The organism is Streptomyces sp. NK08204, assembly GCF_020400585.1.
In the GTDB taxonomy this organism is placed as follows: domain Bacteria; phylum Actinomycetota; class Actinomycetes; order Streptomycetales; family Streptomycetaceae; genus Streptomyces.
Window position 1 is genome coordinate 169805 of sequence record NZ_JAINVF010000005.1, and the last position, 57671, is coordinate 227475.

General features: G+C 70.0%; 49 protein-coding genes, 3 tRNA genes and 1 pseudogene (2 of these 53 running past the window's edge). 24 read left to right on the forward strand and 29 right to left on the reverse strand.

From position 1 onward, the window contains the following. A protein-coding gene (locus K7G59_RS10430) for a 2Fe-2S iron-sulfur cluster-binding protein (RefSeq protein WP_225832591.1) crosses the window boundary here: on the forward strand, positions 1-364 show its 3' portion. It extends 701 nt beyond the left edge of the window; 364 of the gene's 1065 nt are visible here — the last part of the coding sequence; its start codon lies beyond the left edge, outside the window; it ends in the stop codon at positions 362-364. Positions 365-1072: 708 nt separating this feature from the next. Here the strand turns inward: K7G59_RS10430 and K7G59_RS10435 are convergent. After that, a complete protein-coding gene (locus tag K7G59_RS10435) occupies positions 1073-1552 on the reverse strand; it encodes a MarR family winged helix-turn-helix transcriptional regulator (protein ID WP_225832594.1) in 480 nt (159 codons plus the stop codon). Between the two features lie 101 nt (positions 1553-1653). Between K7G59_RS10435 and K7G59_RS10440 the strand changes: the two genes are divergently transcribed. Then, the gene (locus K7G59_RS10440) at positions 1654-2535 is read left to right on the forward strand and encodes an NmrA/HSCARG family protein (protein WP_225832596.1); all 882 of its coding nucleotides are present in this window, start codon (positions 1654-1656) and stop codon (positions 2533-2535) included. Between the two features lie 981 nt (positions 2536-3516). Here the strand turns inward: K7G59_RS10440 and K7G59_RS10450 are convergent. The 4 genes from K7G59_RS10450 to K7G59_RS10465 all read right to left on the reverse strand — a co-directional run bounded on the left by K7G59_RS10450 (position 3517) and on the right by K7G59_RS10465 (position 7983). Next, entirely contained in the window at positions 3517-3864 is a 348-nt protein-coding gene (locus tag K7G59_RS10450) for a rhodanese-like domain-containing protein (protein ID WP_225832598.1), read from the reverse strand. Between the two features lie 31 nt (positions 3865-3895). Further along, on the reverse strand, positions 3896-4708 hold the full coding sequence (locus K7G59_RS10455; protein ID WP_225832600.1) for a hypothetical protein: 813 nt from the start codon (positions 4706-4708) through the stop codon (positions 3896-3898). Between the two features lie 146 nt (positions 4709-4854). Beyond that, positions 4855-6369 (reverse strand): DUF2252 domain-containing protein, encoded by a 1515-nt coding sequence (locus K7G59_RS10460; protein WP_374114208.1) that lies wholly within the window; start codon positions 6367-6369, stop codon positions 4855-4857. Positions 6370-6522: 153 nt separating this feature from the next. Continuing rightward, positions 6523-7983 carry a cellulose binding domain-containing protein gene (locus K7G59_RS10465; RefSeq protein WP_308295017.1) on the reverse strand — a complete coding sequence of 487 codons (1461 nt, stop codon included), beginning with the start codon at positions 7981-7983 and terminating at the stop codon, positions 6523-6525. A gap of 382 nt (positions 7984-8365) precedes the next feature. On the opposite strand from K7G59_RS10465, the gene K7G59_RS10470 reads away from it, so the two are divergent. Then, positions 8366-9550 carry a glycosyltransferase family 2 protein gene (locus K7G59_RS10470; protein WP_225832606.1) on the forward strand — a complete coding sequence of 395 codons (1185 nt, stop codon included), beginning with the start codon at positions 8366-8368 and terminating at the stop codon, positions 9548-9550. Positions 9551-9563: 13 nt separating this feature from the next. After that, entirely contained in the window at positions 9564-9758 is a 195-nt protein-coding gene (locus K7G59_RS10475) for a hypothetical protein (protein WP_225832608.1), read from the forward strand. A gap of 184 nt (positions 9759-9942) precedes the next feature. Here K7G59_RS10475 and K7G59_RS10480 read toward each other — a convergent pair. Beyond that, a tRNA-Leu gene (locus tag K7G59_RS10480) sits at positions 9943-10026 on the reverse strand. Positions 10027-10486: 460 nt separating this feature from the next. On the opposite strand from K7G59_RS10480, the gene K7G59_RS10485 reads away from it, so the two are divergent. The 7 genes from K7G59_RS10485 to K7G59_RS10515 all read left to right on the forward strand — a co-directional run bounded on the left by K7G59_RS10485 (position 10487) and on the right by K7G59_RS10515 (position 19971). Then, positions 10487-11344 carry a DUF3662 and FHA domain-containing protein gene (locus K7G59_RS10485; protein WP_225832611.1) on the forward strand — a complete coding sequence of 286 codons (858 nt, stop codon included), beginning with the start codon at positions 10487-10489 and terminating at the stop codon, positions 11342-11344. A 10-nt stretch (positions 11345-11354) separates the two neighbouring features. Continuing rightward, positions 11355-11885 carry an FHA domain-containing protein gene (locus K7G59_RS10490; RefSeq protein ID WP_225832613.1) on the forward strand — a complete coding sequence of 177 codons (531 nt, stop codon included), beginning with the start codon at positions 11355-11357 and terminating at the stop codon, positions 11883-11885. Positions 11886-12017: 132 nt separating this feature from the next. Next, positions 12018-13577 carry a Stp1/IreP family PP2C-type Ser/Thr phosphatase gene (locus K7G59_RS10495; RefSeq protein ID WP_225832615.1) on the forward strand — a complete coding sequence of 520 codons (1560 nt, stop codon included), beginning with the start codon at positions 12018-12020 and terminating at the stop codon, positions 13575-13577. Positions 13578-13604: 27 nt separating this feature from the next. Beyond that, entirely contained in the window at positions 13605-15041 is a 1437-nt protein-coding gene (locus K7G59_RS10500) for an FtsW/RodA/SpoVE family cell cycle protein (protein WP_225832617.1), read from the forward strand. Then, positions 15038-16525, forward strand: coding sequence for a penicillin-binding protein 2 (locus tag K7G59_RS10505; protein WP_225832619.1), 1488 nt, complete (start codon positions 15038-15040; stop codon positions 16523-16525). The genes K7G59_RS10500 and K7G59_RS10505 overlap by 4 nt, the downstream gene beginning before the upstream one ends. Before the next feature lie 214 nt (positions 16526-16739). Further along, positions 16740-18728, forward strand: coding sequence for a Stk1 family PASTA domain-containing Ser/Thr kinase (gene pknB / locus K7G59_RS10510; RefSeq protein WP_225832621.1), 1989 nt, complete (start codon positions 16740-16742; stop codon positions 18726-18728). Positions 18729-18930: 202 nt separating this feature from the next. Further along, positions 18931-19971 carry a restriction endonuclease gene (locus K7G59_RS10515; protein WP_225832623.1) on the forward strand — a complete coding sequence of 347 codons (1041 nt, stop codon included), beginning with the start codon at positions 18931-18933 and terminating at the stop codon, positions 19969-19971. Positions 19972-20060: 89 nt separating this feature from the next. Here the strand turns inward: K7G59_RS10515 and K7G59_RS10520 are convergent, their stop codons facing one another. The 6 genes and pseudogenes from K7G59_RS10520 to K7G59_RS10545 form a co-directional block, all read right to left on the reverse strand. Next, positions 20061-20816 (reverse strand): class E sortase, encoded by a 756-nt coding sequence (locus K7G59_RS10520; protein WP_225832625.1) that lies wholly within the window; start codon positions 20814-20816, stop codon positions 20061-20063. A 22-nt stretch (positions 20817-20838) separates the two neighbouring features. Next, positions 20839-22017, reverse strand: coding sequence for a class E sortase (locus K7G59_RS10525; protein WP_225832627.1), 1179 nt, complete (start codon positions 22015-22017; stop codon positions 20839-20841). Continuing rightward, positions 22014-22652, reverse strand: coding sequence for an aminodeoxychorismate/anthranilate synthase component II (locus tag K7G59_RS10530; protein ID WP_023548428.1), 639 nt, complete (start codon positions 22650-22652; stop codon positions 22014-22016). The genes K7G59_RS10525 and K7G59_RS10530 overlap by 4 nt, the downstream gene beginning before the upstream one ends. After that, positions 22649-22810 (reverse strand): hypothetical protein, encoded by a 162-nt coding sequence (locus tag K7G59_RS10535; RefSeq protein WP_225832629.1) that lies wholly within the window; start codon positions 22808-22810, stop codon positions 22649-22651. The genes K7G59_RS10530 and K7G59_RS10535 overlap by 4 nt, the downstream gene beginning before the upstream one ends. A 52-nt stretch (positions 22811-22862) precedes the next feature. Next, a pseudogene (locus K7G59_RS10540) lies at positions 22863-23126 on the reverse strand (sortase domain-bontaining protein); the annotation flags it as partial. A gap of 40 nt (positions 23127-23166) precedes the next feature. Further along, a complete protein-coding gene (locus K7G59_RS10545; RefSeq protein ID WP_225832631.1) occupies positions 23167-23955 on the reverse strand; it encodes a DUF881 domain-containing protein in 789 nt (262 codons plus the stop codon). A gap of 152 nt (positions 23956-24107) precedes the next feature. Here K7G59_RS10545 and crgA point away from each other — a divergent pair, with 152 nt between their 5' ends. Then, positions 24108-24362, forward strand: coding sequence for a cell division protein CrgA (gene crgA / locus K7G59_RS10550; RefSeq protein WP_225832633.1), 255 nt, complete (start codon positions 24108-24110; stop codon positions 24360-24362). Between the two features lie 261 nt (positions 24363-24623). Here the strand turns inward: crgA and K7G59_RS10555 are convergent, their stop codons facing one another. Next, entirely contained in the window at positions 24624-25514 is an 891-nt protein-coding gene (locus K7G59_RS10555; protein ID WP_225832635.1) for a rhomboid family intramembrane serine protease, read from the reverse strand. A 112-nt stretch (positions 25515-25626) separates the two neighbouring features. After that, positions 25627-26157 carry a peptidylprolyl isomerase gene (locus tag K7G59_RS10560; protein ID WP_225832637.1) on the reverse strand — a complete coding sequence of 177 codons (531 nt, stop codon included), beginning with the start codon at positions 26155-26157 and terminating at the stop codon, positions 25627-25629. Between the two features lie 272 nt (positions 26158-26429). Here K7G59_RS10560 and K7G59_RS10565 point away from each other — a divergent pair, with 272 nt between their 5' ends. Next, positions 26430-27128: a DUF5324 family protein gene (locus tag K7G59_RS10565; RefSeq protein WP_225832639.1), complete on the forward strand. Its 699-nt coding sequence runs from the start codon at positions 26430-26432 to the stop codon at positions 27126-27128. Positions 27129-27358: 230 nt separating this feature from the next. Here K7G59_RS10565 and K7G59_RS10570 read toward each other — a convergent pair whose 3' ends face one another. Together K7G59_RS10570 and K7G59_RS10575 are read right to left on the reverse strand one after the other, a co-directional pair. Further along, the gene (locus K7G59_RS10570; protein WP_225833105.1) at positions 27359-27754 is read right to left on the reverse strand and encodes an iron chaperone; all 396 of its coding nucleotides are present in this window, start codon (positions 27752-27754) and stop codon (positions 27359-27361) included. A gap of 67 nt (positions 27755-27821) precedes the next feature. Then, entirely contained in the window at positions 27822-28277 is a 456-nt protein-coding gene (locus tag K7G59_RS10575) for a carboxymuconolactone decarboxylase family protein (RefSeq protein WP_225832641.1), read from the reverse strand. A 185-nt stretch (positions 28278-28462) separates the two neighbouring features. On the opposite strand from K7G59_RS10575, the gene K7G59_RS10580 reads away from it, so the two are divergent. Continuing rightward, the gene (locus tag K7G59_RS10580) at positions 28463-30895 is read left to right on the forward strand and encodes a tetratricopeptide repeat protein (RefSeq protein WP_225832643.1); all 2433 of its coding nucleotides are present in this window, start codon (positions 28463-28465) and stop codon (positions 30893-30895) included. A 210-nt stretch (positions 30896-31105) separates the two neighbouring features. Here the strand turns inward: K7G59_RS10580 and K7G59_RS10585 are convergent. Next, positions 31106-31178, reverse strand: a tRNA-Ala gene (locus tag K7G59_RS10585). 182 nt (positions 31179-31360) lie between these two features. On the opposite strand from K7G59_RS10585, the gene K7G59_RS10590 reads away from it, so the two are divergent. Together K7G59_RS10590 and K7G59_RS10595 are read left to right on the forward strand one after the other, a co-directional pair. Further along, positions 31361-31909, forward strand: coding sequence for a helix-turn-helix transcriptional regulator (locus K7G59_RS10590; RefSeq protein ID WP_225832646.1), 549 nt, complete (start codon positions 31361-31363; stop codon positions 31907-31909). A gap of 141 nt (positions 31910-32050) precedes the next feature. Next, the gene (locus K7G59_RS10595) at positions 32051-33532 is read left to right on the forward strand and encodes a serine/threonine-protein kinase (protein ID WP_225832648.1); all 1482 of its coding nucleotides are present in this window, start codon (positions 32051-32053) and stop codon (positions 33530-33532) included. On the opposite strand, the gene K7G59_RS10600 is transcribed toward K7G59_RS10595, so the two are convergent. Together K7G59_RS10600 and K7G59_RS10605 are read right to left on the reverse strand one after the other, a co-directional pair. Further along, complete coding sequence (locus K7G59_RS10600) at positions 33496-34821, reverse strand: hypothetical protein (protein ID WP_225832650.1); 1326 nt, start codon at positions 34819-34821, stop codon at positions 33496-33498. The two genes, K7G59_RS10595 and K7G59_RS10600, sit on opposite strands and share 37 nt — an antisense overlap. Before the next feature lie 315 nt (positions 34822-35136). After that, positions 35137-35265 (reverse strand): DLW-39 family protein, encoded by a 129-nt coding sequence (locus K7G59_RS10605; RefSeq protein WP_003999697.1) that lies wholly within the window; start codon positions 35263-35265, stop codon positions 35137-35139. A 349-nt stretch (positions 35266-35614) separates the two neighbouring features. Between K7G59_RS10605 and K7G59_RS10610 the strand changes: the two genes are divergently transcribed. From K7G59_RS10610 to K7G59_RS10620, 3 genes are all read left to right on the forward strand, one after another. Beyond that, positions 35615-36037 (forward strand): DUF6344 domain-containing protein, encoded by a 423-nt coding sequence (locus K7G59_RS10610; protein ID WP_225832653.1) that lies wholly within the window; start codon positions 35615-35617, stop codon positions 36035-36037. A gap of 234 nt (positions 36038-36271) precedes the next feature. Next, the gene (locus tag K7G59_RS10615) at positions 36272-36880 is read left to right on the forward strand and encodes a UTRA domain-containing protein (protein WP_225832656.1); all 609 of its coding nucleotides are present in this window, start codon (positions 36272-36274) and stop codon (positions 36878-36880) included. Positions 36881-36888: 8 nt separating this feature from the next. Next, positions 36889-37647: a glycosyltransferase gene (locus K7G59_RS10620; RefSeq protein WP_225832658.1), complete on the forward strand. Its 759-nt coding sequence runs from the start codon at positions 36889-36891 to the stop codon at positions 37645-37647. On the opposite strand, the gene K7G59_RS10625 is transcribed toward K7G59_RS10620, so the two are convergent. After that, positions 37637-37891 (reverse strand): ferredoxin, encoded by a 255-nt coding sequence (locus tag K7G59_RS10625; RefSeq protein ID WP_374114209.1) that lies wholly within the window; start codon positions 37889-37891, stop codon positions 37637-37639. The genes K7G59_RS10620 and K7G59_RS10625 overlap by 11 nt on opposite strands. 701 nt (positions 37892-38592) lie before the next feature. On the opposite strand from K7G59_RS10625, the gene K7G59_RS10630 reads away from it, so the two are divergent. After that, positions 38593-42807 (forward strand): WD40 repeat domain-containing protein, encoded by a 4215-nt coding sequence (locus K7G59_RS10630; RefSeq protein WP_225832661.1) that lies wholly within the window; start codon positions 38593-38595, stop codon positions 42805-42807. Between the two features lie 277 nt (positions 42808-43084). On the opposite strand, the gene K7G59_RS10635 is transcribed toward K7G59_RS10630, so the two are convergent. The 9 genes from K7G59_RS10635 to dnaA all read right to left on the reverse strand — a co-directional run bounded on the left by K7G59_RS10635 (position 43085) and on the right by dnaA (position 55958). Continuing rightward, positions 43085-43158, reverse strand: a tRNA-Ile gene (locus tag K7G59_RS10635). Between the two features lie 87 nt (positions 43159-43245). Continuing rightward, a complete protein-coding gene (locus tag K7G59_RS10640; protein WP_225832663.1) occupies positions 43246-43989 on the reverse strand; it encodes a DUF3566 domain-containing protein in 744 nt (247 codons plus the stop codon). 18 nt (positions 43990-44007) lie between these two features. After that, entirely contained in the window at positions 44008-46605 is a 2598-nt protein-coding gene (gene gyrA, locus K7G59_RS10645) for a DNA gyrase subunit A (protein WP_225832665.1), read from the reverse strand. Between the two features lie 42 nt (positions 46606-46647). Next, positions 46648-48729 carry a DNA topoisomerase (ATP-hydrolyzing) subunit B gene (gene gyrB, locus K7G59_RS10650; RefSeq protein ID WP_308295011.1) on the reverse strand — a complete coding sequence of 694 codons (2082 nt, stop codon included), beginning with the start codon at positions 48727-48729 and terminating at the stop codon, positions 46648-46650. A gap of 431 nt (positions 48730-49160) precedes the next feature. Then, positions 49161-49700, reverse strand: coding sequence for a DUF721 domain-containing protein (locus K7G59_RS10655; RefSeq protein ID WP_225832668.1), 540 nt, complete (start codon positions 49698-49700; stop codon positions 49161-49163). Continuing rightward, entirely contained in the window at positions 49697-50818 is a 1122-nt protein-coding gene (recF, locus tag K7G59_RS10660) for a DNA replication/repair protein RecF (protein WP_225832671.1), read from the reverse strand. The genes K7G59_RS10655 and recF overlap by 4 nt, the downstream gene beginning before the upstream one ends. A gap of 63 nt (positions 50819-50881) precedes the next feature. After that, a complete protein-coding gene (gene gnd / locus K7G59_RS10665) occupies positions 50882-51757 on the reverse strand; it encodes a phosphogluconate dehydrogenase (NAD(+)-dependent, decarboxylating) (RefSeq protein ID WP_225832673.1) in 876 nt (291 codons plus the stop codon). Between the two features lie 157 nt (positions 51758-51914). Beyond that, positions 51915-53045 (reverse strand): DNA polymerase III subunit beta, encoded by a 1131-nt coding sequence (dnaN, locus tag K7G59_RS10670; protein ID WP_225832675.1) that lies wholly within the window; start codon positions 53043-53045, stop codon positions 51915-51917. Between the two features lie 939 nt (positions 53046-53984). Beyond that, positions 53985-55958, reverse strand: a complete 1974-nt coding sequence (gene dnaA / locus K7G59_RS10675; RefSeq protein ID WP_225832678.1) for a chromosomal replication initiator protein DnaA — start codon at positions 55956-55958, stop codon at positions 53985-53987. Between the two features lie 368 nt (positions 55959-56326). Here dnaA and rpmH point away from each other — a divergent pair, with 368 nt between their 5' ends. The 4 genes in view from rpmH to yidC are tightly spaced (at most 21 nt apart) and all read left to right on the forward strand, a layout consistent with a single transcriptional unit that may run on beyond the window. Beyond that, positions 56327-56464, forward strand: a complete 138-nt coding sequence (gene rpmH / locus K7G59_RS10680; RefSeq protein WP_003956500.1) for a 50S ribosomal protein L34 — start codon at positions 56327-56329, stop codon at positions 56462-56464. Positions 56465-56485: 21 nt separating this feature from the next. Continuing rightward, on the forward strand, positions 56486-56857 hold the full coding sequence (gene rnpA / locus K7G59_RS10685) for a ribonuclease P protein component (protein WP_225832680.1): 372 nt from the start codon (positions 56486-56488) through the stop codon (positions 56855-56857). Beyond that, a complete protein-coding gene (gene yidD / locus K7G59_RS10690; protein ID WP_225832682.1) occupies positions 56854-57219 on the forward strand; it encodes a membrane protein insertion efficiency factor YidD in 366 nt (121 codons plus the stop codon). The genes rnpA and yidD overlap by 4 nt, the downstream gene beginning before the upstream one ends. A gap of 3 nt (positions 57220-57222) precedes the next feature. Next, positions 57223-57671: the start of a membrane protein insertase YidC gene (gene yidC / locus K7G59_RS10695; protein WP_225832685.1), read on the forward strand. It continues 835 nt past the right edge of the window; only the first 449 of its 1284 coding nucleotides appear in the window; the start codon lies at positions 57223-57225; its stop codon lies beyond the right edge, outside the window.

Here is a 57671-nt window from a genome sequence, read left to right on the forward strand (position 1 = left end):
ACTGGGCGTGGACCGGTCCCGAATCCACCAGGAGATCTTCCATGTGGACGCCGCTCCAGCCCCGGACCGGACTGCGTCGGCACCCGAGCACAGCACCGTCACCGCCCGGCTGGACGGACGCGGCGGCAGCTGGCCGGTGCAGGACGGCGAGTCCCTGCTGGAGACGGTCCTGCGCAACCGGCCCGACGCGCCCTACGCCTGCAAGGGCGGGGTGTGCGGCACCTGCCGAGCCTTCCTGGTCTCGGGCGAGGTGCGCATGGACCGCAACTTCGCGCTGGAGGAGGAGGAAACCGAGGCCGGTTTCGTGCTGGCCTGCCAGTCGCACCCGGTGACGGAACACGTGGAACTGGATTTCGACCGCTGAGTCGACGCTTGGTTCCCTTGTCATGACTCAAAACCTGTTCTGCCCTGCCCTCCGACGCCCTATCCCCGCGCTTCGGTGGGCAGGGACCGGCTCCTCCGGGAGGACAGGTCATGGACTTCACCTTCAGCGTGGAGCAGCAGGCGGCGCCCGGAGGGCGCGTGGCGTGTTCGCCGGCGTGGCCCGTGGATGCGGCGCCCAGTCCGGCGCTCATCACCGGGACCGTCGCCGAGGACGTCGACCGGGAACGGCGAGGCAGACTCGCGGACGCCGATCTGCTCAGCCTGCTGCTCGAGCCCGGGTACAGCCCGGGGTGTTTGGACGCCATCGCGTGGTGCCTGGTGCTGCGTGAGTCCGCCAAGGTTGTCCGGCCCGACCAGAGCGTGAGGCGTGTGAGGGGCAAGCCCCCGTTTCCGCGCCTGCCTCACAGTTGTCTGGTGGCCCCTCATGCACGTGAGCCAGTCAGGCACGTCCGCATTCCTGCCGAGCGGGGCGCTGAGCCGGCAGGAAGTGTTCCGGCGAAGCATCTCCTGAACGAGCGTGCGACGGCGCGATCGACGCAATGCGGCGATGGGGCCCAGTGGCCGCACCTGTCCTCCTCGTTGCCACCTTCTCGACACCGGCCCCGCGGCGCGGATCGGCCGCCCGAACGGGAGCCGGCGCTGCGGCGGAATGACCAGAACGTGTGGCCGCTACGCGAACCCGGCGGACTCAGTCCGCTTTCGGCCGGGACCGCAAACGCCGCATCTGGGTGTGGCTGAGGTCGTGTGCTCGTCGCATGTGCCGGGTGATCACCTCAAGTTCGTCCTCGGTGTGGTCGTCGAGGAGCCTCTGCCACGTCTGGCCGAGGTCGTCCCACACCGAGGTGACGCGGGCCATGCGCTCCGGCACCGGACTGACCAGCACACGGCGGCGGTCTTGTGGGTCGGGGGTGCGGAGGACGTAGCCGCCACGTTCGAGCCGGTCGACCAGGCGTGTGGCCGATCCTGTGGTCAGGCCCGTCATGTCGGCGATCTGCTTGACCGTGAGCGGCCCGGGCTCTGCTGTCAGCAGGCTCAGACACTGCACGTCGGTCGGATGCAGTCCGAGATGGTCGGCGATGGCTTGGTTGAACAGCACGTAGGCCGCCAGGTAGCGGCGGGACTCCCTCGACAACTCCTCGTACAGCCGGGCCCGACGTGTGTCTGCCATCTGGATCACACTCCAAATTGCTGCACGGCGCAGCAATTTCTCCTAGTCTTCTGCGTGACGCAGTTAATGCGCTACACAGCGATAATACTCATGGGGGAACCATGCTCACCGTTGCCGTCACCGGAGCCACCGGAGCCCAAGGAGGGGCCACCACCCGCGCCCTGCTGGCAGCTGGCCACCAGGTGCGTGCGCTGACCCACCGGCCCGACTCACCCGCCGCCGACGCCCTGCGCAGCCTCGGCGCCCAAGTACGCCACGCCGACTTCGACGACCGCCCTTCGCTGGAGGCCGCCCTCACCGGAGCGGACTCACTCTTCGCGGTCACCACCCCGTTCGGCACCGACACTGCCACCGAAGTCCGGCAGGGCACGACCCTCGTCGATGCCGCAGCAGAGGTCGATATCCGGCACATCGTGTTCACCTCCGCCGCCCACGCCGACCGGGGCACCGGCGTCCCGCATTACGAGAGCAAGCACCTGATCGAGCAGCACCTGCGCGCAGCCGGGGTGCCCTGGACGGTGATCGCCCCGGCCGCGTTCATGGACAACTACACCAGCGGCTGGACTCTCGACGGGCTGCGCGACGGCACCTTCGCCTGGCCCATGCCCGCCGACCGCCCCCTCACGCTCATCCCCGCCGCCGACATCGGCGCCTTCGCCGCGCTGGCCCTCCAGCGCCATGACGAGTTCACCGGACTTCGCATCGACATCGCCTCCGACAAGCGCACCCCCGGACAGATGGCGGAGATCCTCGCGACCGCCATCGGTCTCCCGGTCGCCCACCAGGAAGTACCCCTCGCCTACGTCCGGACTCGATCGGCCGACCTGGCAGCCATGTTCGAGTACTTCACGACCGCCGGCCTCGACGTCGACGTCACCGGGCTACGCCGCGACTACCCCGAAGTCAACTGGCACAGCTTCACCGACTGGGCCGTCGCCCAGGACTGGCCCACACTCCTGTCCCACACGCCCACGCCTCAGTGACGTCCTCCGCCTGCGGCTGCGCCCGGGACCGGCTGCGCCCGCAGGCTTCCACCGGCAAGGCCCCTCCCTGGCGTACGTCGGTCCCCGACACCGCCCTGCCGGGCGCCACAGACCAACACCTGTCAGATGAACGCCATGCTGAAGGCGTTCGGCCTCACACGACTCGCCTGACAAGTCCTCAACGTCATCCGCGACACCCCCGAGATCGCCGACACCGAAGTCCTGTCGACCCTCGCCGTCAACGCCGGCATCGCCATGCCGGCCGACGCCATCGACACCGTTCTGGCCGACGGCTGGGCGGACCATCCCGCACCGGGCCTGCTCTCGCTTACGCCTGATGGCACCAGCGCCTGACCGACGTGGCTCCGCGCATCGACGCGTTCCGTGAGCTGTCCACGACCGGCATCTCCCAGGACGAGTACTGGCGTGCTCGCCCGGGCGCCGCCGCTGGAGCACAGCGCGGGCGCGGCGGCCGTACAGGCTGATCCGGTCCTGACGGTCGCCCCGCAGGGCCGTACCGGGCACGGCCCGCCCCGCTCGCCGTCGGCGCCCGTCGCGGCGGCGGGTTGTGGATGCTCGACCGGGGGGGGCAGACGGAGGTTCCCTGGGCGTGCGACACAGGAGTTGGTCGTCGTACCCGCGCACGCCGGGCCGGGGGACCGTTGCTGACGCTCGTGCCGCATGCGCACGGCGGGGTGGCCATGGCCCTGGACGCTCTGCCGGCCAGCGGCGGCACTCGGGCTCGGTGAGCGGGTGCCTGGGATGACCAGGTGCTTGGGATGATCGGCGCGTACACCGCGAAGCGGCGAGCAGTTCGGCTGCTGCACGCCGGGTTCGGCGCGGACACGGAGTACGCCCTGCACCGGTACCACGCCTGGGCCGAGCACCTGGAACCGGCGCTCGGCCCGCCGGGCGCTCACGCAGAGGCGCTGGGGGACCTGCTGGCGGCGCATCCGCTCAGCGGACCCACGACCTGTCCCACTACAGGACGAAGCCCTGCTGGCCGTCGTCGGTGACGACCGGGCGGCCCGCGGCGGCCCAGACCTGCATGCCGCCGTCGACGTTCACCGCGTCGATGCCCTGCTGGACCAGGTACATCGTGACCTGGGCCGAGCGACCACCGGAGCGGCAGATGACGTGTACGCGGCCGTCCTGTGGGGCGGCCTCGGTCAGCTCGCCGTAACGGGCGACGAACTCGCTGATGGGGATGTGCAGCGCCCCCGCGGCGTGGCCCGCCTGCCACTCGTCGTCCTCGCGGACGTCCAGCAGGAAGTCGCCGTCCTTGAGGTCCGTGACCTCGACCGTGGGAACACCAGCTCCGAAACTCATGCCTCCGACGCTACCCGACGGATCGCGTGGTTCACTCCCCCGCCAGCAGGCCCGCCAGCTCGGTCTCCCGCTCGGTGATGTCGGTGTGCAGTTTGCCCGCGATCTCGTCCAGCAGGCCGTCGGGATCGTCCGGGGCGAGGCGGAGCATGGCGGCGATCGCACCCTCCTCCAGTTCGCGGGCGACCAGGGTGAGCAGTTCCTTGCGCTGGGCGAGCCATTCGAGGCGGTCGTACAGCTCCTCGCTGGGGCTCGGGAGACGCTCGGGCGGTACGGGCCCCGCCGCCCATTCCTCTGCCAGCTCCGTCAGCTGGGTCTCGTCGCCGCGGGCGTACGCGGCGTTGACGCGGATGAGGAACTCCTCGCGCCGCTGCCGTTCGTTCTCCTCCTGCGCGAGGTCGGGGTGGACCTTGCGGGCCAGCTCGCGGTAGAGCTTGCGCGCCTCTTCGCTGGGACGCACCCGCTCCGGAGGCCGTACGGCCTGGTCGGTGAGCATCGCGGCGGCCTCCGGGAACAGACCGTGGCCGTCCATCCAGCCGTGCAGGAGTTCTTCGACACCGGGGAGGGGCTGGACGCGGGCGCGGGCCTCCTCGGCACGGCGGAGGTCCTCGGGATCGCCGCTGCGGGCGGCCCGGGCCTCGGCGATCCGTGCGTCCAGTTCCTCGAGGCGGGCGTAGAGCGGGCCGAGTTTCTGATCGTGCAGCCGGGAGAAGTTCTCGACCTCGACGCGGAAGGTCTCCACCGCGATCTCGTACTCGATCAAGGCCTGCTCGGCGGCCCGTACGGCTTGTTCGAGCCGCTCCTCGGGCCGCGGTGCCTGGGACTGCTCGGCTTCCGGGGTCGTCACGCGCCCCAGGGTAGCCGTTGCGCTGGGCTCGGACCGGGGAGCGGTGTCTCGCCGTAGCGCTGCGGGCCTTCGCCGGGTGCGGCCTCGTCGTGGCTGGTCGCGCAGTGCCTCTCGCCCCTCCGGGGGCTGCTGCGGGCTGTCGCCCGTCACACCCCCAGCTCGGCCGCGACCCGGCCCGTCCGGATGCCCGTGACCAGTTCGGCGTGGTCCGCCTCCGTGCGGTCGGCGTAGGTGACGGCGAAGGCGGCTATCGCCTCGTCCAGCTCCTCGTTCTTTCCGCAATAGCCGGCGATGAGGCGCGGGTCGGCGCCATGGGCGTGGGCACGGGCCAGCAGGGCGCCGGTCATGCGGCCGTAGTCGTCCATCTGGTCGGCGGCGAGGGCGGCCGGGTCGACGCTGCCCTTGCGGTTGCGGAACTGACGCACCTGGTAGGGCCGCCCGTCGACCGTCGTCCAGCCCAGCAGGATGTCGCTGACGACCTGCATCCGCTGCTGGCCGAGGACCACCCGGCGGCCCTCGTGGGCCACCGGTGCTGCCTGGAGGCCGGCCGTGGCCAGATGCGGGACGAGCGCCGAGGGGCGAGCCTCCTTCACCTGGAGCACCAGCGGCTGTCCGCGGTGATCGAGGAGCAGCACCACGTACGAGCGGGTGCCCACGCTGCCGGTGCCGACGACGCGGAAGGCCACATCGTGCACGGCATGCCGGGCAAGCAGCGGGAGGCGGTCCTCGGACAGCGTCGTGACGTACTGCTCCAGGGACGCGGCCACTGCGGCTGCCTCGGCGTCCGGGACGCGGCGCAGGACCGGGGGCGCGTCCACGAACCGGCGTCCGCCGTCCTCGGTGGCCTCGGTCGACTTCGCGGCGAACCGGCCGCTGGTGTTGGCGCGCGCCTTCTCCGAGACCCGTTCCAGCGTGCCGATCAGGTCGTGGGCGTCGGTGTGCGAGACCAGTTCCTCGTCCGCGATGGCGTTCCAGGCGTCCAGCGCGGGCAGCTTGGCGAGCAGCCGCATGGTGCGGCGGTAGGCGCCGGCCGCGTCCTGCGCCGCCGCGCGGCAGGTGTCCTCGTCTGCGCCCGCCTCACGCCCGGCCAGCACCAAAGAGGCCGCGAGCCGCTTCAGGTCCCACTCCCAGGGGCCGTGCACGGTCTCGTCGAAGTCGTTCAGGTCGATGACCAGGCCGCCGCGGGCGTCGCCGTAGAGGCCGAAGTTGGCGGCGTGGGCGTCGCCGCATATCTGGGTGCCGATCCTGGTCGTCGGGGTGCGCGCGAGGTCGTACGCCATGAGGCCGGCCGAGCCGCGCAGGAAGGCGAACGGGGTCGCGGCCATCCGCCCCACCCGGATCGGGGTCAGCTCAGGGATGCGTCCGGCATTGGACTCCTCGACCGCGCTCACCGCGTCCGGGCGGGAGCCGTCGAGGTCGAAGGTGCGGTGCGTGCAGCGCGGCACGCTCGCCCGCAGCGCCTTGCCCTCCTCCTTCGGGGTGCCCGGGGACGGCCACCGCGCAAAGCCGCGCACCTGGGGCAGCCTCCGACCCGTCGGCCGAGCCGCTCCCGCACCCGCTTCGGTCACCACGACCGCCTCCCCCGCAACCCGTACATGCGCTCGCGCGAACAGTGGCACGAATCCCGCCACGAACTTCGACACGAACCGCGCCACGAACATCAACTCGTGCAGACCGTACAGCGGACGGCTGAATCACGTCAGACCCTGTGGAAAACCCAGCCGTTGTGGACAAACCCCGGCACGAGCACCCACGCCGCGCTGTGCCCGCACACCTCACGCACACCACCGGCCGCGCCCGCGGCCACGGTGCCGTCAGGACTTGGGCAGCGTGTCGACGTAGTGGCTCCCCGAGGCGGCGTAGGCGGCCACGGCCTTCTCGGCGTCCTTCGCGGACAGAGCCTTGCCGGAGCGGTAGTAGAGCCAGTCGACCCGCATGTCCCAGGCGCGCGGCGCCCCCTTGAACGGAAGGTCGATGAACCACGCGCTGAAGTTGATGCTCATGCGCTCGCGCGGGAAGTACCCGCCGCTGCTCGAGAACAGCCTCTGGCCGTCCATGGAGTAGGTGGTCACCCCGTCCACGGAGGTGATCACCATGGTGTGCCAGCCGCCGAGCTTCTGCGTACGGGAGCGGGTGACCCGGTCCCCCACGCTGCTGAGGTCACTGCTGCGCCAGCTCGTCGTGTCGAGCCGGGGGCCCAGCACTCCCCATCCGCCGTTGGGCATGTACTCGTAGTCGAGTTCGCTGTACTTCGACGACGCGTGGTCCGGGGAGATGGTGAAGAAGGACTGGGAGACGTGGTCGCCGTCGCTGCCGCTCGCCGGGCCGTCGCTGAAGTACACCCGGGCGACGAGGGTGCCGGTCAAGACGGTCGGGCCGGTGCGGTGGAACTCGGACTGCCGGGTGCCCTGCGCGGTTCCGTCCGTGACAGCCCGCAGCTGCAGGGCCTGACCTGCACGGCCGTCCTCCCCGGCGGGGAAACTGACGCCCTTCGCCGACCAGGTGTCCTTGATCCCCGGGCCGCCTTCGCCGCTGCGCACCTCCCAGCCATGGGCAGAGAGCGCCGGGTCGTCGGCACCCGTGTAGTCGAAGTCGTCGAAGAGGACGCCCGCGGGCGTCGTGGCCGCGGCCGGCCTGTGCGCGCTGGAGGCGGAAGAGGCCGCGCCGGGCCCGGGAGCAGCGGTACCCCCGTCCGGTTCCTCCCCCCAGACCAGGGCTCCGTCGAGGTACGCGGTCACGAGCTTCGACGGCGTGTAGGTGGTGTCCTTGGCGTTGAACGAGCGGTCGTCCGACTGGTTCAGCCTCTTGTGGTCGACGCGGTAGAGCTGAAGTCCGATGCCCTCGCTGGACTTGCCGGGGGCAAGGCTGCCCGCAGCCGCGGTGAAGCCGATCTGGAGGTAGTGGTCGGCATGCGGGGCCGGACGGCCCGCCCGGTCTGTCGTCTGGGTGATGTACGAGCAGCCGAGGGAGGTCTGGACGCAGTTCGAGCCGTACGCGGAGCCGCCGTCCGCCGTGTAGTAGTACCGCAGCGTCACATCGCGCAGATCGACGGGCCTACCGGAGCTGTTGATGACTTCCACCCACGGCTTCGCCACGGTGGTCGTGGCCGGGGCACCGGTTCGATACCGAACCGTGAGCACAGGGGCTTCGGACTCGCCGGACCGCCACAGAGAATGGAACACGACGCCACCCGCGACGAGGAGGCACACGAGGAGCACGAGCACGGCTGCGTTTCGTGCGCGTCGAGGAGAGTCGGAGTTGCGGCGGCGGCTCACGAAAAGCCCCCGCGGCGTGCGGCCGAGAAGGCCCGCTGCTTCTCGTATCTGCGGCTGATCACCGCAGGCAGCGTAGTCAAACTCGGTAAGACGCTCCAGAGGCGTCCCATGTTTCAACCCTGCCGGTGTGCTTTTCGTCACTTGCCTAGGGGTCATCCGATGGCACCCTATGGGGCGCACTGTCGGAATTGTCGCGCCTTTGTCGTGCAAACGGGACGCATGGAGTTCGCCTGCGGTTCCATTACGCCGTCGCTGACCGCGCCCTGCCGCCGGGCTTGCAATGGGCCGACGCGGCCTGGGTGCTGTATTTTCCGGGTGGCGTTTTCATGCCGTGCGCACAGCGGTGGGGCGTTGTGCGAATGATTCCTTGGGGGGATCACCAGTGGTGGACACCACGGCGCGCCGTACGCGTGCCGAGTCGCCGCGCGCAGCGCGCAGCAGACACCGAAGAGGCCGCGGTTCGCAGGCCGAACCGCAGAGCGATGTCGTCTACGAGACCGTCGTCCTCGTTCCGGCCCGGAACGAGGAGGTCGGAGTCCTCACGTCGTTGGAGTCCCTGGCGGCGCAGACCCGGCGCCCGGATCTCATCGTCGTGGTGGTCAACAACTCGACCGACCGCACCGAGGAATACGCGCGCCGGTTCGCCGACGACGAGCGCTCGCCGCTGACCGTCGTCCTGACCTTCGACAACAACCCGCACAAGAAGGCGGGCGCGCTCAACTTCGGACTCAGCTGGCTCAGGGAGTCCGTCGGCGGGCGGTTGAACAACCGGGTGCGGCACGTCCTCGTCATGGACGCCGACACGGAACTGCACCCGCGGTTCATCGAGCGAGCCCGCAACGTCATCGCGTCCGACCCCGAACTCGGCGGCGTCAGCGCCGCCTGCCTCGGCCGCACCGACCTGTGGCGCAATCCCTGGCAGCGGTTCCTCCTCGGCATGCAGATCATCGAGTACGGCCGGGCCGCCAACGCGCGGTACCGACAGGACGTGCACACCATGTCGGGGGCCGGCTCCTTCTACCGGGCCGAGGCACTGCAGGGCCTGATCGACTGGCGGGGCGAGGTCTTCTGGGAAGACCACAGGAACCTGGTCGAGGACTACGAGACCACGCTGGCCCTGAAGGAGTCGGGCTGGAAGGTGACCGCCAACCAGCTCTGCATCGCCTACACCGACCTCATGCCCACGCTGCGGGAGCTGATCCAGCAGCGCGAGCGGTGGAGCCGCGGGACCGTGGACACCCTGCGCCGCCGCGGCTGGACGAAGTTCACCTGGCACTCCATCACCACCATCGCCATGGGGCTGATCGGCTTCGCCTACATCCTGGGATGGGGTTCCCGGCAGCTCATCCTGCTCGCTGAGTACGGCTTCCACCACCAGGCCCTGCTCTGGGCGCTCTTCGCGTTCTGGATCGTCTATCCCGCGCTCCGGGTCCGGAACCTCGGCTGGAAGGCGATGCTCGTCGAAGCCGTCCTGGTACCCGAGCTGGTGTACACGGTGGTCCGGATGTATTGGCTCATTTCGTCGATCATCAAGTCGTATGTGACCCGCGTGTCCGCGTGGAAGTAGATCAGGGAGAGAGATGAACACCCTCAGGGGCTTGGGGGCGTGCGCGGTGCTGGCTGGCATCGCCTACGCGGTGACCAAGGTGGCAACCGTCGACCAGCTGATGCTCGGTGTCACCGTCTCGGTCGTAGCCGCGTCTCTGATCACGTACCTGGGGTCCGTCAGGCGACGCCGCATGGACCGCCGCACGGCCAACGGAAGAGCCAGGTAACAGGTAACAGGCGCGCCGTTCTCGGGGCTTGAGCGAGCCCCGAGCCCCGACCCGGCCGCAACCCTCCGCGAGACATTCGTCACATGAAGGGGAGATCGACGAAGATCGACGAACAAACGGGTCCGCACCGATCGGAAAGAAGGAACGGGCGGCATCGTGATCGATGCCGCCCGTTCCTACGGTGTGCGCGAGGGGGGAGTTGAACCCCCACGCCCTTGCGGGCACTGGAACCTGAATCCAGCGCGTCTGCCTATTCCGCCACCCGCGCATTGGGTGTGTCTTCCGGTTCCTTCCCTTTCGGGCTGGCCCCTTCCGACATCGAGAACATTAGCACGTCGCACGGGGTGGATTCACATCCCTTCCCTCCCGGCCCCCGCACCACCCGGCACCCCCGCACCCGCCCGCACCAGCCCGGCCCGACCACCCGCACGATCCGGCACGAGCCCGCACAAGTGCCCGCACGAGTGCCCGCACGAGCCCGCACGTGTCAGGAGCCCTTGTTCACACGTATCAACCTCGTACCGGTCCCGGCCGTCTCCCCCGGAGGGGGACAGGTCCGCCGTCCGGTGCGGGACACTGGTCTCAGCCCGCCTTTACGATCCTTGCCAGGAAGGGGAGGAGTTCGCAGGGGAGGCGCTGGGGGAACCGGCTGATCGCCGGGCGCGTAGATACGATCAGCGAGCAGCAGGTAGTAGAAGGCAGAGCGGCAGCGACGGAGGAGGTGCCCCATGGGAGTCCTGAAGAAGTTCGAGCAGCGTCTCGAAGGCCTGGTCAACGGCACCTTCGCGAAGGTCTTCAAGTCCGAGGTCCAGCCCGTGGAGATCGCCGGCGCGCTCCAGAGGGAGTGCGACAACAACGCCACCATCTGGAACCGGGACCGCACCGTCGTCCCCAATGACTTCATCGTGGAGCTGAGCGCGCCGGACTACGAGCGCCTCAGCCCCTACTCCGGGCAGCTCGGCGACGAGCTGGCCGGCATGGTGCGCGACTACGCCAAGCAGCAGCGCTACACCTTCATGGGCCCGATCAAGGTCAACCTGGAGAAGGCCGAAGACCTCGACACCGGCCTGTACCGGGTCCGCAGCCGCACACTCGCCTCCTCCAGCAGCCAGCAGGCCTCTCCGGCCCCCGCAGCCCCGCCCGGCCGGCCCGGCCACGGCGCTCCCGGCGGCCACGGCTACCCGCCCGCCCCCGCCGGTGTCCCCCCGATGCCCTCCGCGCCACCGCCCGGCGCCCGCCCCGGCGGCTACGGCTACCCGCAGCCCGCCGGCCAGCGGCCCCCGGCCACCCCCCCGAGCGGCGGGCGCACCCGCTACTGGATCGAGATCAACGGCACCCGCCACCAGATCTCCCGCCCGACGCTGGTGCTGGGCCGCAGCACCGACGCCGACGTGCGGATCGACGACCCCGGCGTCTCCCGCCGGCACTGCGAGATCCGAACCGGAACGCCCTCGACGATCCAGGATCTCGGCTCCACCAACGGCATCGTGGTGGACGGGCAGCACACCACCCGCGCTACGCTCCGCGACGGCTCGCGGATCGTCGTGGGCAGCACCACCGTTATCTATAGGCAAGCCGAAGGGTGAAGCGGGGGCAATGTCAGAGCTGACCCTCACGGTCATGCGGCTGGGTTTCCTGGCCGTACTGTGGCTGTTCGTGATCGTGGCCGTGCAGGTCATCCGGAGCGACCTGTTCGGTACGCGCGTCACCCAGCGCGGATCGCGTAGGGACGCCGGACGCCAGCAGCAGGGCACCCGGCAGCAGGCGGCCCGGCAGCAGGCCGCGCCCCCGCAGCAGCGCGGCCAGCAGGGCGGCGGACGGCAGCGCCGCAACGCCCCCACCAAGCTGGTCGTGACCGAGGGCACCCTCACCGGCACCACCGTGGCGCTCGCGGGTCAGACCATCACCCTGGGCCGGGCGCACGACTCCACGATCGTGCTGGACGACGACTACGCCTCCAGCCGCCATGCCAGGATCTACCCCGACCGCGACGGCCAGTGGATCGTCGAGGATCTCGGCTCCACCAACGGAACGTACCTGGACCGGTCCCGGCTGACGACTCCCACACCGATCCCGCTGGGCGCGCCGATCCGCATCGGCAAGACTGTCATCGAGCTGCGGAAGTAGTACGACAATGAGCGAGCGGAGCGAGCACGCAGCGGCGGACCACACCCCGGTCCCCGGCGCGCTCCCGACCGGAGGGTGGGCAGTGTGGCCCGACACGACCGGCTGCATTCGGAGCCGACGGGCGAGGTGCGCATGAGTCTGTCACTGCGCTTTGCCGCCGGATCGCACAAGGGCATGATCCGGGAGGGCAACGAGGACTCCGGTTACGCCGGTCCGCGCCTGCTCGCGATCGCCGACGGCATGGGCGGCCAGGCGGCCGGCGAGGTCGCCTCATCCGAGGTGATCTCCACGCTGGTCACGCTCGACGACGACGTGCCCGGCTCCGACATCCTCACCTCGCTCGGCGTCGCAGTGCAGCGCGCCAACGACCAGCTGCGCGCCATGGTCGAGGAGGACCCCCAGCTGGAGGGCATGGGCACCACGCTCACCGCCCTGCTGTGGACCGGGCAGCGGCTCGGCCTCGTGCACGTCGGCGACTCGCGGGCGTACCTCCTGCGCGACGGGGCACTGACCCAGATCACCCAGGACCACACCTGGGTGCAGCGGCTGGTCGACGAGGGCCGCATCACCGAGGAAGAGGCCACCACCCACCCGCAGCGCTCCCTGCTCATGCGCGCCCTCGGCAGCGGCGACCACGTCGAACCCGACCTGTCGATCCGCGAGGTCCGCGCCGGCGACCGCTACCTGATCTGCTCCGACGGCCTGTCCGGCGTCGTCTCCCACCAGACCATGGAGGAGACCCTCGCCAGCTACCAGGGCCCGCAGGAGACCGTGCAGGAGCTGATCCAGCTCGCGCTGCGCGGCGGCGGCCCCGACAACATCACCGTCATCGTCGCCGACGTCCTCGACCTGGACACCGGCGACACCCTCGCCGGACAGCTGTCCGACACCCCGGTCGTGGTCGGCGCCGTCGCCGAGAACCCGCACCACCTGCATGACAACGGCATCATGCAGACCCCGGCCGGCCGCGCCTCGCACCTCGGCCGCCAGGGCCGCGGACAGGGCGGCGGCGGAGAGTTCGGCCCGCCCGGCTCCGGCGACACCACCGGCTACGTCCCGGCCGGCGGCCTCGGCGAGTACGGCGACGCGGACTTCACCAAGCCCGCCAAGAGCCGCACGTGGCTGAAGCGGTCCCTGTACAGCGGGCTCGCGCTGGCCGTGATCGGCGGCGGCCTGTACGGCGGCTACCGCTGGACGCAGACGCAGTACTACGTCGGCGCCAACGGCGGCCACGTGGCGCTGTACCGCGGCATCAGCCAGGACCTGGCCTGGGTGTCGCTGTCGAAGGTGGAGAAGGACCACCCCGAGATCGAACTCAAGTACCTGCCGGCCTACCAGCAGAAGCAGGTCAAGAACACGATCACGGAGGGCGGCCTGACGGAAGCCCGCGCGAAGATCGACGCCCTGGCCATCCAGGCGTCCGCGTGCAGGAAGCAGGCGGAACGCAAGGCCCAGGCCACCGACGCCGAGCGGAACGCCTCACGGATGCCGGCCAAGACGGGAAGCACCACGGGAACCACTCGTACCGCCTTCACGTCCAAGGCGTCGCCGAGCGCGAACCCGTCGGCGTCGGCACCGTCCTCGAAGTCCCCCTCGAAGTCTCCGACCCCGACCGCGACCGCGACCGCCCAGCCCGGTCCCAGCCTCTCCGAGGATGAGCAGAAGGTCGTCGACCAGTGCGGCAAGCAGTAGGCAAGCCGTGAGAGGCCCCGTCACACGATGAGCAGTACTACGAACCCGCCGACGCATCACACGTCCACGATCGGCGCCATCGGCGCGCCCAGCCGCCGCAACACCGAACTGGCCCTACTGGCCTTCGCCGTGGCCATCCCGGTGTTCGCCTACGCCAACGTGGGCCTGGCCATCGACGACAAGGTGCCCGCGGGCCTGCTGAGCTACGGCCTCGGCCTCGGCCTGCTGGCCGGCATCGCCCATGTCGTCGTACGGAAGTTCGCGCCGTACGCCGACCCGCTGCTGCTGCCGCTGGCCACCCTGCTCAACGGGCTCGGCCTGGTCGCCATCTGGCGGCTCGACCAGTCCAAGGCACTGCAGCAGATCCATGTGGCGGGCGGCAAGGCGACCACCCAGCTCATGTACACCGCCATGGGCATCGCCCTGTTCGTCGCCGTGCTGTTCTTCCTCAAGGACCACCGCACGCTGCAGCGCTACACCTACATCTCGATGGCGGCCGCGCTGTTCCTGCTCCTCCTCCCGCTGGTCCCGGGCCTCGGCCTCAACGTCTACGGCGCCAAGATCTGGATCTCGGTCGGCGGCTTCACCATCCAGCCCGGTGAGTTCGCCAAGATCGTGCTCGCGATCTTCTTCGCCGGCTACCTGATGGTGAAGCGCGACGCGCTGGCCCTCGCCAGCCGCCGGTTCATGGGCCTGTACCTGCCGCGCGGCCGTGACCTCGGGCCGATCCTCGTCGTCTGGGCGATCTCGATCCTCATCCTGGTCTTCGAGACCGACCTCGGTACGTCGCTGCTGTTCTTCGGCATGTTCGTGATCATGCTGTACGTCGCCACCGAGCGGACCAGCTGGATCGTCTTCGGTCTGCTGATGTCCGCGGTCGGCGCCGTCGGCGTGGCCTCGGTCGAATCGCACGTGAAGATGCGCGTCCAGGCGTGGCTCGACCCGATGAAGGAGTACACGCTCTCCCAGCAGGGCGTCGACGGCCACTCCGAGCAGGCCATGCAGGCCCTGTGGGCGTTCGGCTCCGGCGGCACCCTCGGCTCCGGCTGGGGCCAGGGCCACTCCGAGCTGATCAAGTTCGCCGCCAACTCCGACTTCATCCTCGCCACCTTCGGCGAGGAACTGGGCCTGGCCGGCATCATGGCCATCCTGCTGATCTACGGCCTGATCGTGGAGCGCGGCGTACGCACCGCCCTCGCCGCCCGCGACCCCTTCGGCAAACTGCTCGCCATCGGCCTGTCCGGCGCCTTCGCCCTCCAGGTGTTCGTCGTCGCCGGCGGCGTGATGGGGCTCATCCCCCTGACCGGTATGACGATGCCGTTCCTCGCCTACGGCGGTTCGTCCGTGATCGCGAACTGGGCGCTCATCGGCATCCTGATCCGCATCAGCGACACCGCCCGCCGCCCGGCGCCCACCCCCGCCGGCAACCCCGACGCCGAGATGACCCAGGTGGTCCGCCCGTGAACAAGCCCCTGCGCCGGATCGCGATCTTCTGCGGGCTGCTGATCCTCACCCTGCTGCTGCGCGACAACTGGCTCCAGTACGTCAAGGCCGACAGCCTCAAGGACGACCCGAAGAACCGCCGCGTCACGATCGCCCGCTACTCCACACCGCGCGGCGACATCATCGTCGACGGCAACCCCATCACCGGGTCCAGCGAAGTCAGCACCAAGGGCCTGAACGACCTCAAGTACAAGCGCACCTACAAGAACGGCCCCATGTGGGCACCGGTCACCGGATACGCCTCGCAGGCCTTCGGCGCCACGCAGCTCGAGGCCCTCGAGGACGGCATCCTCACCGGCAACGACGACCGGCTGTTCTTCCGCAAGACCCTCGACATGATCACGGGCAAGGAGCAGCAGGGCGGCAACGTCGTCACCACCCTCAACGCGGCGGCGCAGAAGGCCGCGTGGGAGGGCCTGAAGTCCCGGGGCGGCAAGGGTGCCGTGGTCGCCCTGGAGCCCTCCACCGGCAAGATCCTCGCGCTGGCCTCCTATCCGTCGTACGACCCCTCGTCGTTCGCCGGGTACACCAACGCCGACGCCAAGGCGTGGAAGAAGCTGCAGAAGAAGTACAACCCCGCCGACCCGATGCTGAACCGGGCGCTGCGCGAGACCTACCCGCCGGGCTCCACGTTCAAGGTGGTCACCGCGGCGGCAGCGCTGGAGAACGGCAAGTACACCTCGGCCGACGAGAAGACCGACTCGCCCCTGCCGTGGACCATGCCGGGCACCAGGACCCAGCTGAAGAACGAGGGCAACATTCCCTGCGAGAACGCGACCATGCGGGTCGCGCTGCAGTACTCCTGCAACACCGTCTTCGGCAAGATCGGCGCCGACCTCGGCAACGACAAGATGCTGGAGGAGGCGAAGAAGTTCGGCTTCGACGCCGAGCAGTTCACCCCGGTCCGCGCCAACGCGTCGGTCTTCTCCGACGACATGAACTCCTCGCAGACCGCACTGTCCTCGATCGGCCAGTACAACACCGCCGCCACCCCACTGCAGATGGCCATGGTCGCCTCGGCGGTCGCCAACGACGGCAAGCTGATGAAGCCGTACATGATCGACAAGCTCCAGTCCTCCAGCCTGGACACCGTCACGCAGACCGAGCCGCAGGAGCTGAGCCGCCCGCTGTCCTCCAGCAACGCGCAGATCCTGCAGTCGATGATGGAGACGGTCGTCAAGGAAGGCACTGGCAAGAACGCGCAGATCGGCGGCGGAGTGACCGTCGGCGGCAAGACCGGTACCGCCCAGCACGGCGTCGCGAACAGCGCGAACCCCTACGCCTGGTTCATCTCCTACGCCAAGCTCCCCGACAACAGCTCGCCGGTCGCGGTCGCCGTGGTGATCGAGGACGAGAACGCCAACCGTGACGACATCTCCGGCGGCGGCCTGGCCGCGCCGATCGCGAAGAGCGTCATGGAGGCGGTCATCAACTCCAAGAAGTGATCTCGCCGGCCCGGGTCATCCGAGGAACCGACCCTGGTGAGTGACGCCGCTCACACCCCTTCACATCGTTGCACGTTGCGATACCGGTCCTGTATCGGGTTACGGGCTTGGCCAGGTCATACAGAACGAGCCGGGTACGGTAGGCCCGGACGGCAGCCTTGGGCCGTGCACGGAGGTGCACGGCCGAGACCGACGGAGAGGGCTGGTAGTAGCTATGGAAGAGCCGCGTCGCCTCGGCGGCCGGTACGAGCTGGGCCAGGTGCTCGGCCGTGGTGGCATGGCGGAGGTCTACCTCGCGCATGACATCCGGCTCGGCCGCACCGTGGCGGTGAAGACGCTGCGCGCGGACCTCGCGCGTGATCCGTCCTTCCAGGCCCGGTTCCGCCGGGAGGCCCAGTCGGCCGCCTCGCTCAACCATCCCGCGATCGTCGCGGTCTACGACACGGGCGAGGACTACATCGACGGGGTCTCCATCCCGTACATCGTGATGGAGTACGTGGACGGCTCCACGCTGCGTGAGCTGCTGCACTCCGGTCGCAAGCTGCTGCCCGAGCGGGCGATGGAGATGACCGTGGGCATCCTCCAGGGCCTGGAGTACGCCCACCGCAACGGCATCGTCCACCGTGACATCAAGCCGGCCAACGTCATGCTGACCCGCAACGGCCAGGTCAAGGTGATGGACTTCGGTATCGCCCGCGCCATGGGCGACGCCGGTATGACCATGACGCAGACGGCCGCGGTGATCGGTACGGCCCAGTACCTCTCGCCGGAGCAGGCCAAGGGCGAGCAGGTCGACGCGAGATCCGACCTTTATTCGACCGGCTGCCTGCTCTACGAGCTGCTGACCGTCCGCCCGCCCTTCGTGGGCGACTCCCCGGTGGCGGTGGCCTACCAGCACGTCCGCGAGGAGGCCCAGCCGCCGAGCGTGTTCGACCCCGAGATCACTCCCGAGATGGACGCGATCGTCCTCAAGGCACTGGTCAAGGACCCGAACTACCGCTACCAGTCGGCCGACGAGATGCGCGCCGACATCGAGGCCTGCCTCGACGGCCAGCCGGTCGGGGCCACGGCGGCGATGGGTGCGGTGGGCTACGGCGGCTACCCCGACGACCAGCCGACGACCGCCCTGCGCCCCGACCAGGGCGCCGGCGCGACCACCATGCTCCCGCCGATGAACCCGGACGACGGCGGCTACGGCTACGACGAGCGCCCCGACCGCCGCCGCCAGCAGCAGAAGAAGTCCAACACCTCCACGATCCTCCTGGTCGTCGCCGGCCTCCTGGTGCTCGTCGGCGCGATCCTCATCGGGAAGTCGGTGTTCAGCGGGGACGACGCGGCCAACGACAAGGTGCCGGTGCCGAACTTCGTCGGCAACAGCTACAGCGCCGCCCAGAAGATGGCCGTCAACTCCGACCTGCAGCTGGGCGAGCCCACCCGGAAAGCCTGCGCGAACCAGCCCAGGGGCAACGTGTGCTCGCAGGACCCGCAGCAGGGCCTGAAGGTCGCCAAGAACACGGTCGTCCACGTGGTCGTCTCCACGGGCGCGCCCAAGGTCCTCGTGCCGGACGTACGGGGCCAGCAGTACGACCAGGCCGAGGCCCTGCTGAAGGACAAGGGCTTCCAGGTCGAGAAGAAGACCCAGGTGTCCACCCAGACACCGGACGTCGTCATCACGCAGGACCCGACGGGCGGCGTCCAGAAGGAGAAGGGCACCACGATCACCCTCACGGTCGCCAAGCCGGAGGAGAAGGTCACGATCCCCAGTGACGTCGTCGGCAAGTCGTGCGACGAGGCCAAGACCGAGCTGCAGCAGCTGGGCCTGGTGCCGACCTGCAACGACGCACCCGTCACCGACCCCAACCAGGACGGCAAGGTCACGGGCACCAATCCTGCCGGGGGCCAGCAGGTCTCCAAGAACACGCCGATCGCGGTGAGCGTCGGCAAGCTTCAGGGAAACACCAGCGGCCCGACGACGGTTCCACCCGTCCAGGGCCACACGCTCAAGGACGCCACGAAGATGCTGCAGGCCCAGGGTCTCCAGGTCAGTGTCCAGGGCCCCCAGGATGACAAGGCCATGGTGATGGGCTCCAACCCGCCCCCGGGCAGCTCGGTCAACGCAGGGGACACCGTCACCCTGATCACTGTCGACCAGAGCGGCGGCGACCAGGGCGGCACGAACATCTTCGGCGGTGTCAACGGCTGACGCCACGCACCGCTACGAAGGGGTCCCTGCCGGAAGATTCCGGCAGGGACCCCTTCGTCACGTCAGGGTGGTGATGTGTGAGGCAGTGGCACTCCAGCGCCCCCGTCGATCGTGTCTTCGCATTTCACGCGTCGTTGAACGGGTGGGGTGGGTACTCACAGCTCTGCCCCGGCCGGACAGCCACGCACCGGAGGGGCGGAACGTGATCAACGAATCGGCGCTGCTGGAATCGAAGACGCTGCGCAGCAGCGTGCTCGACCGCACAGACGTGCTCGACAGGGTGAAGGCCCTGTCGCTCCTCCCTGACGGGATGCATGTGACGACAGCGATGGTGGCGGCCTACTTCGAGGTCACCGTCGAGGCTGACCGTCAGCTCACCAAGCGCCACCGCGAAGAACTGGCAGCCAACGGAATGGCGGTACTGCGTGGCGCTGACCTGCGACAATTCGAGAGTGACAACGTGTCACTCTCGCTGGGCAGTTATCCACAGGCGCGCCGGAACCTCACCATCTACTCCCGCCGAGCCGTCCTCAACGTCGCCATGCTCCTCCGCGACAGCGAGGTCGCCCGTCAGGTGCGCACGTACCTCCTCGACATGGAGTACCTGGCGCGCACACAGCCTGTGGACAACCTCGGCACTGCACACCTCCCCTCCCTCGACGACCGCATCGATCAGCGCATCAGCCAGATCCTCGGCAAGACCGTCGTGCCCCTGTTCAACGCCCTGATCGCTTCGTCCAGCGAACATCGCCGCGAACTCGTCGAGCTGCGTCAGGACATCGAGAACGTCGAGCAAAGGCTGTGCTGGCACCACAGGCGCCTCAGCACACTCGAAGGAGACGTCCCGACCGACACCGTCAGGGCATCGCTCAGCAGCATGACCTGGCAGGCGCTGGAACGGCATGTGGCCGATCTGCTCCGCCGCGACGGCTGCACTGACGTCGTCGTACGACCCGCCCGCAGCGACCGGGGCATCGACGTGACCGCGCGTGCGGCCGACGGACGTACCGTGGCCGTGCAGTGCAAGAACCGGAGCGGTCGCTGGAGCGTCCCCAGCGCCGACATGCAGAAGTTTGCCGGCGCGGCACGAACCGTAGACCGTATGGACGTGGCTCTGTTCGTCGCCACCTGCAACTTCAGCGCCGAGGCACAAGCCGTCGCCGAGCTGAGCGGCGTCATCACGGTGAACCGTGACGAATTGGAGGCGTGGAGCGCAGGCGCCCGCCTCAAAGCGCTGCGATAGCTCCGTCGAAGAGGCCCGAAGTCGCAAGTCGATGTTGCGGCTTCGGGCCATCGCCGTGGTAGACGACAGAGCTGCTCGCAGGACGTCTGTCAGCCTCGCAGCTCCCTCGGCGGGGTCCGCTTGCTGTCCACCTTCTCCACGCGGACCAGTTCGCCCCACACCGCATACCGGTAACGGGAGGTGTACACGGGCGTGCAAGTCGTCAGGGTGATGTAGTGGCCCGGCTTCTTCCTGCCGGACTCCTTGGGCACCGAGGCGAGGACGTCGACGTCGTACTTCGAGGTCTCGGGGAGGATCGCGAAGACCTTGTAGACGTACCAGTCGTCCCTCGTCTCGAAGACGACCGGGTCGCCCTCCTTCACCTTGTCGATGTTGTGGAACTTGGCGCCGTGGCCGTCCCGGTGGGCGGCCAGGGCGAAGTTGCCGTCCTTGCCCGACGTGGGCAGGGTCGCCTTCACGGGGTCCGTGTAGTAGCCGGCGACGCCGTTGTTCAGGACGTCGGTGCCGGTGCCCTTCTCGACCAGGACCGCGCCGTTCCGCATCGCGGGCACGTGCAGGAAGCCGATGCCGTCCTTGGTGTCGAGCGCGCCGGGGCCGGAGTCGGTGGCGTGGGCCCAGTGGTCGCGGACCCTGTGCGCCTGCCGGTCGGCCTTGCGGTCCGCTATCACGTTCGTCCACCACAGGGAGTAGACGACGAACAGGCCGAGCACCAGGCCCACCGTGATGAGGAGTTCCCCGAAGACGCTGACCACCCGGGCGATCCGGCCGGAACGCCGGCGGCCCGGGGTCGGTGCCTCCTCGGACGCGTCGCTGTGCTCTTCGGTCTCGTCGGCGGTCGCTGTCACAGTTTCCTCTGCCCCTGCTCGACTAATCGATCAGCTCGTCCGGCTTGCCTTTGCTGCGCGGGCGTTCCTCGACCATCTTGCCCCAGACGATCAGCCGGTACTTGCTGGTGAACTCCGGCGTGCAGGTCGTCAGGGTGATGTAGCGGCCCGGCCCGGTGAAGCCGGACTGCGGCGGGACCGGGTCCAGCACGCTGGTGTTGGACGGCGGCGTCACCGGCAGCGTCGACGTCACCTTGTACACGAAGTAGGTGTCCTGCGTCTCCACCACGACCGCGTCGCCCGGCCTGAGCCTGTTGATGTAGCGGAAGGGCTCACCATGCGTGTTGCGGTGCGCGGCCAGTCCGAAGTTACCGGTCCTGGCGTACGGCATCGCCGTCTTCAGCGGGCTTTCGCCATAGTGTCCGACCATGCCCTTGTCGAGCACCTTCTTGTTGCTGACTCCCTCGGCGATCGGCGCCACCACGTCCAGCTTGGGGATGTGCAGGATTGCGAAGCCCTGCCCCGGCTCGAACACCCCCGGCGCCCGCTTGCCGCTCGCCCAGTCGTGCTGGAGGCTGCGGGTCTCCTTGCCGGCCTGCGCGTGCGCCCGGACGTTCGTCCACCACAGCTGGTAGGTGACGAACAGCAGCATCAGCACGCCGGTGGTGATGAACACCTCGCCGATCACCCGGCTCGCGACGGTCGCCGGGCTCGGCTTGCGCAACCTCGCCTGCCGCCGCGCCTCCACCCGGCTGAGCGGGCGCTCCGGGTCCCGCTCCGGGTCCCGCTGAGGGTCCCGCTCCGGGTCCCGCTGAGGGTCCGCCTCCTGTGCGGGCGCCGCCCCACGGCCCGCGCCGTGCCGTCCGCCGCGCCGCTTGGCGGCCTTTCTGCGGGCCGCACGGCCACCCGGAGTGGTTCCAGCGGCAGCGCGGGCCGAAGAGGCCCCGGAGGCGCGTACGGATGGGCTCTCCAGGCCCGCCCGAGGCGGATCGGGGATCCGCAGCGCCATCGTCTCGTCGTCCAGAGCCGACGGCTTCTGCACCGGCGGCTTCCGGCCCGGCGGCTCCGGGTCCGGCAGCTCCAGGGCCGGCAGTGGTGTCGTCGGCGGGTCGCCCGTACCCGGATCCGCGCCCATGGCCCCGCCCGCGTACGGCGCACTGCCGTACGGACCGTACGGCGGCTCGCCGTACAAGTCCTCGCGCTCGGGGCGCAGCGCGGTCACGCCGTGGCCCTGCCCACCACCGGGGCGAGCCCCGCCGATCTCGCCACGGCACCCTGGTCGCCGCACTCCACCAGCCAGTTGGCCAGCATCCGGTGCCCGTGCTCGGTCAGCACCGACTCGGGATGGAACTGCACCCCCTCCACGGGGAGTTCACGGTGGCGCAGGCCCATGATGATGCCGTCGTGCGTGCGGGCCGTGACCTCCAGCTCGGCCGGAACCGTCGCCGGCTCGGCGGCCAGGGAGTGGTAGCGGGTCGCCGTGAAGGGGGAGGGCAGGCCCGCGAAGACGCCCTTGCCCTCGTGCTCCACCAGGGAGGTCTTGCCGTGCAGCAGCTCCGGCGCCCGGTCCACCACCCCGCCGTACGCCACCTGCATCGACTGCATGCCGAGGCACACGCCGAAGACCGGCACCCCGGTCGCGGCGCAGTGGCGGACCATGTCCACGCACACGCCCGCCTCCTCCGGCGTCCCGGGACCGGGCGAGAGCAGCACACCGTCGAAGCCGTCCTGGGCGTGTGCCGTCGACACCTCGTCGTTGCGCAGGACCTCGCACTCGGCGCCCAGCTGGTACAGGTACTGCACGAGATTGAAAACGAAGCTGTCGTAGTTGTCGACGACGAGAATCCGCGCGCTCACTGGTTGTCCACCGTCACATCGTTGAAGGGCAGCAGCGGTTCAGCCCAGGGGAAGACGTACTGGAAGAGGACGTAGATCACGGCCAGGGCCAGTGCGAGGGAGATCAGCGCCCTCACCCACACGTTCCCTGGCAGATGCCGCCAGATCCAGCCGTACATGCCGTCCCTTCCGTATCCCCACGGCACCTGACTCCCGCCGCACTGCACCAGACTAACGGCGCAGAGCCCTCGGTTCGCCTGACTCCACGGGCTGTGCGGAGTCCGGTGCACCCGGACGATCAGCCGGTGGCTGTGTCCCCCTGCGGTGAGCAGGTGGTCTGAGCGTGAGGCACCGGCCCCGACGCGTGCACCCGGACCCAGGTGGCCCAGCATCGATGACGTTGACGTCGGTGGGGACGGTTTTGTACGACCCTTTGTCGATCCGGTACGTGAGCCAGGTCGTCCCGTCGGTCGGCACCACCGCGTCGCCCGGCCGCGTCCCGGCGACGCGCACCGGCGGCGCCTGGCTGGGGCACCTACTTCGCGGGCTCGGCGTAGTGCAGATCCACTGTGCCCGAGTAGCCCGGCAGAGTCACCGTCCCGTCCTCGGTGACCTTCCAGCCGAGGCCGTAGACGTTCACGTAGACCATGTAGGTCTGGATCGCCTTGCTCGCCGCGAGCGCCCGCTGGAGCCGTCCCGGATCGCCGACTGCGGTGATCTTGTACGGCGGCGAGTACACGCGGCCCTGGAGGATCAGGGTGTTGCCGACGCAGCGCACCGCGCTGGTGGAGATCAGCCGCTGGTCCATGACCTTGATCCCCTTGGCGCCGCCCTGCCAGAGGGCGTTCACCACGGCCTGCAGGTCCTGCTGGTGGATGACCAGGTAGTCCGGCTGCGGCTCGGGGTAGCCGGGGAGCTTGGCGGTGGCGTTCGGCGGGGCGTCGTTCAGGGTGACGGTGATCGCCTGGCCGGTGAGCGGCCGGGTGCCCGCGCTCTTCTCCAGCCCGGTGAGCTTCTCGTCCTGGGCCCTGGTGCTGCCGCCGTCGCTCTTGGCCAGGGACTCCACGCTGTCGCGCAGGGCCGCGTTGGACTCGTCCAGCTCCTTGTTCTTGCGGCTGCGCTGCTGGATCAGGTCGGACAGCTTCAGCAGGGAGTCGTCCCGGCGGATGTCGGTGCCCTTGGCCGTGTCGAAGCTGGTGAAGAAGATGAGCCCCGCCAGCGCGAAGACGGCGGCCGTGAGGATCCGCACGGGCCGGAAGCGGGGCCCGGGAGCGGGGCTGGAACCCGTTGATCCCGTCCCGGGGGAGTCGGCAGAATTGCTCAACGTACCCTTATCTCCTTCGGCGCCGCGGAAGCACTACGCTAACGGACGCCCGGGGGAGGATTCAGCGTGCCCTTGCTGTCCCCTTGTACGCTGCCCCGAGCCCGACCCAGTTACCTGCGCGGCCACGCAGCGCATCGACAGGAGAGACCCTCGTGCCGAAGTCACGTATCCGCAAGAAGGCCGACTACACGCCGCCGCCGGCGAAGCAGGCGCAGGCGATCAAGCTGGACAGTCGCGGCTGGGTCGCGCCGGTCATGCTGGCCATGTTCCTCATCGGCCTGGCCTGGATCGTCGTCTTCTACGTGACCGACGGGTCGCTGCCCATCGACGCCCTGGACAACTGGAACATCGTGGTCGGTTTCGGCTTCATCGCCGCCGGGTTCGGTGTCTCCACGCAGTGGAAGTAGCGCGGGCAGCAGCTCCGGAACAGCTCTGCCCAGGGCTTGTCCCCTGAGTTATCCACAACCGCTGTCCACACGGTGGGGAAAAAGAACGACCATCTGTGGATAACTCGCTGGGCGTTGACGCCGGTGTGACTGCCCTACCGGCCGCCGCACGCCCGTTCGCCCCCTGTTTGACCTGGGAAAACACATCCGAGCAACAGGGGGCGCAGCTGTGTCCGCACACTGTGCACAAGATCCGCCACACTCTGTGGACAACGGTTCGGTTCAGGTGAGCTGAGCGGTCCTGATCAGGACGAGGACGACGGTGAGGGCCAGCACCAGCGCACAGGTCCCGTACTGAATCAGCGCCCGCCTGTGGCGTGGGGCATGCACCATCGCGTACCCGGTGACGACACCCGCGACGAGCCCGCCGATGTGAGCCTGCCAGGCGATGTTCGAGACCTCGAAGGTGATGATCAGGTTGATCACCAGAAGGGCCATGATCGGCCGCATGTCGTAGTTCAGACGGCGCATCAGCACGGCGGTGGCGCCGAAGAGGCCGAAGATCGCTCCGGAGGCGCCCAGGGACGGCTGGCCGGGCTCGACGAGCAGATAGGTGAGGGCGCTGCCCGCCAGGCCGGAGACGATGTAGAGGGCGATATAGCGAGCGCGGCCGAGGGCGGCTTCCAGGGGGCCGCCGATCCACCACAGGCTGAGCATGTTGAACAGGATGTGGGCGTACCCGCCGTGCAGGAACATCGCGGTCAGCAGCCGGTAGTACTGGCCCTCCGTGACACCCTGCAGCCCGCCGAGGTGGTAGGAGTAGAACCGGCCGACGAGTTCGAACCGGTCGGTGAAGCTGTCGCCGACCGTCAGCTGGACCAGGTAGGCGGCGAGGTTGATGCCGATCAGCAGCTTGGTGAGCAGCCGCGGGTCGGCCGTCAGGGTGCCCCCCGCGACCGTACGCGGCCGGGAAGCGGCGGGGGTGGGCCCGGTGCCTGATCCGCCGCGCACACAGTCGTGGCACTGGAAGCCGACCGACGCGCTGATCATGCACTCGGGGCAGATGGGGCGTTCACAGCGGGTGCAGCGCACGCCTGTCTCGCGGTCCGGGTGCCGGTAGCACACGGGCAGGCCGCTCCTGGCGTCCTGCGTGCTCCCTGCTGCCTGGTCCATGAGATCCCCTTGCTCGTCGTGGTACTACCCCCCGGGCAACACCCCGCCCCGCTCATCCTTACGGACGAGCGGGGCGATTGGTTCCCCGCGCGTGGCGCGCGGGCGGTGGGCCTCAGCCCTCGCGCTTCTCGACGACGACCGACTCGATGACGACGTCGTTGACCGGGCGGTCGCTGCCCCTCGTGGGCACGGCGGCGATGGCGTCCACGACCTTCTGGCTGGCCTCGTCGACGACCTCACCGAAGATGGTGTGCTTGCGGTTCAGCCAGGTCGTCGGCGCGACGGTGATGAAGAACTGCGAGCCGTTGGTGCCCGGGCCGGCGTTGGCCATGGCGAGGAGGTACGGCTTGTTGAAGGAGAGGTCGGGGTGGAACTCGTCCTCGAACTTGTAGCCGGGGCCGCCGATGCCGGTGCCCAGCGGGTCGCCGCCCTGGATCATGAAGCCGCTGATGACCCGGTGGAAGATCGTGCCGTCGTAGAGCTTGTCCTTGCTCACGGCGCCGGTGGCCGGGTGCTTCCACTCGCGCTCGCCCGTGGCGAGCTCGACGAAGTTGTTGACCGTCTTGGGCGCGTGGTTCGGGAAGAGCCGGACCACGATGTCGCCGTGGTTGGTCTTCAGGGTGGCGTAAAGCTGCTCGGCCACGATCTGCCTTCCGTTGTCTTTCCGTGACTCCCAGATCCTCGCACGACCGTGGCCGTTCGTCGCCCGGTGGGCAGGAGTTCCACCGGGAAGCGGGACCCGGGGCGGGCTTTCCGCGGCAGTGCCGTGGCAGGGTGCTGTTGCACGGATGCGCTCTGTATGGGGTGGTAGGCACCCATATGCCCGCTCCGCATGCCAGGCTGAGCGTTCACAGGCATGATCCGTAAAAGGGTGGAAAGGCGATATACCGTACCGCCACCGAGGAGGAGGAACCCGTGACCCGCATCGACAGCGTGCGCGCCGCGACCGGCTCGGCGAAGGACAGCGTGCTGCACGCCGCGGAAGTGGTGGCACCGTACGCCGACACAGCCAGGGAGCGTGCCGCGCACTATGCCCAGGAGGCGCGCGTACGGCTTGCGCCCGTGATGTCCCAGGCCGCCGAACAGGCGCGCGTGCAGTACGACGCCCGGCTTGTCCCGCGTCTCGAACAGGCCCGTGCGCATGTGCCGCCGAAGGTGGACCTGGCCGCGCACGAAGCCGCCGCCCGTACCCGCAAAGCCGCCCGGCAGGCGGCCGAATACTCGCGTCCGAAGATCGAGCAGGCGGTGGCCGTGGCCGCTCCGGTGCGTGAGGAGGCCGCCGCACGCGGCGCCGCCGCCCTGGCCGCGCTGCGCGGCAATGTCTCGGCGGAGGACATCCAGAAGATGGCCCGGCGCAACGTGCGGCGCTCGCGGGCGGGCCGTGCCGCCAAGACGGCGGCGCTGCTGACCGCTCTGGCGGGCAGTGCGTTCGCGGCCTGGAAGTGGTGGGACAAGCAGGCCAACCCCGACTGGCTGGTCGAACCGCCCGCCGCGACGGAGGTGCCCGAGGCGGGCCGGCTCAGCTCGGTGGACGGCAGCGGCTCGGTCCTTGACCCGGAGGTCCAGGCGAAGGAGGCCGAGGACGAGTCGACGGACGACGACGATCAGGGCTGAGCCGAGGGTGGGTCAGACCCGGACGACGCGGTCCGTCGGTCCTGGGACGGCGCGGGTCGGTCAGACCTGGGACGGCGCGGGCGAGGGGCGAACCAGTCCCGGGACGGCGCGGGCGAATGAGTCTGGAACTGCTGGGGGCGGGGCGGGCGAGGTGGGACTGTCGCCCGCCCGTCCCCCTGCATGTTTCACGTGAAACGTGAACCAGCGGCGTGTCGCCTTGCTGTCAGCGCTCAGCTCACCGCTTTCCTCACCAGTTCGGCGATCCTCGCCTCGCCGGCGGCGGTCAGCTCCTTCAGGGCGAAGGAGGCAGGCCACATGGCGCCGTCGTCGAGGTTCGCCTTGTCGCTGAAGCCGAACGTGGCGTATCTCGCGTTGAACTTCTGCGCGCTCTGGAAGAAGCAGACGACCTTGCCGTCCTTGGCATACGCGGGCATCCCGTACCAGAGTTTCGGCGCCAGCTCCGGCGCGCCGGCCTTGATGACGGCGTGGATGCGTTCGGCCATGACCCGGTCCGAGTCCTGCATCTCGGCGATCTTTGCGAGCACGGCGGCCTCGTCCTCTGCCGCCTTCGCGGCGCGCGATCCCCGGCGCGCGGACGCCTTCAGCTCCTGGGCGCGCTCCTGCATCGCGCTGCGTTCCTCGGCTGTGAAGCCCTGGGATGCTGTCACTGATGTTCTCCTCTCCCGCTGCCCGTCAGCCCCACGCGCCGGCGATCTGGCGGGTGGTGGCGTTGAGCCGGTTGAACAGGTTGGTGACGCCGACCATCAGCACGATCGCGGCCAGCTGCTTCTCGTCGAAGTAGGTGGCGGCCGTGTCCCAGATCTCGTCGCTCACCGCGTCGGGACGGTCCGCCAGCCGCGTCGCGGCCTCGGCCAGCGCCAGGGCGGCCCGCTCCTCCTCGCTGAAGTACGGGGCCTCCCTCCAGGCAGCGACCGTGGCCAGCCGCTCGTCGCTCACCCCGGCCTTACGAGCCGACCTGGTGCCCATGTCGACGCAGGCGCTGCAGCCGTTGATCTGGCTGACGCGCAGGTGCAGCAGTTCCAGGATCTGCCCGTCCACACCTGCGGAGTGCACGACCTTCATGAGTTCCTGGATGGGCTGCATCGCACCGGACAGCACCATGGCGGGGTTCTGCATGCGGGACTGCATCTGATCTGCTCCTCTTCCGGTTCGTCGCCCGGTGTTCCCGGGGTGTGACTCCATGACAGCCGGACCGGCGTGCCGCGGCGATGGCGATGGGACACCGTGGGACAGCCGTAACGGCCTTGACCAGCGGCGACTTGGCCCGGGAGATTTCTTCCCGAGTGGGACAGGGAGACGGGGGAACGGTGGACGTGCGTCAGCAAAAGCAGCAACAGCAACAGCGGACGGTGAAGGGCGATCCCCACGAGGAGCTGGCGGCCCGGCTGCGTCTGCTCCAGGAACTGTCCGGGCTCGGCGTACGGGCCCTCGCGAGGGACACCGGCCTCAGTTCATCGTCGCTGTCCCGCTACCTCGGCGGGCAGACCGTGCCGCCCTGGCCCGCGGTGGTGGCCCTCTGCCGTCTCGTCAAGCGCGATCCCCGTCCCCTGCGCCCCCTGTGGGAACGGTCCTCGCATCCCTTGCCGGCGCCCCCGAAGGCGAGCCGCGAGGTCCATCCGCGTCCCCGTAACGATCTGCCGCGCGACGTGTCCGACTTCACGGGGCGCGAGGAGCAGCTCGCCGCCGTGTTCGCCGCGGTGGACAGCCACCGGGTGGTCGCCGTCGACGGCATGGCGGGCGTCGGCAAGACCTGTCTGGCGGTGCACGCCGCACACCGGCTCGCCGACCAGTACCCGGACGCCCAGCTGTATGTGGATCTGCACGGGTTCACCGAGGGCCGGGAGCCGCTCGATCCCGACTCCGCGCTGCGGATGCTGCTCGGGGCGCTGGACGTGCCGTCCGAGAGGGTCCCACAGGAGGGCCTCGAACAGCTGGCCGCCTGCTGGCGGTCGGAGCTGGCCCGCCGCCGGGCCGTCGTGGTGCTCGACAACGCTGCCGACGCCGAGCAGGTCCGTCCGCTGCTGCCCGGCGCCGGGGACACGGTGGCCCTGATCACGAGCCGCAACCGGTTGCTGGGCCTGGACGAGGTGCCCCCGGTGTCGCTGGACGTACTGAGCCCGCGGGAGAGCGCGGAGCTGCTGGCCCGTGCGAGCGGCGATCCCGGCGGCCCGGGGGGCAGGCTGGCCCGCGATCCTGAGTCCGCCGCCGAGGTGCTCCGGCTGTGCGGCCGGCTGCCGCTGGCCCTGCGGCTGGCCGGGGCCCGGCTGCGGCACCGGCCGGGCTGGACCGTGGGCGTCCTCGTCGAGCGGATGTCGGAAGGCGTGAGCGAGTTCGACGCCGTGTTCAGCGCGGCGTTCGCCATGTCGGTGCGGCAGCTGAAGCGGTCCCAGGGGCGCCTGTTCCGGTTGCTGGGCCTGCTGCCCGGCGCGTCCTTCGACGAGTACGTGGTGGCGGCGCTGGCGGAGGTGCCGCTGCGCGAGGCCCGGGCGATGCTGGAGGACCTGCTCGATGCGCACCTCGTCCAGCAGCCGGCGGCGGACCGTTACCGGCTGCACGACCTGGTGCACCAGCACGCTCGCCGGGCTTGCGCGGAGCTGGATCCGCCGGCCGAGCGGGAGCGGGCGCTGGGCCGTGTGCTCGACTACTACGTGCACGCGGCAGCCGCCGCCGACGCCGCGATGCCGTTCCTCGCGCCCGGCCGCTCGGCCTCTGCGGGCCGTCCTCCGGCCGAGCTGCCGCGGTTCGCGGACAAGAACGAGGCCTTTGCCTGGCTCGTCACGGAGTACGGGAACCTGATGGCCGCCTTCGAGACGGCGGTCGCCGTCGGCGCCGACCGGCATGTGTGCGAACTGCCGCGGTTCCTGCGGGCGTACTTCGCACGGCGGTGCGGCACGACGCATCTCAATGTGCTCTTCGAGCGGGCGCTGGCCGCCGCGCAGCGCGTGGGCGATCCGCTGCAACTGGCCGAGGCGCACAGCGACCTGGGCTTCGCTCGCTACAACGCGGGCCGGATGGCGGAGGCCGCCGCGGCGTACGAGGCGGCCGAGCGGGGCCTGTCCGGGGCGGGGGACACGCACGCCGAGGCCGAACTGGCCATGCGCCGCGGCTATCTGAGCTGGGACACGGGGCACATCGAGGAGCCGCTCGCGCTCTTCCGGCTGGCGGGAGAGCTGTACGAGCGGGTCGGCAGCCCGACGGGTGCGGCCCACGCCGCGGCAGCGGAGGCCTGGGCGATGCTGCAGCTGGGCCACCGCGAGGAGGCGGCACAGCGGGCCCAGCAGGTGCTGTGCGTCCCGCACCCCGACCCCGCCTGGCCGCCCACGCTGACGGCTCGGATCACCCTCGGCGTGGCGATCGCCCACGAGGCACCCGACGAGGCGACGCAGCACCTGCGCCGGGCGCTGGCACTGTCCCGCGAGGACCGGCACGTGCACAACGAGGCGTGGTGCCTCAACTGCCTTGGTGTCGCGCTCCGTCAGATGGGCCGGTACGAGGAGGCCCTGGCCAGCCACCGTGCGGCCTTCGCCCTGTTGGACGAGCTGTTCGAGGAACACTGGAAGGTCCGCTTCCTCAACGGCTATGCCGAGACCTGCCGTCTCGCGGGCCTGCCCGAAGAGGCCCTGCGCCTGCACCGGCAGGTCCTGGAGCTGGCACCGAGGCTGGGATACCGCTATGAGGAGTCCTTGGCCCACGAGGGCATCGCGACCGTACTCGCCGAGACGGGCAGCCGGGCCCCGGCTCCATGAGCTCCGTACGCTCCATGAGGCCGAGGGCGGGGACCACCGACGTCCTGCCAGGGCCGCACCCTCGGGTGCGGCCTGTCTGCGCCACTGGCGGATCAATGGGCGGCGGGACACGGGCCGGCCCTGGTGAAAGCTGAGCCGAGCAGTACGGAAAACCGGCACAAAAAGACCCCCCTGAACCGCGTTTCCGCAGTTCAGAGGGGTCATACAGAGTGGAGCCTAGGGGAGTCGAACCCCTGACATCCGCCATGCAAAGACGGCGCTCTACCAACTGAGCTAAGGCCCCGGGCATGAACGCCCGGCCGGAGGGTCTGTGTCCCGACGGGCGTCACAGAACAGAGTACCGGGTCACCCCCGGTATCCCGCAAAAAGATTGGGGGTCCCCGAGGATGACCACGCTCCGTAAGATGCTCGGCGTGGTTCGCTACAGCGAACCGCGGTTTCTTGGGGAAGCGATGGGGAGACGCAATGGACGCCGCACAGCAGGAAGCCACCGCGAGAGCGCGAGAGCTGCAGCGGAACTGGTACGGGGAGCCGTTGGGGGCGCTCTTCCGTAAGCTCATCGACGATCTCGGGCTCAACCAGGCCCGGCTCGCGGCAGCCCTGGGGCTGTCCGCCCCGATGCTCTCGCAGCTGATGAGCGGCCAGCGGGCCAAGATCGGCAATCCCGCGGTGGTTCAGCGGGTGCAGCTGCTGCAGGAGTTGGCGGCACAGGTTGCGGACGGCAGTGTCAGCGCCGCCGAGGCGACCGAGCGCATGGACGAGATCAAGAAGTCCCAGGGAGGCTCGGTGCTCATCAACACCACGCATACGACGAACAGTTCGGGCGCCCCCACGGTCAAGCGGGTGGTCCGCGAGATCCAGTCGCTGCTGCGCTCGGTGGCCGCCGCCGGTGACATCATCGACGCCGCCGACACCCTCGCCCCGACCCACCCGGAGCTGGCAGAGTTCCTCCGGGTCTACGGCGCCGGCCGCACCTCCGACGCGGTCGCGCACTACCAGGCCCACCAGAGCTGACACCGCGGCCCGGTTCGCCGGAGGGGGTCCGGGACCGGGCCGAGGCAGCAAAGAGGGAAGCAAGGGGGAAGCAAGGGTCTGAAGGGGGAACACCGGGGGAGGCAAGGGGGATGACCACACGGGGAGGAGCGACACGTAGCCATGGGTGAGGTCTTCGCCGGACGGTACGAGCTGGCCGACCCGATCGGACGCGGTGGTGTGGGTGCCGTATGGCGTGCCTGGGACCATCGCCGACGGCGTTACGTGGCCGCCAAGGTGCTGCAGCAGCGCGACGCCCACTCCCTCCTGCGCTTCGTCCGGGAGCAGGCCCTGCGGATCGACCACCCCCATGTCCTCGCCCCGGCCAGCTGGGCCGCCGACGACGACAAGGTGCTGTTCACCATGGACCTGGTCACCGGCGGCTCCCTGGTCCACCTCGTCGGCGACTACGGCCCCCTCCCGCCGGCGTTCGTGTGCACCCTGCTCGACCAGCTCCTGTCCGGGCTCGCCGCGGTGCACGCCGAGGGCGTCGTCCACCGGGACATCAAGCCCGCCAACGTCCTCCTCGAGGCCACCGGCACCGGCCGGCCGCGGCTCAGGCTGTCCGACTTCGGCATCGCCATGCGGCTCGGTGAGCCTCGCCTGACGGAGACCAACCTCGTCGTCGGCACGCCCGGTTACCTCGCTCCCGAACAGATGCTGGGTGCCGAACCGGACTTCCCCGCCGACCTGTTCGCGGTCGGTCTGGTCGCCCTGTATCTGCTCGAAGGAGCCAAGCCCGACGCCAAGGCACTCATACAGTACTTCGCGGAACACGGCGTCCCGGGTGCCCCCAAGGGCATTCCCGAGCCGCTGTGGGACGTCGTCGCCACCCTGATCCAGCCCGATCCCGAGGCCCGTTTCCGTACCGCCACGGGTGCGCGCAAGGCGCTCGCCTCCGCCGCGGAACTCCTCCCGGAACCGGGCGTCGACGACGAGCTGATCGAGATCTTCGACCAACTCGGCCCCCTGCCGCCAGGATTCGGCCCGGACGGCCCTCTCAGGGCGGCCTCCGGGGTGGCTGCGGAGTTGCTCAGGAGTGCCGGTACGAGCCCCGGTACGAGCCCCGGTACGAGCGCCGGTACGAGCGCCGAGGGCGACTCCGGCACCACACCGTGGGGGACGGGGACTCCCCGGACGGCGACTCCGGGCACGGGGGCCGGAACTCCGGTCGTTGGACCGGTCGGGGCACCGGTCGGCGGACCGGGAGGTACGGACCGCTTCCCTTCCTCCGCGCCGTCCCCAGCACCTCCGTCCGCCATGTCGGACACGGGGAGCTTCCATCTCCCGCCACCAGGGACACCCCCGGCCACCCCCCAGCGCCCGTACCCGCCGGAGCCGTCCACCCCACCGTCGTACGCCGCCCGGCCGTACACGCCCCAGCCGCCCCAGCAGCCCCTGCAACACTCCCAGCAGCCGTACTCCACGGCCTCCACCGCTTCGTACACCGCCCAGGAGCCGGGACCGTCGGCCCCCTCCGTGCGCGGCCGACGGGCGCGTCGGGCAATTCGGCGGCCGGGTCCCCCCGCCAAGGTGGTGATCCCGGTGCTGCTGCTGGCGCTGGCCTGTTACGCCGTGGGCTTCTGGGCCCTGGCCCGCATCTGAGGCCGCCGGGCGGCCACCGTCCAGCCGCCGAGCACCAGCAGCAGCGCGCTACCCGTACCGATCCCGCCGACGGCGAGCGCCATCATCGCGGTGTCGTCGCCACCGCTGTCGCCGCCACCGGTGCGGCCCATGCCGCCGGTCATCGCCGCCTCCCGGTCCTGCTCCGTGACCGTGAAGACGCCGCCCGGCTCGGACCGCCCGGCATATCCGGGCCCGGCGTGCGCCTGCCCGTCGATCCGTACCCTCAGCGTCACCGGGAACGGCCCCTGCCCGAACGTTCCGGCCAGCTGTTCACTCAGGTGGACGACCAGGTAGTAGTCCCCGGCGAAGCGCATGGCGGCGGCCCGGGCGATGACGGCGTACCGGTTGGCGTACTCGACGGGCGGCAGCGGGTCGAGGGTGGCGGACCGCTCGGTGCCGGTGTAGCCGAGGGCGGCGTCGTCGACGTAGCCGCGCGCGGGGTTGTACAGGGACAGGTTCAGCGCGCCGCCGACGTAGCCGCGCCCCGGGGCAGCGCCCAGTTCGGCGGTGGCCTGAAGGTGGCGGCCCCAGTCGACCGGCACCTTGAAGAAGGCGGTTCCGCCGGGGGCGAGGGCCGTCCGCCACACTCCCTGGCCGAGCAGGCCGGCCCAGGCGAAGCCCGTACCGCCGGACCGGTCCGCGGGCTTGCCGGTGAGGGGTTCGGGGGAGGCGGAGCTCCAGGTCCGCGGAGCCGTCGTGGGCCCGGGGCGTGTGAGGCGTGGTTCCGTGACGGGCGCTATCTCCAGGTCCCAGCGCTGTGGTGCCGAGGCCGCCGCGCCGGGGCCCTCGGCATCGAGGCGTTCGACGAGCACGTAGTACGGGCCGGCCCCCTGGCACAGCGCCTTGCCGGCCTCGCGCCGGCCCAGGGCCGTGACGGGGCGGGGGCTGAGCCCGGCGCCGAAGCGGGCCGAGGCGAAGGAGCAGGAGCCCCCGTGCGCGTCCTGCACCGACACGCGGATCCCGTCGGTGGCGGTGACGGTGGTGCCGGCCGGCGGTACGGCGGTGACGGGGACGTACGCCGTGGTCGTGGCGGCGAGGTCGAGGCGGTAGTACAGCCTGCCGTTCCTCGGGATGGAGCCGCGGTAGGTCCGGCCCGGCTCCAGCCCTACGGCTTCGGCGGGGTCCGCCGCGCCGGTGACCGACCGGGCGCCGGGCGCGAAGCCGTACGCCCCCGGCCGCGCGCCCGCCGGGGACGCGGCGGCACCAACGGCGACATCGGCAGCCGCAATCACGGACACGGCCACGGACATGGTCACGGCCACGGTCACGGCGCGAACCAGCCGCCGTACGCCTGGCCGGCACGTCCTCGTATGCGCTCGCCCCCACCCTCGCCCCCGCACCAGGCACCCCCTGCCGCTCCGCCACCGCCGCCCGTCGCAACCGTCACCGGGACCGTGGCCCATCCTGCCCCGCGCACCACTGCGCCATCCGTGCAATCCGCAGGGCTGTCCGAACCGGCCGCCGCGTCCGGAACACGGTCACCCGGCGCCGCCCACGGCCGTACACCGCCCAGCGGGGCCCGGCAACACGAAACCCCGGCCGCGGGGGCGACCGGGGTCTGTGTCAGTTTCTGATGTCGGCACTCACGAACCCGTGGGCACGGAGTCGGTGGCCTCCGTCCACAGATCCTGCTCGGCGCGATCCGCCTGGATCTGGCGGTACACGAGGAGCCCGCCGATGGCGGCCAGTGCGACCAGGAGCAGCTTCTTCACCGCGCAACCTCGTCTTTCCTTGACGTAGGGGACCTCTGGCGCCCGACTATACACACCGGCCGATATCGATCGGTGACCTGCGCCGTGGCCCAACTCAGGCCTCCGCCAGCGCAATAGGCCAGGTCCACGGGGTTTCGACCAGAGGGTGATCACACCCGCACGGACGGTTACTTTGCTCCCCCTTCGCTCGCTATCACCACGCTTTGGGCGTTTCCTCCGCACTCATGCACCCATCCGAGTGGTGTTCATCTGAACATCAACGCGCCACGGGCGTCGGTCCACCACTTCGCGATCCTCATACACAGCATGAGGAAAGTACGCAAATCGCCCGACCCGAAAGTGAGGGGCCATGGCCCGGAACAAGGTCATGCAGCTGTGGACCGCCATCGTCACCGCCTTCCTCGCGCTGTGCACGGCGCTCGGACTCGTCACCGCCGCCCCCGCCGCCGCGACGGCCGCGCCCCGCACCGAGAGCCCGAACAGCGACAGCGTCCCGCACCGGACGGTGCCGACGACCCCGGTGATGACGCACTGGTCCCGGCCCTGGTCCCACGCCAGGGCCCTGCCCCCCACGATGAAGCAGCGCATCAGGGCCGAGGCCCACGGGAAGTCCCCGAGTTGCCGCCACAGGCCCCTCGCCAGGCCCCTCGCCAAGCCCCTCGCCAAGCCCCTCACCGATCCCGCCGCCAAGCCCCTCACCGATCCCCTCACCGAGACGGAAGAGGAAGGCGCCGGATCCCTGTCCCGGTCGGCGCTCGCGCTCGCCTGCTGACCGGCCGCACACGCGGCACGCGGACGTCTCGACACACGGCGACTTGCGTACGCACCAGTCGACACGGAACGACCCCCGGCCGGACCCGGCCGGGGTCTCGCATGTTCGGAGTTCCCTGGCCCGTCCACCGCCATCCCCGGCTCGGCACCCCCTCTTCCGGAGTCATAGGCTGACGGAAGGAACGCGCCGACGCACCGCGGCGGGGGCCGAGCCAGGACGGAGCCGTGAGCACCAGTGCCCAAGGCGGACGAACAGACCAGCCCGCGCACCCGGGCCGTGCGCGACAACCGGCGTCACCAGTGGGAGAAGGACCGGGTCCACAAGCCGCCGGCCGTCCGGTCCGAAGCCGGCGCGACCGAGCACGAGACCGGCCTGACCCCGGGCGACCTCGTCTTCCGGGCGCGGTACCGCGAGACCGGCGCCTCCAGGGAGCTGGCGGAGATCTTCGGGGTGCCCGAGGGCACGGCTCTCCTCGAACGCCGCTACCGCACCCGTCACACCGCGGAGACGGCCCCCTTCGGGCTCGTGACCTCCTACCTCCCGCGTTCCCTGGTCACCCCCAATCCCGACCTCCTGGACGCCTCGAAGGAGCCCTGGCCCGGCGGCACGCACCACCAGCTGTCCACCGTGGGCGTCGAACTGGACCGCATCGAGGAACGTTTCACCGCGCGTCCGCCGGCACCCGAGGAGGCACGGGAACTGGAGCTGCCGCCGGGCACACCGGTGATCCTGCTCCGCAAGACCTCGTACGACACCGGGGGCCGGGTCGTCGAGGTCTCCTACGTCGTACTGCCGGGCGACCGTACCGAGTTGCTCTTCACCACTGCTCTGGAAAGGTGGTGAGTGCCGCCGTGACCCGGCGCATCACCGTTGTCACCGCTGTCCACGGCCCGTCCGCCGGCTTCCTGCCGGAGGCCTACGAGTCACTGCGCGAGCAGTGGCTCGCGGACGGCTGGGACTGGGAGTGGGTGATCCAGGAGGACGGCAGCACGGACGCGGTCCGCCCGTACGTACCGGCGGACGAGCGGGTGACCTTCCGCCAGGGCCGGCCGGGCGGCCCCGGGGTGGCCCGGACGATCGCGCTGGCGCACGCCGGGGGCGAGTACGTGAAGGTCCTGGACGCCGACGACCAGCTCGCGCCGGGCACGCTCGCCCGGGACCTGGCCGCGCTGGAGGCGGACCGCACGATCGGCTGGACGACGTCCCGGGTCCTCGACCTGCTGCCGGACGGTTCGACCGCCGGCTTTCCTGGCGATCCGGACGAGGGCCCCGTCGAGCGCGGTGCCGTGCTCTCCTTCTGGAAGGAGAACGGGTTCCGCGCCCAGGTCCACCCGGCGACCCTGTGCGTCCGCCGGGACCTGCTGACCGCCCTGGGCGGCTGGATGGCCTTGCCCGCCTCGGAGGACACCGGGCTGCTGCTGGCGCTGAACGCGGTGAGCCGTGGCTGGTTCTCGGCGGAGGTCGGTCTGCTGTACCGCAAGTGGGAAGGGCAGGTGACCGGCCAGGCCTCCCACACCGACCCCGCCGAACGCACCGCCCGCATGGCGGTGGCGGAAGCCAGGGCCCGGGCACTGGCGAGCTTCCACTGGCGCTATCCGGTCACTCCATGAGTGCGATGGCGATGGCCTGCGAGGGGCACTTCTCCGCCGCTTCCCGCACCCGTGGATCGTCACCGGTCTCCTGCCTGCCGGGCCGGACGACGCCGTAGCCGTCCTCGAACGCGAACACGGACGGAGCCCGGTGCGCGCACTCGGCGGAGCCGTAACACAGCTCCCGGTCAACGGAGACCTTGATACGCCCGTCCGGCATGGCTCCGTCCCGCAGCTGTCCGTCCGCCAGATGTCCGTCCCGCATGGGTCCCTCCCCGTCGGCTCGGTGCCTTCCAGGACGTGACTGCCCTGCGGACCACGCGCTGAACCGATCCCCCTGGTTCGGCGGAGCGGTTCCGGGGTGCTGGTGCGCACTGGCGCCCGGGACGTCGAAGCGACGCCAGTCGCCGCCCCTTGGCCCCCGCAGAGCGACGTCTCCACGGCACACACCCCTTCTCACCCCGTGGTGGGACGGCAGACGGCGCGTATGGCGGCTGGTGGTCCGTCAGGTTTCCAGGGCTGCGCGGCACGGAGGCCGGAGGCAGCGGTACGGAAGGCCGAGAACGGCGACGCGGGTGCCGGAGGACGCTCGTGAAGACCCCTGTCCGTCCGGCACCGGTCCCTCCCCACGCGGGGACCGGTACCGGACGGTACGGGGCAGTCGGCTCATGCCAAGTCGGCGATTCGACACGAGCCGAACGAATTGCGGGTCAAGTGAGCCGCGTCACGCTTTCGACGGATGTTGACCGAGAACCTTCGGCGCCATGAGCTGCCTCTCCGAGCGCTGGGCCGGTGGCCTGTCCGGACGGTGCGTGAGCGGTCTCCTAGTGCGCCGAAATCCTGCCACCTGTTTTCGCCACCGAGGAGATTCCGGTGTCCGGTCATGGGCTAATCCGCAGGTCAGCCGTATAAGGTGAGTTTTCCGGTCCGGACGTCAGATGCACGGGGGAAGTAAGGGGTGGGGCCTTGAGTTCCGACTCAGGGGCACGCACAGCTTTCGCCGAGCGCCTCGCGCTGCTCTACAAGGAGGCCGGGAATCCGCCCCTGAAGAGCGTGTCCGAGGGAGTCGTCCGGCTACAGCGGGTCGACGAGCGCGGGCGCCCCGTCCGCGTGTCCGCCCAGCGCATCAGCGACTGGCGGCGGGCCAAGAACGTACCCGCGCAGTTCACCGCCCTCGCAGCGGTCCTGCACATCCTGATCCCCGAGGCGCGGCGCGCGCGGCCGGTACCGGTCTCCACCGGCCTGTACGACCTGGCGCACTGGCAGCGGTTGTGGGAACGCGCGGTGTCCGACCCGGTCGGCGAGCGCACCGCGACGCCCTCGGCGCAGACCCCGGCGGCATCCGCCCAGGACCCGCCCGTCACCGGCGGCGTGTGCCCGTACCGGGGTCTGGCGCCGTACCGCTGGGAGGACGCCCGCTGGTTCTTCGGCCGGGAGCGGAGCACCGACGCCCTCGTCGCCCAGCTCCGCGCCGCCGAGAAGACGGGCGGGCTGGTGATGCTGGTGGGCGCCTCGGGCGCCGGTAAGTCGTCCCTGCTGAACGCCGGCCTCGTGCCGGCGATACGCGACGGCGCTCTGACGGACCGCGGCGGCGGTGTGGCACCGCCGGGACCGGACCCGTCCGACCGCCCGCCCACGCACCCCACGCACCCCACGCACCCCAGGCACCCCACGCACCTCACCACCCCGACCGCCCCCACCTCCTCGGCCTCTCCGGCCATCCCCACCTCCTCCACCACCTCCTCGGCCGCGTCCTCCGCCGATCCCGCCGACCGCCCGGGCGCCGTCCTCCAACTGGTCCCCGGCGCCGATCCGCTGGCCGAGCTGACCCGGTGCATACCCGAACTGGCCCCCGTCGCCGAGCGCGCACAGAAGGCCGAACGGCTAGCCGCGGACAACCCGGCGGCGCCGGGTGCCCACAGCCCGGAAACCGGGCGTGCGGTGCGGGCGGCCATGCTGGAGTGGGCGCGCCGTGAGGCGCCCGCGGACGCGCGTCCGGTCGTCATCGTCGACCAGTTCGAAGAGACGTTCACCCTCTGCGCCGACGATGCGGACCGGCGTACCTTCATCCAGCTCCTGCACGCGGCCTGCACCGCCCACGCCCCATCCGGCGAGGCCGCGCCCGCGCTGGTGGTCCTCGGTGTCCGCGCCGACTTCTACGAGCAGTGCCTGCGCCATCCCGAACTCGCCGACGCGCTCCAGCACCGGCACATGGTGCTCGGCCCGCTGACCGCCGCGGAGCTGCGCGAAGCGGTGATCGGGCCGGCCAAGGCCGTCGGGCTGGAGCTGGAGCCGGGGCTGGCCGAGCTGATCGTCCGCGAGGTCAGCGCCGACGGGCCGCGCGGGGCGCACGACGCGGGGGTGCTCCCACTGCTGTCGCATGCCCTGCTCGCCACCTGGCAGCGCCGCAAGGCGGGCAGGCTGACGCTGGCCGGATACCGCGCGGCCGGCGGCATCCAGGGCGCGGTGGCGGCGACCGCCGAACACGCCTGGTCCGGCCTGGACCCGGCCGCCCGTGAGGCCGCCCGGCTGCTCCTGCTGCGGCTGGTCCGGCTCGGTGAGGACACCCAGGCAACGCGCAGGCGCGGGACGCGGCGCCAGCTGGCGTCGGAGTCCACCGACCCCCGCAAGACGGAACAGTCGCTCGAAGCGCTGGTGCGCGCCCGGCTGGTGACGCTGGACGCGGACACCGTGGAGATCACCCACGAGGCGCTGCTGCACGCCTGGCCGCGGCTGCGCCACTGGATAGACGACGGCCGCAACGACCACCTGCTGCGCCAGCGCCTGGAGGAGGATGGCCGGTCCTGGGAGGACTCGGGCCGCGACAGCTCGCTGCTCTACCGCGGCTCCCGGCTGGAGCAGGCCCGCAGCTGGGCCGGCTCGGCCGGTGACACGTATCTGACGCGCGGGGCGGTGGAGTTCCTGGCCGCCTCGGTACGGCTGCGCAGGCGCACCGTGTGGATCAGCCGGGGCGCGGTGGCGGTCGTGATGGTCCTCGCCGTGCTCGCGGCGGGCTCGGCGGTGCTCGCCTGGCGGCAGCGGGACGACGCCGTGTTCGAGCAGGTGCTCGCCGAGGCGGACCGGGTGCAGCACACGGACCCGTCGCTGGCCGCCCAGCTCGACCTGGTGGCGCACCGGCTGCGCCCGCACGACGAGGGCACCGCCAGCAGGCTGCTGTCGATCGTGAACGCGTCGCTGGCCACGCCCCTGCTGGGCCACACCGGCGCGGTCTACCTCACCTCCTTCAGCCCCGACGGCCGCACCCTGGCCACGGCCAGCTACGACCGGACCGTACGGCTGTGGAACGTGGCCGACCCGAGCCGCCCCAGGCCGCTCGGAAAGCCCCTGACCGGCCACACGAGCTGGGTGTCCAGCGCGGTTTTCAGCCCGGACGGGCACACCCTCGCCAGCGCCGGCGACGACGGCATGATCCGGCTGTGGGACGTCCGTTCCCCCGCACGGGCCGCCCTGCTCGGGCAGCCCCTGACCAGCCACACCGGCACGATCTACCTGGTCGCGTTCAGCCCGGACGGGCACACGCTGGCCTCCGTCAGCGAGGACCGCACGGTCCGGCTGTGGAACGTCACCGACCCGGCCCGGCCGACGGCGCTCGGCGTGCTGCGCGGCTCCTCGGCCGCGATGCGCTGTGTCGCTTTCAGCCCCGACGGGCGCACGCTCGCGGCGAGTGGCGACGACCAGACGATCCGGCTGTGGGACCTGTCCGATCCGCGCCGCCCGAAGCGACTGCCCAGGGAGTTGAGGGGCCACACGGACCTCGTGCATTCGCTGGCTTTCAGCCCGGACGGCCGCACCCTCGCCTCCGGCAGCGCGGACGACACCATCCGCCTGTGGAACGTCACCGACCCGGCGCACGCGGCGCCGATCGGCGGCCCGCTGACCGGCCACACCGGCCCGATCTGGTCCGTGGCCTTCAGTCCGCGCGGCGGCATGCTCGCCGCGGCCAGCGCGGACAGCACGGCCAGCCTGTGGAACGTCAGCGACCCGGCGGCCGCGTCGCAGGTCGGCGAGCCGCTCTCGGGCAGCAGCGGCGAGATGTACGCCCTGGGGTTCAGCCCGGACGGCCGTACCCTCGCCACCGGCAGCGGGGACAGCAAGGTCCGTCTGTGGTCGTTGCCGACGTCGGACATGGTCGGCCGCGGCGGAGCGTTCCGCCGGGACGGGAAGGTGCTCGCCACGGCCGCGCGCGACGGCCGGATCCGGCTGTGGAAGGTGACCGCCCCCGGGCGGCCCGTACTGCTGGGAGAACCGTTCATGCGCGCGGACGGCGGCCAGCGTTCCATGGTGTTCTCCCCCGACGGCCACACCCTCGCCGTCCTCACGGGCAACCGCTCGGTGTACCTGTGGAACGTCGTCGACCCGGTCCGTCCCAGGCCGCTGGGGCGTCCCCTCACCCTGCGCACGCGCTTCATGGGCCCGGACGCGCTGGCCTACAGCCCGGACGGCCGCACCCTGGCCACCGCCTACGACGACCGCACCATCCGTCTGTGGAACGTGACGGACCCGGCCCGCGTCGCACCGCTCGGACGGCCGCTCACCGGCCACCGTGGCTATATCAACGCCCTCGCCTTCAGCCCGGACGGGCACACGCTCGCCTCCGGCAGCGCGGACAGCACCGTCCGTCTGTGGAACGTGACGGACCCGGCCCGCGTCGCACCGCTCGGACGGCCGCTCACCCAGCACTCCGGGCCCGTCAACACGCTGGCCTTCAGCCCGGACGGACACACCCTGGCCTCCGGCAGCGACGACGACACGGTCCGGCTGTGGGACGTCTCCGCCCCCGGCACGACGACCCTGCTGGGCGCTCCCCTCACCGGCCACACCGAGGCGGTGACCTCGCTGACCTTCAGCGCGCACGGCGACACCCTGGCCAGCGGCGGCGACGACAACACGGTCCGGCTGTGGAACGTGGTCCAGCCCTCCCGGGCCACGCCCATCGGCCAGTCGATGAGCCCGAACGCCAAGACCGGCACGTTCCTGGCCTTCAGCCCGGCCAGGAACGTGCTCGGGGTCTCGAGCGGCACCGACACGGTCCGCCTGTGGAGCCTGGACACCGAGCAGGCGATCCGCCACATCTGCGCGGTCACCCCGGGCGTCCTGAGCCGGCAGAAGTGGCACGAGTACCTGCCGCGCCTGTCCTACGACCCACCGTGCGACGACTGAGAAACGACTGAGGAAGAGGGACGGACAGCCCGGACAGGGGACGAGCGGCCGATGAGCCGTAGGTGATCGGCCAAGAATTCTGAATTTCGACCGAGCCGGCCCCATGCCTGAGGCAACCTTGTTACCCTTGGCCATAGCCCGATCGCTGGTGCATCCCCCGTCGCCAGCGGTCGGGCCTTTTTTTCTGGGTGAGGGCCTCGGCCTGCCTCAGCGGCCTGACGTGCACGGGAAACGCCGTAGACCCCCAGCCCTTGTGGACTGGGGGTCTCCGTATCGGTGGGGCTAACAGGATTTGAACCTGTGGCCTCATCCTTATCAGGGATGCGCTCTAACCAACTGAGCTATAGCCCCGCCGCGCTTTGCGGTGTGTCCCGCGCGCTGACTCCTGAAGATTAGCGCACGACTGCCGCAGTCCCAAAATCGGTTGTCGGGGGACCGTCACTCGTCCTCGGCCAGGGTCAGCTCCACGCCGCCCACGAAGCCAGCCGACAGGTTGTAGATGAACGCGCCGAGGGTCGCGAGCGCCGTCGCGAGGACGACGTCGATGACCGCGATGATCGTCGTGAAGATCAGGACGTGGGGAAGCGAGAGGAACGCCTGGAGGTCGAAGCCGTTCGACTCGTTGGAGCCGGTCGCCTCGGAGATCGTCCCGCCGACCGTCGAGAAGACGCCCATCGCGTCCATGACCATCCACAGCACCGCCGAGGCGACGATCGTGCAGATGCCGAGCGCGATGGACAGCAGGAAGCTGACCTTCATCACCGACCACGGGTCGGCCTTGGCCACGCGCAGCCGCGCCTTGCGGACGCGCGGCGCGGTGCGCGCGCCGGTGCGCGGCCGGCGTACGGCCTCGGCGGGCGCCTGCGCCGAATAGGCCTGCGGCGGGTGGTACGGCCCGGCAGGCTGCTCCTGTCGCCGCTCTCCGGGCAGCGGCGACACCGGCCGCCCTTCGGCCGCGGCCGCGCCCGGCTGGGCCTGCGGGCCTCGGGTGTCCGTCACGGTTCCCCCCTGTGATCCGTGCGCCTCGGACGAGGAGGAGCCGGCCTGACCCCGGTCCGCTTCGACCTTGCGCAGCTGAGTCGTGTGCGAATCCGTCGCACGCGCGGCGGAGCCACGGCCGCCGCCGTTCGTTTCCGTACCCGTGGGGGTACCGGCCGATCCGGCGCCCGTGGCTCCGCTCACGATGACTCTCTCCTCGTGCTACTCGGCCGAGGGCGCCTCACCCTCGTCCATGCCGGTGGCCGCGGCCCCCTCGGCGGACTCGTCGACGGGCTCCTCGCCGTCGACCTCCTCCGCCTCACGCCCGGCCTCGGCGTTACGTGCGATACCGACCACGGCATCGCGCTTGCCCAGGTTGATCAGTTGGACGCCCATGGTGTCACGGCCCGTCTCCCTGACCTCGCTGACTCGCGTACGAATCACACCGCCGGACAGCGTGATCGCGAGGATCTCGTCGCTCTCCTCGACAATCAGCGCACCGACGAGCGAACCCCGGTCCTCCACGATCTTGGCAGCCTTGATGCCGAGGCCGCCGCGGCCCTGGACGCGGTACTCGTCGACGGCGGTCCGCTTCGCGTACCCACCGTCGGTGGCAGTGAACACGAACGTACCGGGTCGCACGACATTCATCGAGAGCAGTTCGTCGCCCTCGCGGAAACTCATGCCCTTCACACCGGACGTGGCGCGGCCCATCGGGCGCAGGGTGTCGTCGGAGGCGGTGAACCGGATCGACTGCGCCTTCTTGCTGATCAGCAGCAGGTCGTCGTCCGCCGAGACGAGTTCGGCGCCGATCAGCTCGTCGTCCAGGCCGTCCTCCCGCTCGCGCAGGTTGATGGCGATGACACCGCCGGAGCGCGGGGAGTCGTAGTCCTTCAGCGGTGTCTTCTTCACCAGACCGGACTTGGTGGCCAGCACCAGGTAGGGCGCCGCCTCGTAGTCGCGGATCGCGAGGATCTCGGCGATCGCCTCGTCCGGCTGGAAGGCCAGCAGGTTCGCCACGTGCTGCCCGCGCGCGTCCCGCCCGGCCTCGGGCAGTTCGTACGCCTTCGCCCGGTACACCCGGCCCTTGTTGGTGAAGAACAGCAGCCAGTGGTGCGTGGTGGAGACGAAGAAGTGGTCGACGATGTCGTCTTCCTTCAGCTTCGTGCCGCGCACGCCCTTGCCGCCGCGCTTCTGCGCCCGGTAGTCGTCCGTCTTCGTCCGCTTGACGTAGCCGCCACGCGTGACGGTGACGACGATGTCCTCCTCGGCGATCAGGTCCTCGATGGACATGTCGCCCTCGTACGGGATCAGCTTGGTCTTGCGGTCGTCGCCGTACTTCTCGACGATCGCCGCCAGCTCCTCGCTGACGATCCCGCGCTGACGGACCGGCGAGGCGAGGATCTCGTTGTACTCGTTGATCTTGGCCTGGAGTTCGTCGTGCTCCTGGACGATCTTCTGGCGCTCCAGGGCGGCCAGACGGCGCAGCTGCATCTCGAGGATGGCGTTGGCCTGGATCTCGTCGATCTCGAGGAGGTCCATCAGGCCGCTGCGCGCGATCTCGACGGTCTCGCTGCGCCGGATCAGCGCGATGACCTCGTCGATGGCGTCCAGGGCCTTCAGCAGACCGCGCAGGATGTGCGCACGCTCCTCGGCCTTGCGCAGCCGGAACCGGGTCCGGCGGACGATGACCTCGATCTGGTGCGTCACCCAGTGGCGGATGAACGCGTCCAGGGACAGCGTGCGCGGCACGCCGTCGACCAGCGCCAGCATGTTGGCGCCGAAGTTCGTCTGCAGGTCGGTGTGCTTGTAGAGGTTGTTCAGGACGACCTTGGCGACCGCGTCCCGCTTGAGGACGATGACGAGGCGCTGGCCGGTCCGGGACGAGGTCTCGTCCCGGACGTCCGCGATGCCGCCGATCTTCCCGTCCTTCACCAGGTCGGCGATCTTCTGTGCCAGGTTGTCCGGGTTCACCTGGTACGGCAGCTCGGTGACCACCAGGCACTGGCGGTTCTGGATCTCCTCGACCTCGACCACCGCGCGCATCGTGATGGAGCCGCGACCGGTGCGGTACGCCTCCTCGATGCCCTTGCGGCCGACGACGAGCGCGCCGGTCGGGAAATCGGGGCCCTTGATGCGCTCCATGAGCGCGTCCAGCAGTTCCTCGTGCGACGCCTCGGGGTTCTCCAGGTACCACTGGGCGCCGGCCGCGACCTCACGCAGGTTGTGCGGCGGGATGTTGGTCGCCATGCCGACCGCGATACCGGCCGAGCCGTTGATCAGCAGGTTCGGGAAGCGGGCCGGCAGGACGGTCGGCTCCTGAGAGCGGCCGTCGTAGTTGTCCGTGAAGTCGACGGTCTCCTCGTCGATGTCACGGACCATCTCCATCGACAGCGGCGCCAGCTTGCACTCGGTGTAGCGCATGGCCGCCGCCGGGTCGTTGCCCGGAGAGCCGAAGTTGCCGTTGGAGTCCACCAGCGGCATCCGCATCGCCCACGGCTGCGCGAGGCGCACCAGGGCGTCGTAGATCGAGGAGTCGCCGTGCGGGTGGTAGTTGCCCATGACGTCGCCGACGACACGGGCGCACTTGTAGAAGCCGCGCTCGGGGCGGTAGCCGCCGTCGTACATCGCGTACAGCACACGGCGGTGGACGGGCTTGAGGCCGTCCCGGACGTCGGGCAGCGCACGCGAGACGATGACGGACATCGCGTAGTCGAGGTACGAGCGCTGCATCTCCGTCTCGAGCCCGACGGGCTCGACGCGCAGAGTGATCTCGCCGCCCTCGGTCTCGGGAGTTTGCGGGGTGTTCTCGTCGGCCATTGCTGGTGAAGATCCTTCCTGGTGCGGTCAGCCGAGACCGACTCAGATGTCGAGGAAGCGGACGTCCTTGGCGTTGCGCTGGATGAACTGGCGACGGGCCTCGACGTCCTCGCCCATCAGGACCGAGAACAGGTCGTCGGCCTGGGCGGCGTCGTCCAGGGTGACCTGACCGAGGACGCGGTGCTCCTGGTCCATCGTGGTCACACGCAGCTCCTCGGCGTTCATCTCGCCCAGACCCTTGAAGCGCTGGATCGAGTCCTCCCGGATGCGCTTGCCGCGCTGGCGGCCCATCTCGATCAGCGCGTCGCGCTCGCGGTCCGAGTACGCGTACTCGATGTCGTCCCGGCCCCACTTGATCTTGTACAGCGGAGGACGGGAGAGGTACACGTGCCCGGCCTCGACCAGCGGCCGCATGAAGCGGAACAGGAAGGTGAGCAACAGGGTGCTGATGTGCTGGCCGTCGACGTCGGCGTCCGCCATCAGGATGATCTTGTGATAGCGGAGCTTCTCGATGTCGAAGTCCTCGTGCACACCGGTGCCGAAGGCGGAGATCAGCGCCTGGATCTCCTGGTTCTGCAGGATCTTGTCGATCCTGGCCTTCTCGACGTTGAGGATCTTGCCGCGGATCGGGAGGATCGCCTGGTACTGCGGATTGCGACCGGACTTGGCCGAGCCGCCGGCGGAGTCACCCTCGACGATGAAGATCTCGCACTTGGTGGGGTCGTTCGACTGGCAGTCGGACAGCTTGCCCGGCAGGGACGCCGACTCCAGCAGACCCTTGCGGCGGGTCAGGTCGCGCGCCTTACGGGCCGCCACACGCGCGGTGGCCGCCTGGATGCCCTTGCGGACGATGTCCGCGGCCTCGTTCGGGTTGCGGTCCAGCCAGTCGTTGAGGTGTTCGTAGACCGCCTTCTGCACGAAGGTCTTGGCCTCCGTGTTGCCCAGCTTGGTCTTCGTCTGCCCCTCGAACTGCGGCTCGCTCAGCTTGACCGAGATGATCGCGGTCAGACCCTCACGGATGTCGTCACCGGTGAGGTTGTCGTCCTTCTCGCGCAGCAGCTTCTTGTCGCGCGCGTACTTGTTGATCAGGCTGGTGAGGGCCGCCCGGAAGCCCTCCTCGTGCGTACCGCCCTCATGGGTGTGGATGATGTTCGCGAAGGAGTACACGCCCTCGCTGTAGCCGCTGTTCCACTGCATCGCGACCTCGAGGGACAGGCTCTTGTCCTTGTCCTCGGCCTCCAGGTCGATCACCGTGGGGTTGACGGCCTCCCCCTTGCGGGAGTTGAGGTACTTCACGAAGTCGACGATGCCGCCCTCGTAGTGGTACGTGACCGACTTGACCTCGGCGCTCTCGTCCGCGCCCGCCTCGTCCGCGCCGCTGGTGGCCTTCGCCGACTCGCGCTCGTCGGTGAGTTTGATCGTCAAACCCTTGTTGAGGAACGCCATCTCCTGGAAACGCCGCGACAGCGTCTCGAAGGAGTACTCGGTGGTCTCGAAGATCTCCGGGTCGGCCCAGAAGGTCACCGACGTGCCGGTCTCCTCCGTCGCCTCGTGCTGGACGAGCGGGGCGGTCGGGACGCCCATCTTGTAGTCCTGCGTCCAGCGGTGCCCGTCGGTCTTCACCTCGACGGCGACCTTCGTGGACAGCGCGTTGACGACGGACACACCCACGCCGTGCAGACCGCCGGAGACGGCGTAACCGCCGCCGCCGAACTTGCCGCCCGCGTGCAGCACGGTCAGCACGACCTCGAGCGCCGGCTTGCCCTCGGAGGGGACGATGCCCACGGGGATGCCACGGCCGTTGTCGACCACGCGCACGCCGCCGTCGGCGAGGATCGTCACGTCGATCGTGTCCGCGTACCCGGCCAGTGCCTCGTCGACCGAGTTGTCGACGACCTCGTACACCAGGTGGTGCAGACCGCGCTCGCCCGTGGAGCCGATGTACATGCCGGGCCGCTTGCGGACCGCGTCCAGCCCTTCGAGCACGGTGATGGCGCTGGCGTCGTAGGAGGCGGAGCCTGCGCCGGAGTCTGCGGCCCCGCCGTTCACGCCGGCGTCGGTGGTCGGGATGTTCTCGTTGGGGTTGCCGGAATCGGCCACGAAGCGCCCTTTCTGGCACAGCACGAGCCGGGCTCCTGAGGGCGCTCCCTCTGGGGAGGGTTGCCGGAGCGGCTGCGGCATGTTGCGTTGGTCAGCCTTGAATCAGCGTTGCTCAGCTTTTCCCGGGCGGTCCCCACGATTGGGGCGGGATTACGTTTCAGTCTACCGGTAGCGCTGACAGTGATGGGGGTTTGCCGGTACCTGAGTCCCCATGTGCCGCCCTCAACCGGTCTCGGCCGGGTCCCGATATGCGGAAGGGGGCTTCAAGCGGCTCACAGCGGCACTCAGCGCTTCGGGCCGTCAACCCTTTGCTACCGACGGGTCAGATGGTGATCCGTACCTGTGTGCGGTGGTACGAGGGGTGCTCCGACGAGGGTGCCGACCGGTCCGACGCAAAGCCCGAGACGTGAGGTACGTCACGCGCGCCGACCTCCGGTTCAGCACCGGCCAGTCTGTCAGCCGTAGGTGTCGCCGGGCCCCGTGCTGCCCGGAGCGCGCAGCGGGCCGTAGCGGCGGGCCGGGCCGCCGGGCCCCTGGACCTTCAGCAGCCGGACCGTGCCGTGGCCGAGGTCCTCGTTGAGCCGGGCGACCAGCGTCGGCGCGAGCAGCCGCAACTGGGTCGCCCAGGCCGTGGAGTCACAGCCCACCGTCAGGACGCGCTCGTCCTCGTCGTAGCGCTGCGGCACGCAGTGCTTGGCCAGGTCCTCCCCGACGATCTGCGGCCAGCGGCCCATGACCCCGCCCACCGCGGCCGGGGTCTCCCAGCCGCGCTCGGTGATCAGCCGGTTGATCGCCGAGCCGAGCGCCATCGGGTCGCGGCCGTCGGCGCGCGCACCAGAGCGCAGACCGCCACCGCGCCGGGCCTGCTTCTTCTGCCGTGCCGCGTCCCCGCGCGCGCGTGCCTGCTCCTTCGCGGCGCGCAACGCCACGCGCGCGAGGTCGACGCCGGAGGGTTCGGGCCTCTTCTTGGGGGCGTCGGGCTTGTCACTGCTCATACGCGCTCCACCGTCCCGCCGGCCACCGCGTACCGGGCGCCGGCCAGCACATGGGGTACGTCGTCGTCCACGGCGGCGGTGACCAGCACCTGTTCACCGGGCGCGACCAGCTCGGCCAGCCGTTCCCGACGCCGGGCGTCCAGCTCGGCGAAGACGTCGTCCAGGACCAGCACCGGCTCGTTGCCCTCCGCGCGCAGCAGTTCGTAGGAGGCCAGGCGCAGGGCGAGGGCGTAGGACCAGGACTCGCCGTGGGAGGCATAGCCCTTGGCGGGCAGCTGACCGAGTTTGAGAACCAGATCGTCCCGATGGGGTCCCACGAGGGTGACACCCCGCTCGATCTCCTGTTTGCGCGCCTGGGTCAGGGCCGCCATCAGCTGGGCGTGGAGATCCTCGCGTGTGTGCGCCTCACCGGGCGCGGACGGCTTGTACTCCAGGGCGACGGGGCCGCCGCCGGGGGCCAGCTGCTCGTAGGCCTTGTCGGCCAGCGGCTGGAGCGCGGCGATCAGGTCCAGGCGCCGGCCGAGCAGTTCGGCGCCCGCGTGCGCGAGGTGCTGGTCCCACACGTCGAGGGTCGACAGGTCCATGGAGCGCCCGCCGTGCCGCCGTGCGAGGGCGGCGGTCTTCAGAAGCGTGTTCCGCTGCTTGAGCACCCGCTCGTAGTCCGAGCGCACGCCCGCCATGCGCGGGGAGCGGGCGGTGATCAGCTCGTCGAGGAAGCGCCGCCGCTCACCGGGGTCGCCCTTGACCAGCGCGAGGTCCTCGGGCGCGAACAGCACCGTCCGTACGATCCCCAGCACGTCCCTCGGTCTGACCTGCGAGGACCGGTTGATGCGGGCGCGGTTCGCCCTGCCGGGGTTCAGCTCCAGCTCGACCAGCTGCTGCCGCTCGCCCTGCCTGACCTGCGCCCGGATCACAGCGCGGTCGGCGCCCATGCGGACCAGGGGGGCGTCGGAGGAGACGCGGTGGCTGCCGAGTGTGGCCAGGTAGCCGACCGCCTCGACCAGGTTGGTCTTGCCCTGGCCGTTCGGGCCGACGAAGGCGGTGACGCCCGGGTCCAGCGGGACCTCGACCCGGGCGTACGAGCGGAAGTCGGCCAGCGAAAGATGCGTGACGTGCATGGTCGTTCGCCGACCTCCCCCAGAGTGGTGATGGCTTGTGGATCGCGGGGGCGATCCTGTGGATTACTTCTTCTCTACGGCGTGACCGCCGAACTGGTTGCGCAGCGCGGCGATCATCTTCATCTGCGGCGAGTCCTCCTGGCGGGAGGCGAACCGCGCGAACAGCGAAGCGGTGATCGCGGGCAGCGGGACCGCGTTGTCGATGGCGGCCTCCACAGTCCAGCGTCCCTCACCGGAGTCCTGTGCGTAACCGCGCAGGCCCTCCAGGTGCTCGTCGTCGTCCAGCGCGTTGACCGCGAGGTCGAGCAGCCAGGAGCGGATGACGGTGCCCTCCTGCCAGGAGCGGAAGACCTCGCGGACGTTCTCCACGGAGTCGACCTTCTCCAGCAGCTCCCAGCCCTCGGCGTAGGCCTGCATCATCGCGTACTCGATGCCGTTGTGGACCATCTTCGCGAAATGGCCCGCACCGACCTTGCCGGCGTGCACCGAGCCGAAGTCGCCCTCCGGCTTGAGCGCGTCGAAGACCGGCTGGACCCTGGCGACGTGCTCGGCGTCGCCGCCGTACATCAGCGCATAGCCGTTCTCCAGGCCCCAGACGCCGCCGGAGACGCCGCAGTCGACGAAGCCTATGCCCTTGGCGGCCAGCTCCTCGGCGTGCTTCTCGTCGTCCGTCCAGCGGGAGTTGCCGCCGTCCACCACCACGTCGCCGGGCTCCAGCAGCTCGGCGAGCTGGTCGATGGTGGACTGGGTGGGCTCGCCGGCCGGGACCATCACCCAGACCACGCGCGGACCGCTGAGCTTGCCCACAAGCTCTTCCAGGCTGTGGACATCCGCGACGTCGGGGTTGCGGTCGTATCCGATGACGGTGTGGCCCGCGCGGCGGATCCGCTCGCGCATGTTGCCGCCCATCTTGCCGAGGCCGACGAGACCGAGCTCCATCAGTTTGGTTCCTTTGGGTTGCTGTGTGGCATGAGGGGCACCGCGTGCCCGGCCCCGAGCCTAGCCGCGACCCCTCGCGCACAGCTGTGGGCATACGCGCTCATACGTATGCCCTCACCTGGGACTTTGCTCAGTTGCCCACAGCCTGTGGACGCAATCAGCCGCTGAGCCGCACCGGCATGATCAGGTACTTGTACGCGTCGTCCGCCTCCGCGTCGACCGCCGGCTTGCCGCTGAGCAGCGCCGGCTTCGTGGACGTGGTGAACGACAGCTGGGCCACCGGGGAGTCGATGGCGCTCAGGCCGTCCAGCAGGAACGTCGGGTTGAAGGCGATCGAGATGTCGTCGCCCTCCAGCTGGGCGTCGACCCTTTCCACAGCCTGTGCGTCGTCGCTGGAGCCGGCCTCCAGGATCAGCACGCCCTGCTCGAAGCTGAGCCTCACCGGGGTGTTGCGCTCGGCAACCAGGGCCACACGCTTGACGGCCTCCACGAAGGGGGCGGTCTCGATCACGGCCACGGAGTTGAACTCCGTCGGGAACAGCGTGCGGTACTTCGGCAGGTCGCCCTCGAGCAGCCGCGTGGTCGTACGCCGGCCCGCACCCTCGAAACCGATCAGGCCCTCGCCCGCGCCGGAGCCGGACAGCGCCAGCGTGACGCTGTCGCCCGCGCCGAGGGACTTGGCGGTGTCCAGCAGCGTCTTGGCCGGGACCAGGGCGACCGCGGAGGCGTCGGGGTTCTCCGGCTTCCAGAGGAACTCACGGACCGCGAAGCGGTAGCGGTCGGTGGAGGCGAGGGTGACCGTGTCGCCCTCGATCTCGATGCGCACACCGGTGAGCACCGGGAGCGTGTCGTCACGGCCGGCGGCGATGGCCACCTGGGACACCGCGGCGGCGAAGACCTCGCCGGGCACGGTGCCCGTCGCGCTCGGCATCTGCGGCAGCGCCGGGTACTCCTCCACAGGGAGGGTGTGGAGGGTGAAGCGGGAGGAGCCGCAGACCACGGTCGCCCGTACACCGTCTGTGGAAATCTCCACCGGACGGTTGGGCAGGGCGCGGGAGATGTCGGCGAGCAGGCGGCCGGAGACGAGGACGGTGCCCTCCTCCTCGACCTCGGCCTCGACACTCACACGCGCGGAGACCTCGTAGTCGAAGCTCGACAGGCTCAGCTGGCCGTCCTCGGCCTTGAGCAGCAGGCCGGCGAGGACAGGCGCCGGCGGACGGGCCGGGAGGCTGCGTGCCGCCCAGGCCACTGCCTCCGCGAGTACGTCGCGTTCCACCCGGATCTTCACCGTAAGCCGCCTCCTGCTGTTGCTACTGAGTCCTCCGACTCGGTGTCACCGCCCACCGCGACGGGAAGGACACCGGGGACCAGTCTGACGCACCGCACTGACAGCAGGTGCCCGTCGGGGTCAAGTCGGCCGGAGGGGCAGCCGGGCTCGACGGGGCGAGTTGTGCACAGGTCCCGCTTCAAAACGATTGCCGAGCTATCTCTAGTCGGGAGTAGTAGTAGGGCCTGTGGATACCGTGGATAACCCCGTTTTCCCAGCTCAGAGTGGGATTTTTATCCACCGGCCCTGTGGGTGGGGCCCGTGGACAACCGGGGGTGTCTGTGGAGAACAGAAAGTTCTGCACACTCCGCCCACAGCCCGGGGGCAGTTCTCCCCAGCTGCGTCCCCAGATTTACCCACGTTGCCCACACCCCAATCCAGCATCTTCGTGTGACGCCTTTCACTCGACGCGGTGAGCGGGTGCCTGGCGTTGCCGAACAGTGGACAGCCGTGTGGAGAAGCCGGGCATCGCTGGGGACAAGCCGCCTCAGCCTGTGGGTTCCCCGTGGAAAACTTCGTCCCCAGCCTGTGGATCCTCTCTTCGTCCACAGTCTGTGGAGATCCTCCGTCCACGATTCCACAGGCGGCTGAGCTGGGAGGACGCGCAGTGGGCAACCTCCCTGTGGACACAGTTCGGGACAACTCCACAGTCCCCAGGGTGTGGACGGCAGAAAGTCACCGAATCTGTGGAGGGTGGCCGTAACCAGGCAGTTAATCGAACAGCGGGTGGCGGTGGCGCGGTGCTTCATCCGCTGCCCGGAGCCTCACGGGCCGCCCCTCCGCACGCGAAAAGGCGCCCCGGGAGGTTCCCTGGGGCGCCCTCAGCGCGGCGGTACGGCCGGCGGCCGGCCTTCTTGGCCTGCCGGTCCTGGCTTGCCGTTCCTGGTCAGCTGTTCCTGGTCAGCCGTTCTTGATGCGGTTCGTCAGCTCGGTCACCTGGTTGTAGATCGAGCGCCGCTCGGCCATCAGCGCGCGGATCTTGCGGTCGGCGTGCATGACGGTCGTGTGGTCGCGACCGCCGAACTGCGCGCCGATCTTCGGCAGCGACAGATCGGTCAGCTCGCGGCACAGGTACATGGCGATCTGCCGGGCCGTGACCAGCGCGCGCCCCCGGGAGGTGCCGCACAGGTCCTCCACGGTCAGCCCGAAGTAGTCGGCGGTGGCCGCCATGATGGCCGTCGCGGTGATCTCGGGCGCGCTGTCCTCGCCGCCCGGGATCAGATCCTTCAGGACGATCTCGGTCAGGCCCAGGTCCACGGGCTGCCGGTTGAGCGATGCGAAGGCCGTCACACGGATCAGCGCGCCCTCCAGCTCACGGATGTTCCGCGAGATCCGGGAGGCGATGAACTCCAGCACCTCCGGCGGGGCGTTGAGCTGCTCCTGTACCGCCTTCTTGCGCAGGATCGCGATACGCGTCTCCAGCTCGGGCGGCTGGACGTCGGTGATCAGACCCCACTCGAACCGGTTCCGCAGCCGGTCCTCCAGCGTGACCAGCTGCTTGGGCGGCCGGTCGGAGGACAGCACGATCTGCTTGTTCGCGTTGTGGAGCGTGTTGAAGGTGTGGAAGAACTCCTCCTGCGTCGACTCCTTGTCCGCGAGGAACTGGATGTCGTCGACGAGCAGGATGTCCATCTCGCGGTAGCGCTTGCGGAAGCTGTCGCCCTTGCCGTCGCGGATGGAGTTGATGAACTCGTTGGTGAACTCCTCGGAGCTGACGTACCGCACCCGCGTGCCCGGGTAGAGGCTGCGCGCGTAGTGCCCGATGGCGTGCAGCAGGTGCGTCTTGCCGAGCCCCGACTCCCCGTAGATGAACAGGGGGTTGTACGCCTTGGCCGGCGCCTCGGCGACGGCCACCGCGGCGGCGTGCGCGAAGCGGTTGGAGGCGCCGATGACGAACGTGTCGAAGAGGTACTTCGGGTTGAGCCGTGCCGTCGGCTCGCCGGAACCGCCCGTCGCCGACTGCCCGGCCAGCGGACCGGGGCCGCCCGACGTCGGCGCGTCCGGGCGGCCGGTGCCCGCGCGGTGCGCCGGACCGGCCCCGCCCGGCTGCTCGGTCAGGTCACGGCGGCCGGGATCACGCTGGTCGTACTCGGAGCGCGCGGATTCGTAGTCCGGGCGTGCGTCGTACCCCGTGCGCGCCGAGTCGTACTCGCCGCGCTGCTGCTCGTACGACGGGCGGTCCATGCCGGGCGTGCGGTAGTCCTGCGCCGGGGTGCCGTACGGATCCTGCGACGGCGAGGCGTACGGATCCCGTTCCGGGAAGCCGAGCCGCGGCTGCTGCCAGCTGTACTCGTCCTTGCGGTAATCGTCCTGGCGGTAATCGTCCTGCGCGGGGCGCGGCCAGGCGCCGGGCTCGGGGCGCTGGTACTCGGACGGGTATGCCGGGCGGACGGCCGGGAGCTGGTCCGGGCGGGACACCGGGTCCGGGCCGGGGAGCTGGTCGGCGGCGCGGTGGCGACCGTAGCCCTCGTACGGTCCGGAGGGCAGCTCCGGCTCCTCGTACCGGGTCTCTTCGTACCGGGTCTCCTCGTACCGCGGCTCCTCGTAGCGGGGCTGCGACTGCGGGACCGGCGGTGCGGCGGGAGCCGGCGGCTCGCCCGCGGAGTCGTCCACGGTGATGGCGATACGGATGGGCCGGCCGCACTCGCGGCTCAGCGTCTCGCTGACGATCGGCGCGAGGCGGCCCTCCAGTACCCCCTTCGCGAATTCGTTCGGTACGGCGAGCAGAGCGGTGTCCGCGACCAGCGCAAGCGGCTGGCAGCGCCGGATCCAGTGCTCGTCCTTCGCCTCGACACCCTGTCCGCGGCCGTCCCCGAGGAGCTGGTCCAGAACTCGTGGCCACACTGCGGCAAGATCGGCAGGTACGTCAGCCACAGGGCACGCTCTCTCACAGGTCCCACGAACGTGTGGTTCGTGGACGGGTCGGGATATCAGGTCGGTTGGGGATAAGGGAACGAATCGGAGTTCATCCACGGTAGTCAGCGCGGCGGGTGCGGTTCAAGTTGTTGTCCCCAGCCTGTGGACAGTGTCTCTCAGCGGCCCCGGTTTGACCGGATGGCGCAGCCCCGCGTACCGTAACCAAGTCGAGTTGTCGATGGCTGCTGCCGCCTGCCTCCGATGGGCACAGGTCACTTCAGGTGATCGGTAAGCGGTGCACTCGGGCGTGACGCGAGCTTCTCGTGGGCGCACGGTGACAGCCAGGACGGCCACCCGCCACTACTGATTCTTTCTGGAGCCCCCGAGTGAGCAAGCGCACCTTCCAGCCGAACAACCGTCGTCGCGCGAAGACCCACGGCTTCCGGCTGCGTATGCGCACCCGTGCCGGCCGCGCGATTCTCGCGTCCCGCCGTAGCAAGGGTCGCGCCCGTCTGTCCGCCTGATCCCGGTCAGGTCATGACGTCGTGCTGCCCACCGAGAACCGGCTGAGGCGGCGCGAGGACTTCGCGACCGCGGTACGACGGGGTCGCCGGGCAGGCCGCCCGACCCTCGTCGTCCACCTTCGTAGCGGTGCCACGGACCCGCACGCGCCTGGGGAGAGCGCTCCCCCGACGCGTGCGGGTTTCGTCGTGAGCAAGGCTGTGGGTGGTGCGGTGGTGCGCAACAAAGTGAAGCGCAGACTGCGCCATCTGATGCGTGACCGAGTCGTCCTCTTCCCCCCCGGTAGCCTGGTAGTCGTACGAGCGTTGCCCGGAGCGGGTGACGCGGACCACGCACAGCTGGCCCAAGACCTCGATGCCGCCGTTCAGCGGCTGCTGGGAGGGGGCGCGCGATGAAGTACCCACTGCTGGCCCTGATCAAGCTGTACCAGTGGACGATCAGTCCACTGCTGGGGCCGGTGTGCAAGTACTACCCGTCGTGCTCCCACTATGGCTACACGGCCATCGACCGGCACGGTGCGATCAAGGGAACAGCGCTCACCGCCTGGCGCATCCTCCGGTGCAACCCGTGGTCGCTCGGCGGGGTGGACCATGTTCCGCCGCGCAAGCGTCCGCGGTGGCACGAGATGCTGCGCGACGCCTGGCGCGCACGCAAGGGCGGGCCCTCCGCCGCCGAACCGGCCACCGAGGAGAAGTCTTCATCCGAGCTTCCTTCGAGCCCGGCCGCAGAGACCTCGTCCCATGCCCAAGGAGCATGATTAGTGGACACGATTGCCAGCCTCTTCAGCTTCATCACGACACCCGTTTCATGGGTCATCGTCCAGTTCCACACCGTGTACGGCGCGATCTTCGGCCCTGACACCGGGTGGGCCTGGGGCTTGTCCATCGTGTCCCTGGTGATTCTGATCCGCATCTGCCTGATCCCGCTCTTCGTGAAGCAGATCAAGGCGACGCGCGCAATGCAGACGCTCCAGCCGGAGATGAAGAAGATCCAGGAGCGCTACAAGAACGACCGGCAGCGCCAGTCCGAAGAGATGATGAAGCTGTACAAGGACGCGGGCACCAACCCGCTGTCCTCGTGCCTTCCCATCCTCGCGCAGTCCCCGTTCTTCTTCGCCCTGTACCACGTGCTCAACGGCATCGCGGGCCAGAAGAAGGTCGGTGTCATCGACGGGAAGCTGCTGGACAGTGCGCACCAGGCGCACATCTT

What these genes read in the sequence shown, in the direction of transcription:
- K7G59_RS10490 (WP_225832613.1), top strand. Translation starts at nt 11,355, where the DNA reads ATGTCAGAGCTGACCCTCACGGTCATGCGGCTGGGTTTCCTGGCCGTA.
- K7G59_RS10625 (WP_374114209.1), bottom strand. Translation starts at nt 37,891, where the DNA reads ATGCGGGACGGACATCTGGCGGACGGACAGCTGCGGGACGGAGCCATG.
- K7G59_RS10590 (WP_225832646.1), top strand. Translation starts at nt 31,361, where the DNA reads ATGGACGCCGCACAGCAGGAAGCCACCGCGAGAGCGCGAGAGCTGCAG.
- K7G59_RS10485 (WP_225832611.1), top strand. Translation starts at nt 10,487, where the DNA reads ATGGGAGTCCTGAAGAAGTTCGAGCAGCGTCTCGAAGGCCTGGTCAAC.
- K7G59_RS10595 (WP_225832648.1), top strand. Translation starts at nt 32,051, where the DNA reads ATGGGTGAGGTCTTCGCCGGACGGTACGAGCTGGCCGACCCGATCGGA.
- K7G59_RS10570 (WP_225833105.1), bottom strand. Translation starts at nt 27,754, where the DNA reads ATGCAGGAGCGCGCCCAGGAGCTGAAGGCGTCCGCGCGCCGGGGATCG.
- K7G59_RS10610 (WP_225832653.1), top strand. Translation starts at nt 35,615, where the DNA reads ATGGCCCGGAACAAGGTCATGCAGCTGTGGACCGCCATCGTCACCGCC.
- K7G59_RS10475 (WP_225832608.1), top strand. Translation starts at nt 9,564, where the DNA reads ATGAACACCCTCAGGGGCTTGGGGGCGTGCGCGGTGCTGGCTGGCATC.
- K7G59_RS10435 (WP_225832594.1), bottom strand. Translation starts at nt 1,552, where the DNA reads ATGGCAGACACACGTCGGGCCCGGCTGTACGAGGAGTTGTCGAGGGAG.
- K7G59_RS10440 (WP_225832596.1), top strand. Translation starts at nt 1,654, where the DNA reads ATGCTCACCGTTGCCGTCACCGGAGCCACCGGAGCCCAAGGAGGGGCC.
- gnd (WP_225832673.1), bottom strand. Translation starts at nt 51,757, where the DNA reads ATGGAGCTCGGTCTCGTCGGCCTCGGCAAGATGGGCGGCAACATGCGC.
- K7G59_RS10460 (WP_374114208.1), bottom strand. Translation starts at nt 6,369, where the DNA reads ATGTTCGTGGCGCGGTTCGTGTCGAAGTTCGTGGCGGGATTCGTGCCA.
- gyrA (WP_225832665.1), bottom strand. Translation starts at nt 46,605, where the DNA reads ATGGCCGACGAGAACACCCCGCAAACTCCCGAGACCGAGGGCGGCGAG.
- K7G59_RS10575 (WP_225832641.1), bottom strand. Translation starts at nt 28,277, where the DNA reads ATGCAGTCCCGCATGCAGAACCCCGCCATGGTGCTGTCCGGTGCGATG.
- recF (WP_225832671.1), bottom strand. Translation starts at nt 50,818, where the DNA reads ATGCACGTCACGCATCTTTCGCTGGCCGACTTCCGCTCGTACGCCCGG.
- K7G59_RS10495 (WP_225832615.1), top strand. Translation starts at nt 12,018, where the DNA reads ATGAGTCTGTCACTGCGCTTTGCCGCCGGATCGCACAAGGGCATGATC.
- K7G59_RS10450 (WP_225832598.1), bottom strand. Translation starts at nt 3,864, where the DNA reads ATGAGTTTCGGAGCTGGTGTTCCCACGGTCGAGGTCACGGACCTCAAG.
- K7G59_RS10535 (WP_225832629.1), bottom strand. Translation starts at nt 22,810, where the DNA reads ATGTACGGCTGGATCTGGCGGCATCTGCCAGGGAACGTGTGGGTGAGG.
- K7G59_RS10500 (WP_225832617.1), top strand. Translation starts at nt 13,605, where the DNA reads ATGAGCAGTACTACGAACCCGCCGACGCATCACACGTCCACGATCGGC.
- yidD (WP_225832682.1), top strand. Translation starts at nt 56,854, where the DNA reads ATGAAGTACCCACTGCTGGCCCTGATCAAGCTGTACCAGTGGACGATC.
- pknB (WP_225832621.1), top strand. Translation starts at nt 16,740, where the DNA reads ATGGAAGAGCCGCGTCGCCTCGGCGGCCGGTACGAGCTGGGCCAGGTG.
- K7G59_RS10555 (WP_225832635.1), bottom strand. Translation starts at nt 25,514, where the DNA reads ATGGACCAGGCAGCAGGGAGCACGCAGGACGCCAGGAGCGGCCTGCCC.
- K7G59_RS10655 (WP_225832668.1), bottom strand. Translation starts at nt 49,700, where the DNA reads ATGAGCAGTGACAAGCCCGACGCCCCCAAGAAGAGGCCCGAACCCTCC.